At 68.1% G+C, this 53,741-nt stretch carries 59 protein-coding genes (1 of these 59 running past the window's edge); 31 read left to right on the top strand and 28 right to left on the bottom strand.

All coding sequences use genetic code 11. The annotated features are described in order from the left end of the window. The 6 genes in view from AC07O4_RS24190 to AC07O4_RS24165 are tightly spaced (at most 37 nt apart) and all read left to right on the top strand, a layout consistent with a single transcriptional unit that may run on beyond the window. Positions 1-427 carry the end of a TonB-dependent hemoglobin/transferrin/lactoferrin family receptor gene (locus AC07O4_RS24190; RefSeq protein WP_495305873.1) on the top strand. 1,790 nt of this gene lie to the left of the window's left edge, so the window shows 427 of its 2,217 coding nt (coding positions 1,791-2,217); its start codon lies beyond the left edge, outside the window; it ends in the stop codon at positions 425-427. A 37-nt stretch (positions 428-464) separates the two neighbouring features. Continuing rightward, entirely contained in the window at positions 465-1,550 is a 1,086-nt protein-coding gene (locus AC07O4_RS24185; RefSeq protein ID WP_495305872.1) for a hemin-degrading factor, read from the top strand. Then, the gene (locus AC07O4_RS24180) at positions 1,547-1,933 is read left to right on the top strand and encodes a VOC family protein (protein ID WP_495305871.1); all 387 of its coding nucleotides are present in this window, start codon (positions 1,547-1,549) and stop codon (positions 1,931-1,933) included. Before AC07O4_RS24185 ends, AC07O4_RS24180 begins: the two co-directional genes overlap by 4 nt. Before the next feature lie 33 nt (positions 1,934-1,966). Beyond that, positions 1,967-2,875: a heme/hemin ABC transporter substrate-binding protein gene (locus AC07O4_RS24175; protein ID WP_495305870.1), complete on the top strand. Its 909-nt coding sequence runs from the start codon at positions 1,967-1,969 to the stop codon at positions 2,873-2,875. Beyond that, entirely contained in the window at positions 2,872-3,909 is a 1,038-nt protein-coding gene (locus AC07O4_RS24170; RefSeq protein ID WP_495305869.1) for a FecCD family ABC transporter permease, read from the top strand. The genes AC07O4_RS24175 and AC07O4_RS24170 overlap by 4 nt, the downstream gene beginning before the upstream one ends. After that, positions 3,906-4,706, top strand: a complete 801-nt coding sequence (locus AC07O4_RS24165; RefSeq protein WP_495305868.1) for a heme ABC transporter ATP-binding protein — start codon at positions 3,906-3,908, stop codon at positions 4,704-4,706. The genes AC07O4_RS24170 and AC07O4_RS24165 overlap by 4 nt, the downstream gene beginning before the upstream one ends. 41 nt (positions 4,707-4,747) lie before the next feature. Here the strand turns inward: AC07O4_RS24165 and ppsR are convergent, their stop codons facing one another. After that, entirely contained in the window at positions 4,748-5,569 is an 822-nt protein-coding gene (ppsR, locus tag AC07O4_RS24160; RefSeq protein WP_062473023.1) for a posphoenolpyruvate synthetase regulatory kinase/phosphorylase PpsR, read from the bottom strand. 193 nt (positions 5,570-5,762) lie between these two features. On the opposite strand from ppsR, the gene ppsA reads away from it, so the two are divergent. The 7 genes from ppsA to dnaB all read left to right on the top strand — a co-directional run bounded on the left by ppsA (position 5,763) and on the right by dnaB (position 11,991). Continuing rightward, the gene (ppsA, locus tag AC07O4_RS24155; RefSeq protein WP_062473021.1) at positions 5,763-8,159 is read left to right on the top strand and encodes a phosphoenolpyruvate synthase; all 2,397 of its coding nucleotides are present in this window, start codon (positions 5,763-5,765) and stop codon (positions 8,157-8,159) included. A gap of 213 nt (positions 8,160-8,372) precedes the next feature. Then, positions 8,373-8,831, top strand: coding sequence for a hypothetical protein (locus AC07O4_RS24150; protein WP_369647648.1), 459 nt, complete (start codon positions 8,373-8,375; stop codon positions 8,829-8,831). Positions 8,832-8,947: 116 nt separating this feature from the next. Then, a complete protein-coding gene (gene rpsF / locus AC07O4_RS24145) occupies positions 8,948-9,322 on the top strand; it encodes a 30S ribosomal protein S6 (RefSeq protein ID WP_062473016.1) in 375 nt (124 codons plus the stop codon). Positions 9,323-9,326: 4 nt separating this feature from the next. Continuing rightward, positions 9,327-9,641 carry a primosomal replication protein N gene (gene priB / locus AC07O4_RS24140; RefSeq protein ID WP_062473014.1) on the top strand — a complete coding sequence of 105 codons (315 nt, stop codon included), beginning with the start codon at positions 9,327-9,329 and terminating at the stop codon, positions 9,639-9,641. A gap of 21 nt (positions 9,642-9,662) precedes the next feature. After that, positions 9,663-9,944 (top strand): 30S ribosomal protein S18, encoded by a 282-nt coding sequence (rpsR, locus tag AC07O4_RS24135; RefSeq protein WP_007830781.1) that lies wholly within the window; start codon positions 9,663-9,665, stop codon positions 9,942-9,944. A gap of 15 nt (positions 9,945-9,959) precedes the next feature. After that, the gene (gene rplI / locus AC07O4_RS24130; RefSeq protein WP_056583114.1) at positions 9,960-10,412 is read left to right on the top strand and encodes a 50S ribosomal protein L9; all 453 of its coding nucleotides are present in this window, start codon (positions 9,960-9,962) and stop codon (positions 10,410-10,412) included. Positions 10,413-10,584: 172 nt separating this feature from the next. Next, positions 10,585-11,991, top strand: coding sequence for a replicative DNA helicase (gene dnaB / locus AC07O4_RS24125; protein ID WP_062473012.1), 1,407 nt, complete (start codon positions 10,585-10,587; stop codon positions 11,989-11,991). 15 nt (positions 11,992-12,006) lie between these two features. Here the strand turns inward: dnaB and AC07O4_RS24120 are convergent, their stop codons facing one another. The 8 genes from AC07O4_RS24120 to AC07O4_RS24085 all read right to left on the bottom strand — a co-directional run bounded on the left by AC07O4_RS24120 (position 12,007) and on the right by AC07O4_RS24085 (position 17,744). Continuing rightward, on the bottom strand, positions 12,007-12,756 hold the full coding sequence (locus tag AC07O4_RS24120) for a helix-turn-helix transcriptional regulator (RefSeq protein WP_492743459.1): 750 nt from the start codon (positions 12,754-12,756) through the stop codon (positions 12,007-12,009). After that, positions 12,756-13,235, bottom strand: a complete 480-nt coding sequence (locus AC07O4_RS24115) for an MGMT family protein (RefSeq protein WP_139706141.1) — start codon at positions 13,233-13,235, stop codon at positions 12,756-12,758. The genes AC07O4_RS24120 and AC07O4_RS24115 overlap by 1 nt, the downstream gene beginning before the upstream one ends. After that, positions 13,232-13,681: a GyrI-like domain-containing protein gene (locus AC07O4_RS24110; protein WP_159272547.1), complete on the bottom strand. Its 450-nt coding sequence runs from the start codon at positions 13,679-13,681 to the stop codon at positions 13,232-13,234. Before AC07O4_RS24110 ends, AC07O4_RS24115 begins: the two co-directional genes overlap by 4 nt. A 43-nt stretch (positions 13,682-13,724) precedes the next feature. After that, positions 13,725-14,174 (bottom strand): EVE domain-containing protein, encoded by a 450-nt coding sequence (locus tag AC07O4_RS24105; protein ID WP_070059600.1) that lies wholly within the window; start codon positions 14,172-14,174, stop codon positions 13,725-13,727. A 6-nt stretch (positions 14,175-14,180) separates the two neighbouring features. Beyond that, positions 14,181-14,555, bottom strand: a complete 375-nt coding sequence (locus AC07O4_RS24100; RefSeq protein ID WP_062473002.1) for a VOC family protein — start codon at positions 14,553-14,555, stop codon at positions 14,181-14,183. A gap of 155 nt (positions 14,556-14,710) precedes the next feature. Continuing rightward, positions 14,711-16,522 (bottom strand): PhoH family protein, encoded by a 1,812-nt coding sequence (locus tag AC07O4_RS24095; RefSeq protein ID WP_492743455.1) that lies wholly within the window; start codon positions 16,520-16,522, stop codon positions 14,711-14,713. A gap of 217 nt (positions 16,523-16,739) precedes the next feature. Further along, positions 16,740-17,216: a peroxiredoxin gene (locus AC07O4_RS24090; protein WP_062472998.1), complete on the bottom strand. Its 477-nt coding sequence runs from the start codon at positions 17,214-17,216 to the stop codon at positions 16,740-16,742. A 144-nt stretch (positions 17,217-17,360) separates the two neighbouring features. Then, positions 17,361-17,744: an Mth938-like domain-containing protein gene (locus AC07O4_RS24085; RefSeq protein ID WP_062472996.1), complete on the bottom strand. Its 384-nt coding sequence runs from the start codon at positions 17,742-17,744 to the stop codon at positions 17,361-17,363. Between the two features lie 100 nt (positions 17,745-17,844). On the opposite strand from AC07O4_RS24085, the gene AC07O4_RS24080 reads away from it, so the two are divergent. Genes AC07O4_RS24080 through AC07O4_RS24050 form a run of 7 tightly spaced genes read left to right on the top strand, consistent with a single transcriptional unit; the run spans position 17,845 to position 24,964 of the window. Further along, positions 17,845-19,077 carry a pyridoxal phosphate-dependent aminotransferase gene (locus AC07O4_RS24080; protein WP_095950778.1) on the top strand — a complete coding sequence of 411 codons (1,233 nt, stop codon included), beginning with the start codon at positions 17,845-17,847 and terminating at the stop codon, positions 19,075-19,077. Next, positions 19,074-20,111 carry a DUF1176 domain-containing protein gene (locus tag AC07O4_RS24075; protein ID WP_495305867.1) on the top strand — a complete coding sequence of 346 codons (1,038 nt, stop codon included), beginning with the start codon at positions 19,074-19,076 and terminating at the stop codon, positions 20,109-20,111. Before AC07O4_RS24080 ends, AC07O4_RS24075 begins: the two co-directional genes overlap by 4 nt. A gap of 14 nt (positions 20,112-20,125) precedes the next feature. After that, positions 20,126-21,448 (top strand): homoserine dehydrogenase, encoded by a 1,323-nt coding sequence (locus tag AC07O4_RS24070; protein WP_159277543.1) that lies wholly within the window; start codon positions 20,126-20,128, stop codon positions 21,446-21,448. Further along, a complete protein-coding gene (gene thrC, locus AC07O4_RS24065; protein ID WP_495305866.1) occupies positions 21,445-22,860 on the top strand; it encodes a threonine synthase in 1,416 nt (471 codons plus the stop codon). Before AC07O4_RS24070 ends, thrC begins: the two co-directional genes overlap by 4 nt. A 16-nt stretch (positions 22,861-22,876) precedes the next feature. Further along, entirely contained in the window at positions 22,877-23,422 is a 546-nt protein-coding gene (gene mobB, locus AC07O4_RS24060; protein WP_495262841.1) for a molybdopterin-guanine dinucleotide biosynthesis protein B, read from the top strand. Beyond that, entirely contained in the window at positions 23,415-24,704 is a 1,290-nt protein-coding gene (locus tag AC07O4_RS24055) for a molybdopterin molybdotransferase MoeA (RefSeq protein WP_495305865.1), read from the top strand. Before mobB ends, AC07O4_RS24055 begins: the two co-directional genes overlap by 8 nt. Positions 24,705-24,712: 8 nt before the next feature. Beyond that, positions 24,713-24,964, top strand: a complete 252-nt coding sequence (locus AC07O4_RS24050; protein WP_495305864.1) for a MoaD/ThiS family protein — start codon at positions 24,713-24,715, stop codon at positions 24,962-24,964. Here the strand turns inward: AC07O4_RS24050 and dapA are convergent. Together dapA and AC07O4_RS24040 are read right to left on the bottom strand one after the other, a co-directional pair. After that, entirely contained in the window at positions 24,951-25,847 is an 897-nt protein-coding gene (gene dapA / locus AC07O4_RS24045) for a 4-hydroxy-tetrahydrodipicolinate synthase (protein ID WP_495305863.1), read from the bottom strand. The two genes, AC07O4_RS24050 and dapA, sit on opposite strands and share 14 nt — an antisense overlap. A 238-nt stretch (positions 25,848-26,085) precedes the next feature. Next, positions 26,086-27,111, bottom strand: a complete 1,026-nt coding sequence (locus AC07O4_RS24040) for a hypothetical protein (protein ID WP_495305862.1) — start codon at positions 27,109-27,111, stop codon at positions 26,086-26,088. A gap of 36 nt (positions 27,112-27,147) precedes the next feature. Here AC07O4_RS24040 and AC07O4_RS24035 point away from each other — a divergent pair, with 36 nt between their 5' ends. Further along, a complete protein-coding gene (locus AC07O4_RS24035) occupies positions 27,148-27,633 on the top strand; it encodes a molybdenum cofactor biosynthesis protein MoaE (protein ID WP_447743081.1) in 486 nt (161 codons plus the stop codon). Positions 27,634-27,649: 16 nt separating this feature from the next. Here AC07O4_RS24035 and AC07O4_RS24030 read toward each other — a convergent pair whose 3' ends face one another. Continuing rightward, positions 27,650-28,486 (bottom strand): acid phosphatase, encoded by an 837-nt coding sequence (locus AC07O4_RS24030; RefSeq protein ID WP_495305861.1) that lies wholly within the window; start codon positions 28,484-28,486, stop codon positions 27,650-27,652. A 116-nt stretch (positions 28,487-28,602) separates the two neighbouring features. Beyond that, entirely contained in the window at positions 28,603-29,583 is a 981-nt protein-coding gene (locus AC07O4_RS24025; RefSeq protein WP_172438470.1) for a Bug family tripartite tricarboxylate transporter substrate binding protein, read from the bottom strand. A gap of 156 nt (positions 29,584-29,739) precedes the next feature. Here AC07O4_RS24025 and clpB point away from each other — a divergent pair, with 156 nt between their 5' ends. Continuing rightward, entirely contained in the window at positions 29,740-32,361 is a 2,622-nt protein-coding gene (gene clpB, locus AC07O4_RS24020; RefSeq protein ID WP_159272522.1) for an ATP-dependent chaperone ClpB, read from the top strand. A 9-nt stretch (positions 32,362-32,370) separates the two neighbouring features. Next, positions 32,371-32,700, top strand: coding sequence for a hypothetical protein (locus tag AC07O4_RS24015; RefSeq protein WP_223301262.1), 330 nt, complete (start codon positions 32,371-32,373; stop codon positions 32,698-32,700). 16 nt (positions 32,701-32,716) lie between these two features. Here the strand turns inward: AC07O4_RS24015 and AC07O4_RS24010 are convergent, their stop codons facing one another. The 6 genes from AC07O4_RS24010 to AC07O4_RS23985 are packed head-to-tail and all read right to left on the bottom strand — an operon-like array spanning position 32,717 to position 39,343. Next, positions 32,717-34,540 (bottom strand): AMP-dependent synthetase/ligase, encoded by a 1,824-nt coding sequence (locus AC07O4_RS24010; protein WP_492695261.1) that lies wholly within the window; start codon positions 34,538-34,540, stop codon positions 32,717-32,719. Then, positions 34,537-35,370 carry an ABC transporter ATP-binding protein gene (locus AC07O4_RS24005; RefSeq protein WP_095744716.1) on the bottom strand — a complete coding sequence of 278 codons (834 nt, stop codon included), beginning with the start codon at positions 35,368-35,370 and terminating at the stop codon, positions 34,537-34,539. Before AC07O4_RS24005 ends, AC07O4_RS24010 begins: the two co-directional genes overlap by 4 nt. Positions 35,371-35,382: 12 nt before the next feature. Continuing rightward, positions 35,383-36,570, bottom strand: a complete 1,188-nt coding sequence (locus AC07O4_RS24000) for an ABC transporter substrate-binding protein (protein WP_307586122.1) — start codon at positions 36,568-36,570, stop codon at positions 35,383-35,385. 15 nt (positions 36,571-36,585) lie between these two features. Then, positions 36,586-37,623: a branched-chain amino acid ABC transporter permease gene (locus AC07O4_RS23995; protein ID WP_495305860.1), complete on the bottom strand. Its 1,038-nt coding sequence runs from the start codon at positions 37,621-37,623 to the stop codon at positions 36,586-36,588. A 2-nt stretch (positions 37,624-37,625) separates the two neighbouring features. Further along, positions 37,626-38,504: a branched-chain amino acid ABC transporter permease gene (locus AC07O4_RS23990; RefSeq protein WP_062472963.1), complete on the bottom strand. Its 879-nt coding sequence runs from the start codon at positions 38,502-38,504 to the stop codon at positions 37,626-37,628. Then, positions 38,504-39,343, bottom strand: a complete 840-nt coding sequence (locus AC07O4_RS23985; protein WP_354347120.1) for an ABC transporter ATP-binding protein — start codon at positions 39,341-39,343, stop codon at positions 38,504-38,506. The genes AC07O4_RS23990 and AC07O4_RS23985 overlap by 1 nt, the downstream gene beginning before the upstream one ends. A 168-nt stretch (positions 39,344-39,511) precedes the next feature. Here AC07O4_RS23985 and AC07O4_RS23980 point away from each other — a divergent pair, with 168 nt between their 5' ends. The 4 genes from AC07O4_RS23980 to arfB are packed head-to-tail and all read left to right on the top strand — an operon-like array spanning position 39,512 to position 42,608. Next, positions 39,512-40,168 carry a TetR/AcrR family transcriptional regulator gene (locus AC07O4_RS23980; RefSeq protein WP_235926668.1) on the top strand — a complete coding sequence of 219 codons (657 nt, stop codon included), beginning with the start codon at positions 39,512-39,514 and terminating at the stop codon, positions 40,166-40,168. Then, positions 40,165-40,956 (top strand): enoyl-CoA hydratase/isomerase family protein, encoded by a 792-nt coding sequence (locus AC07O4_RS23975; RefSeq protein WP_495305859.1) that lies wholly within the window; start codon positions 40,165-40,167, stop codon positions 40,954-40,956. The genes AC07O4_RS23980 and AC07O4_RS23975 overlap by 4 nt, the downstream gene beginning before the upstream one ends. Positions 40,957-40,999: 43 nt before the next feature. Continuing rightward, positions 41,000-42,184: an acetyl-CoA C-acyltransferase family protein gene (locus AC07O4_RS23970; protein WP_495305858.1), complete on the top strand. Its 1,185-nt coding sequence runs from the start codon at positions 41,000-41,002 to the stop codon at positions 42,182-42,184. A 16-nt stretch (positions 42,185-42,200) separates the two neighbouring features. Further along, positions 42,201-42,608: an alternative ribosome rescue aminoacyl-tRNA hydrolase ArfB gene (gene arfB, locus AC07O4_RS23965; RefSeq protein ID WP_062472954.1), complete on the top strand. Its 408-nt coding sequence runs from the start codon at positions 42,201-42,203 to the stop codon at positions 42,606-42,608. On the opposite strand, the gene AC07O4_RS23960 is transcribed toward arfB, so the two are convergent. Next, entirely contained in the window at positions 42,577-43,104 is a 528-nt protein-coding gene (locus AC07O4_RS23960; protein WP_495305857.1) for a DUF2306 domain-containing protein, read from the bottom strand. The genes arfB and AC07O4_RS23960 overlap by 32 nt on opposite strands. Before the next feature lie 136 nt (positions 43,105-43,240). Here AC07O4_RS23960 and AC07O4_RS23955 point away from each other — a divergent pair, with 136 nt between their 5' ends. Beyond that, positions 43,241-43,822 (top strand): DUF3299 domain-containing protein, encoded by a 582-nt coding sequence (locus AC07O4_RS23955; RefSeq protein WP_139706795.1) that lies wholly within the window; start codon positions 43,241-43,243, stop codon positions 43,820-43,822. Here the strand turns inward: AC07O4_RS23955 and AC07O4_RS23950 are convergent. Beyond that, positions 43,806-44,312 (bottom strand): GNAT family N-acetyltransferase, encoded by a 507-nt coding sequence (locus AC07O4_RS23950; protein ID WP_495305856.1) that lies wholly within the window; start codon positions 44,310-44,312, stop codon positions 43,806-43,808. The two genes, AC07O4_RS23955 and AC07O4_RS23950, sit on opposite strands and share 17 nt — an antisense overlap. Positions 44,313-44,445: 133 nt before the next feature. Between AC07O4_RS23950 and AC07O4_RS23945 the strand changes: the two genes are divergently transcribed. Continuing rightward, a complete protein-coding gene (locus AC07O4_RS23945; protein WP_307586142.1) occupies positions 44,446-44,859 on the top strand; it encodes a GFA family protein in 414 nt (137 codons plus the stop codon). Between the two features lie 2 nt (positions 44,860-44,861). Here AC07O4_RS23945 and AC07O4_RS23940 read toward each other — a convergent pair whose 3' ends face one another. From AC07O4_RS23940 to AC07O4_RS23910, 7 genes are all read right to left on the bottom strand, one after another. Next, positions 44,862-45,746: a LysR family transcriptional regulator gene (locus tag AC07O4_RS23940; RefSeq protein ID WP_070059579.1), complete on the bottom strand. Its 885-nt coding sequence runs from the start codon at positions 45,744-45,746 to the stop codon at positions 44,862-44,864. Between the two features lie 31 nt (positions 45,747-45,777). Further along, positions 45,778-47,508, bottom strand: coding sequence for a SulP family inorganic anion transporter (locus AC07O4_RS23935; RefSeq protein ID WP_495305855.1), 1,731 nt, complete (start codon positions 47,506-47,508; stop codon positions 45,778-45,780). Positions 47,509-47,569: 61 nt separating this feature from the next. Beyond that, positions 47,570-48,025, bottom strand: a complete 456-nt coding sequence (locus AC07O4_RS23930; RefSeq protein WP_369647630.1) for a DUF2501 domain-containing protein — start codon at positions 48,023-48,025, stop codon at positions 47,570-47,572. 122 nt (positions 48,026-48,147) lie between these two features. Next, positions 48,148-49,365: a beta-ketoacyl-[acyl-carrier-protein] synthase family protein gene (locus AC07O4_RS23925; RefSeq protein WP_495305854.1), complete on the bottom strand. Its 1,218-nt coding sequence runs from the start codon at positions 49,363-49,365 to the stop codon at positions 48,148-48,150. Beyond that, on the bottom strand, positions 49,362-49,604 hold the full coding sequence (locus tag AC07O4_RS23920; protein ID WP_062472943.1) for an acyl carrier protein: 243 nt from the start codon (positions 49,602-49,604) through the stop codon (positions 49,362-49,364). The genes AC07O4_RS23925 and AC07O4_RS23920 overlap by 4 nt, the downstream gene beginning before the upstream one ends. A 165-nt stretch (positions 49,605-49,769) precedes the next feature. Then, a complete protein-coding gene (locus AC07O4_RS23915) occupies positions 49,770-50,456 on the bottom strand; it encodes a phosphatase PAP2 family protein (protein WP_062473052.1) in 687 nt (228 codons plus the stop codon). A 65-nt stretch (positions 50,457-50,521) separates the two neighbouring features. Then, entirely contained in the window at positions 50,522-51,415 is an 894-nt protein-coding gene (locus AC07O4_RS23910; RefSeq protein ID WP_495305853.1) for an AraC family transcriptional regulator, read from the bottom strand. Between the two features lie 89 nt (positions 51,416-51,504). Between AC07O4_RS23910 and AC07O4_RS23905 the strand changes: the two genes are divergently transcribed. Next, positions 51,505-52,755 carry an MFS transporter gene (locus AC07O4_RS23905; RefSeq protein ID WP_495305852.1) on the top strand — a complete coding sequence of 417 codons (1,251 nt, stop codon included), beginning with the start codon at positions 51,505-51,507 and terminating at the stop codon, positions 52,753-52,755. Positions 52,756-52,795: 40 nt separating this feature from the next. After that, a complete protein-coding gene (locus AC07O4_RS23900; RefSeq protein ID WP_492732408.1) occupies positions 52,796-53,545 on the top strand; it encodes a sulfite exporter TauE/SafE family protein in 750 nt (249 codons plus the stop codon). Positions 53,546-53,741 lie beyond the last annotated feature (196 nt).

Genomic DNA, 53,741 nt, shown 5'->3' with positions numbered 1-53,741 from the left:
CGAGAACGGCAACGGCTTCTCCGTGCCCTTCGCCTACGGCCGCACGCAGGGCCGCGACCGCACCAACAACCGGCCGCTCAACTCGATCGATCCGCAGAAGTTCAGCGCCGGACTCAAGTACCAGGCGCCGGCCTGGAGCGTGCGCCTCGATGCGGTTCATCATGGCGCCAAGGAGTGGGAAGACGTCGATCGCAGCGAAGTGACCACGGGCCTGCAGTTCCGCACGCCGGCGGCCACCACGCTGGACATCAGCGCGCAGTGGCGCATCCGCAAGGACCTGCGCCTGAACGCGTCGGTGACCAACCTCACCAACAAGCGCTACTGGATGTGGAGCGATGTGCGCGGCGTGACGACCACCTCGGCCATCCGCGACGCCTACACCCAGCCGGGCCGCAGCTTCAACGTCTCGCTCGTGGCGGACTTCTGAGCCGCACCGCCACTTCTCTCCAAATAAAGGACACCCGATGAATGCCGAAGACATCCGCACCCGTTTCGCCGAACTGCGCGCCAAGGGCATGCGCCACAAGGACGCGGCCGCGGCCATGGGCCTGAGCGAAGGCGCCGCCATTGCGGCACACACGGGCGCGCACGACAAGGCGCTGCGCGCCACGCGGCTGAAGGGCTCGTGGGTCGAGCTGCTGCAAGCCTTGGAGCTGTGCGGCCCCGTGCTGGCGCTCACGCGCAACGAGACCACGGTGCACGAGAAGACCGGCGTCTACGAGAAGGTGTCCGGCAGCGACGCGATGGGGCTCGCGCTGGGCGAGGTCATCGACCTGCGCCTGTTCTTCAGCCGCTGGCATGCGGGCTTCGCGGTCAGCGAGGCGGCGGCCAATGCCGGCGTGCCGCCGTCGCTGAGCCTGCAGTTCTTCAACCCGCAGGGCGTGGCGGTGCACAAGATCTTCGTGCGCGACGCGACCGATCGCGATGCGTTCCAGTCGGTCATCGACACCTACACCGCCGTGCCCGACGCACCGGTGCAGTTCGTGCCCGCCGAGAAGAAGGTGGTGCCGCGCGACGACGCTGCCATCGATGCGGTCGCACTGGCTGACGCCTGGCGCGGCATGCAGGACACGCACGAGTTCTTCAGCCTGCTGAACAAGTTCGACGTGGAACGCCAGCAGAGCTTTCGCCTCACCGAAGGCGAGTTCACGCAGCGAGCCGAAACCAGCGCCGTGCGCGAGCTGCTGCTCGAGGCTTCGTTCGACGGCACGCCGATCATGGTGTTCGTCGGCAGCCCCGGCTGCATCCAGATCCACTCGGGGCCGGTCGTGCGCATCGAGCCGATGGAGATGCACGGCATGCAGTGGCTCAACGTGCTCGACCCCGGCTTCAACCTGCACCTGCGCGAAGACCGCATCGCGAGCGTGTGGATCGTCCAGAAGCCGACCAGCGACGGCATCGTGACCTCGGTCGAGGCCTTCGATGGCGATGGCGAGCTGATGGCGATGTTCTTCGGTGCGCGCAAGCCGGGCGTGCCCGAGCGCGCGGAGTGGCGCCAGATCGTGGCCAAGCTCTCGCGCCTGGCCACCTCGGAAGCGCCAGCGCGATGAGTGCTGACACCTTTCCGGGCGTGGTCGAGATCAAGGCCTTCGTGCCGGCGAAGGACTTCGCGCTGTCCGTGGCCTTCTACCAGGACCTGGGCTTCACGCTGGCCTCGAACGAGGACGGCATTGCGTACTTCTTCAGCGGCGGGAGCAGCTTCCTGCTGCAGGACTTCTACGTCCAGGCCCACGCAGAGAATTTCATGATGCATTTGCTGGTCGACGACGCGCTGGCCTGGTGGGCGCGCGTGCAGGCGCAGCGGCTGACCGAACGCTATGCCGTGCAGACCACGCCACCCGCCGAGCGTCCGTGGGGCATGGTCGATTTCACGCTGACCGACCCGAGCGGCGTGCTCTGGCGCATCGCCCACAACATTCCCCGGCGCGGCTGACGCGCGTCTTTCTCTTTCGCTGTCCGTGACCCCATGACTGAACCACGAGATCTCTCTTTTCTTTCTTCTTCCGTGCCGCGTCGCCGTGATGCGCTGCGCCTGCTTTCTGCTGCAGCGCTCGGCGCGGGCGCGTGGCCCGCGTTCGCACAGGACAGCAAGCGCCTGCCGCGGCTGGTGACGGTCAGTGGCGCGATCACCGAGGTGGTCTATGCACTCGGCGCCGAAGGCCAGCTGGTCGGCACCGACACGACCAGCCTGTTTCCCGCCGCTGCGCGCGCCACGCCCAAGGTGGGCTACATGCGTCAGCTGTCGGCCGAAGGGCTGCTCTCACTGAAGCCCGACGCGATCATCGCGACCAACGAGTCGGGTCCGACCGTCGTGCTCGACCAGATTCGCACGGCCGGCGTCAAGGTCGAGATCATCGAGGCCGATCACACCTGGGCCGAAGTGCAGCGCAAGGTGCAGGCCGTGGGTCGCGCTGCCGCCAAGGAAGCACAGGCGCGTGAGTTGCAAGGCCGGCTCGATGCCGAATGGGCGCAGGTCCTGCAGCGCATCGGCGGCGCGAAGGGCCGCAAGCCGAAGGTGCTGTTCGTGCTGTCGCACAGCGCGAGCCCGCAGGTGTCCGGCGAGAAGACCGCGGCGCATGCGGTGATCGGCTTTGCGGGTGGCGTGAACGCGCTGGGTGGCTTCCACGGCTACCGGCCGATGACGGCCGAGGCCATGGCCAGTGCGGCGCCCGACATCATCCTCACGAGCACGCAGAGCATCGAGGCGCACGGCGGCGTCGAGCGCTTCTGGCAGCGGCCCGAGCTGGCGCTCACGCCGGCGTACAAGAAGCGCGCGCTGATCACGCAGGACGCCTTGCTGCTGCTGGGCTTTGGCCCACGCCTGCCGGCCGCCATCGGCGAGCTGCACGACAAGTTCCGGGCCGCGCTCGCATGAGCCAGCGCTTGGGGGCGCGTGCCGTGCTGGGCGGCAGCGCGGTGCTGCTCGCCGCAGCCTTCGCTATGGGCGCCGTGTCGGGCGCCTACGCCATCAGTCTTTCGCAGCTGTGGAACGTGCTGACCTCGCTGGGGCAGGGCGCAAGCAGCCAGTCGCCCGAGCACCTCGTGTTCCTCAACATCCGCTTGCCGCGCCTGGTCCTCGGCGTGGCGGCGGGCGCGGGGCTCGGCATGGCGGGCACGCTGATGCAGGGGCTGTTCCGCAATCCGCTGGCCGACCCGGGGCTGATCGGCATCAGCAGCGGCGCAGCGCTGGCGGCCGGCATCACCATCGTGCTGGGCGCCTCGTTCTGGCCGATGCTGCCGCGCACGCTCGGCAGCTGGACGCTGGTGCTCATGGCCTTCGGCGGTGGCTTCGTCGTGACCTTGCTGATCTACGGCCTGTCGCGCAGCGAAGGCGGCACGCGCATGGCGCTGATGCTGCTGGCGGGCATCGCGATCAACGCGCTGGCCGGCGCCGGCCTCGGCCTCTTGAGCGTGATGGCGACCGACGAGCAGCTGCGCAGCCTGCAGTTCTGGCTGCTGGGCAGCCTGGGCGGCGCGCGCTGGAGCGCGGTCATCCTGGTGGGCGTGGCGGTGTTGCTCTCGTGCTGGGCTGCGGCGTCGCTCGCTTCGCCCCTGAACGCCATCGCGCTCGGCGAGGCGCAGGCGGCGCTGCTCGGCGTGGACGTGGAACGCACCAAGCGACGTGCCGTGGTCATCACCGCGGTGGCGGTGGGCGCGGTGACGGCCACGACTGGGATCATCGGTTTCATCGGCCTGATCGCGCCGCATTGGGTGCGCATGGTGGCCGGGCCCGACCACCGCGTCGTGCTGCCGGCCTCGGCGCTGCTGGGCGCGGCGCTGGTGCTCGCGGCCGACACGGTGGCGCGCACCGTGATGGCGCCGGCCGAGCTGCCGCTGGGCGTGCTCACGGCCTTCATCGGCGTGCCGATGTTCCTCTTGATGCTGCGGCATTTCAGGGGGCGCATATGACGACGGCGAGGGGACACGGGGCGCTGGCGTGCGCCAGCGTCGAGGTGCGCATCGGCGCCAAGACGTTGCTGGCGAATGCATCGGTCGAACTGGCGCCGGGCCGCGTGACCGCGATCCTCGGCCCGAACGGCGCGGGCAAGTCGACGCTGCTGTCGGTGCTGGCCGGCCAGCGCGAGCCGACGCAGGGCAGGGCGACGCTCGACGGCCGACCACTGTCAGACCACGGAATGCCCGTGCTGGCATTGCGCCGGGCCCTGATGCCGCAGGAAAGCGCGGTCGCCTTCGACTTCACGGCGCAGGATATCGTCGCGCTCGGCCGCTACCCACACCGTCGCGCGCCGACCCGCGACGAGGACGCGATCATGGCCGAGGCGATGGCCCTGACCGACGTCACGGCGCTGGCGCCGCGCATCCTCAACACGCTGTCGGGCGGCGAGAAGGCGCGGGTTCACCTGGCGCGGGCGCTGGCCCAGCTCTGGCATCCGCGTCCCGATGGCGCGAGCCGCTGGCTGCTGCTCGATGAGCCGACCGCCGCTCTCGACCTCGCGCACCAGCATTCGGCGATGCGCCTGCTGCGCGCCTGGGCGGCGCGGGGCGTGGGCGTGGTGGCCGTGCTGCACGACCTGAACCTGGCGCGGCGCTATGCCGACGAGGTGGTGGTGCTGGGTGCGCCTGACGGCCTGCGCCAGGGGGCGACTGCCGACCTGCTGCAGCCCGCGCTGATCGAGGCCGTGTGGCGCATGCCCTGCCAGCCGGTGACCGGCGCGGACGGCGTCACGCAGTATCTGTTCGGATAGTCCGTCGGGCGGGTGGTGATTGCTACTGAAAAGATAGCAAATCAGTAGACCAACCGCTCCGGCCGCAGCTCCTGCAAGATCGTGGTGGCGATTTCCTCGATCGACTTGGTGGTCGTCGAAAGCCAACGGATGCCGGCGCGCCGCATCATGGCCTCGGCCTCGCTGATTTCGTGGCGGCAGTTCTCCAGGCTGGCGTAGCGCGAATTGGGCCGGCGCTCGTTGCGGATCTCGCTCAGCCGCTCGGGCTGGATCGTCAGGCCGAAGATCTTCTTGCGGTGCGGGCTCAGCGCCGGCGGGAGCTGGCGGCGGTCGAAATCTTCGGGAATCAGCGGGTAATTGGCCGCCTTCAGGCCGTGCTGCATCGCCAGGTAGAGCGAAGTGGGCGTCTTGCCGCTGCGGCTCACGCCGACCAGGATCACGTCGGCGCCTTCCAGGTCTCGGTGGCTCTGGCCGTCGTCGTGCTGCAGGCTGAAGTCGATGGCCGCGATGCGGTCGTTGTAGGCCTTGCTCTTGCTGACGTCGCTGAAGCGGCCGATGCGGTGGTTCGACTTCATGGCCAGCTCGATTTCCAGCGGCCGCACGAAGGTGCCGAACATGTCCAGCAGCATGCCCTTGCAGCCGGTTTCGATCACGCCCAGCACGTCCATGTTGGCCAGTGTGGTGAAGACGATGGGCCGAACGCCCTCGACCTCGGCCGTGTGGTTGATCTGCCGCACCGCCTGGTGCGCCTTGTCGACCGTGTCGGTGAACGGCAGCCGCACGTGGCGCGGCTTCATCTCGAACTGGGCCAGAACGGCATTGCCGAAGGTTTCGGCGGTGATGCCGGTGCCGTCGGAGACGAAGAAAACGGTGCGTGTATGCATGGTGTTGCTTTTGCGGCGGAGTCCTGCGGCGCGCGCGACCTGCCACGCCTACAATCCGGGCCATTATCGGGAATCCGCTTTCCCAACCCCCTCGAATTCTTTCCATGCACACCGCGACCGCACCCAAAGCAACGACAACGATCGTGCTGCGCCGTCTGCATGCAGCGCCGGTTTCAACTTCTGGAGCTTCCCCATGTCTGCACTTTTCGAGGCGACCGCACTGGTCGTGCCATTTGAAAACCTGAGGATGACCGACGTCGAGTCGGTTGGCGGCAAGAACGCCAGCCTCGGCGAAATGATCTCGCAGCTGCCACAGGGCGTGCGCGTGCCGACCGGTTTTGCGACCACGGCCCACGCGTTCCGCCAGTTCCTGGCGCACGACGGCCTGGCCGACAAGATCAGCAAGCGCCTGGCCGCGCTGGACACCGAAGACGTGCGCGCCCTGGCCGCGGCCGGCGCCGAAATCCGTGCCATGGTCGAGGCCCAGCCGTTCCCGGCCGATCTGCAAAAAGCCATCGGCGAAGCCTTTGCCACGCTGAGCGCCGGCAACCCTGCCGCCTCGTTCGCCGTGCGCTCCTCGGCCACCGCCGAAGACCTGCCCGACGCCTCGTTCGCCGGCCAGCAGGAAACCTTCCTGAACGTGGTCGGCATCGACGACGTGCTGCACAAGATGAAGGAGGTGTTCGCCTCCCTGTACAACGACCGCGCCATCAGCTACCGCGTGCACAAGGGCTTCGAGCACGACGTGGTCGCGCTGTCGGCCGGCGTGCAGCGCATGGTGCGCTCCGACCTCGGCGCCGCCGGCGTGATGTTCACCATCGACACCGAGTCGGGCTTCGACCAGGTCGTGTTCATCACTTCGAGCTATGGCCTGGGCGAGACGGTGGTGCAGGGCTCGGTGAATCCCGACGAGTTCTACGTGCACAAGCCGACCCTCAAGGCCGGCAAGAAGGCCGTCATCCGCCGCAACCTCGGCTCCAAGCTGATCCAGATGGAGTTCGCCACGCCCGAAGAAAAGAAGGCGAGCGGCAAGCTGGTCAAGACCACCGACGTCAAGGCCGAGCAGCGCAACCGCTACTCGCTCAGCGACGCCGACGTGGAGCAGCTGGCCCGCTACGCGCTGGTGATCGAAGAGCACTACGGCCGCCCGATGGACATCGAGTGGGGCAAGGACGGCACCGACGGCCACCTCTACATCCTGCAGGCGCGTCCCGAAACGGTGAAGAGCCAGCAGCAGGGCAAGGCCGAGCAGCGCTACAAGCTGCTGGGCAAGGGCGCCGTGCTGGCCGAAGGCCGTGCCATCGGCCAGAAGATCGGCACCGGTGCCGTGCGCATCGTGCACAACATCAGCGAGATGGACCAGGTGCAGGCCGGCGACGTGCTCGTCACCGACATGACCGACCCCAACTGGGAACCGGTGATGAAGCGCGCCGCCGCCATCGTCACCAACCGCGGCGGTCGCACCTGCCACGCGGCCATCATCGCGCGCGAACTCGGCATTCCGGCCGTGGTCGGCTGCGGCGACGCCACCGACCTGCTCAAGGACGGCACGCTCGTCACCGTGAGCTGCGCCGAGGGCGACACCGGCTTCATCTACGACGGCCTGCTCGAGACCGAAGTGACCGAGGTGCAGCGCGGCGTGATGCCCGAAATCGATCTGAAGATCATGATGAACGTGGGCAACCCACAGCTTGCCTTCGATTTCGCGCAGCTGCCGAACCACGGCGTGGGCCTGGCCCGCCTCGAGTTCATCATCAACAACAACATCGGCGTGCACCCGAAGGCGATCCTCGACTACCCGAACGTCGACAACGACCTGAAGAAGGCCGTCGAGTCGGTGGCCCGTGGCCATGCCTCGCCGCGCGCGTTCTACGTTGACAAGGTCACCGAAGGCGTCGCGACCATCGCCGCCGCGTTCTGGCCCAAGCCCGTCATCGTGCGCCTCTCGGACTTCAAGTCGAACGAGTACCGCAAGCTGATCGGCGGCAGCCGCTACGAGCCCGAAGAAGAAAACCCGATGCTGGGCTTCCGCGGCGCGGCGCGTTACCTGAGCGCCGACTTCGGCGAGGCCTTTGCCATGGAATGCGAGGCGCTCAAGCGCGTGCGCAACGACATGGGCCTGACCAACGTGCAGATCATGGTGCCCTTCGTGCGCACGCTGGGCCAGGCCGAGCGCGTGACCACGCTGCTGGGCGAGCATGGCCTCAAGCGCGGCGAGAACGCGCTCAAGCTGATCATGATGTGCGAGGTGCCGAGCAATGCGGTGCTGCCGGAAGAGTTCCTGAAGTTCTTTGACGGCTTCTCGATCGGTTCGAACGACCTGACCCAGCTCACGCTGGGCCTGGACCGCGACTCCGGCCTGGAGTTGCTGGCGGCCGACTTCGACGAGCGCGACCCGGCCATCAAGGCGCTGCTGAGCCGCGTCATCAAGGCCTGCAAGGCCGAAGGCAAGTACGTCGGCATCTGCGGCCAGGGCCCCAGCGACCACCCGGACTTCGCGCTGTGGCTGGCGGAGCAGGGCATCGAATCGATCTCGCTGAACCCGGACAGCGTGATCGACACCTGGCAGCAACTCGCCCAGAGAGGCTGAGCCAGCGCGCGGCGGGCATGCACCGCCGCGTGACGCAGCACGGCGAATGGCGGAAATCCCCATGGGGGATTCCCCCGTGCCCGCCCGTGCAAATGAAACAAAGTGCGTTTCCGGTGTCAGACTCGTGACATTCGCAGGCGGCGCAATCCGGCTGCCTGCCTGAGGTGATGTGGGCCCGTCAGGGCCTGTGTCAGCACTTCGCCGGAGACCCCCATGATTCTTGTCAAGACGGAAGCCGGACAGCAGGTCCTCAAGGACCGCTCGGTGCCGTTGACGCCGCGCCAGCGCTCGGCCTTCATCCAGTTCGACGGCAAGCGCTCAATCGACGACGTGCTGGCCTCGGGCCTGGGCATCGGGCGCGAGGAGGTCGATCAGATGGTCGCGCTGGGCCTGCTGGCGCCTCTGGCCGGCCAGCCGCCAGCCGTGGCGCCCGCGGTTTCGGCGGCCCCGGCGCCTGCTGCACCTTCCGGCCGCAGCCGGCAGCAGCGCTACAAGGACGCGTATCCGATTGCCACCCAGCTGACCGGCGGCCTGGGCCTGATGGGCTTCCGGCTCAACCTCCAGGTCGAAGGCACGACCAGCTACGAAGACCTCCTGGCACTTGCGCCCAAGATCCGCGCCGCCGTTGGCGCGGAGAAGGCGGCTGCCCTCGACAAGGCCCTCAACGACTGAGGTGTCTTGCCGGATTGCGCAACACAGGGCTATAATCGCCGGCTTTGCCTTGCCATACCGCGCCCGACGCTGCGGGTGGCTTTTCCTCTTCCACGGAAGAATCCACAAGGAGTGCCATGCGTCACTACGAAATCATCTTGCTCATCCACCCGGATCAGAGCGAACAAGTTCCGGCCATGCTGGAGCGTTACAAGGGCCTGATCACGGCCGGCGGCGGCAAGGTCCACCGCGTTGAAGACTGGGGCCGCCGTCAGCTGGCTTACCAGATCAACAAGCTCAACAAGGCCCACTACCTGTGCGTCAACATCGAAGCTGAACAAGCCGTGATGGGCGAACTGGAACACGCGTTCAAGTTCAACGATGCCGTGCTGCGTCACCTGACCGTTCAGAAGAAGAAGGCCGACACCGGTCCTTCGTCGATGATGAAGACGGTCGAGCGCGAAGAGGCCCGCAAGGCCCAGCAGGCCGAATACGCCGCCAACAACAACTGATGGCGTGACGGCTGCCGCTGCGGCGACCGGGGTCAACCAGCTTCTGCTGACCGCCTCTGTCGCCGAACTCGGAACCCTGCGATACACGCCAGCCGGCCTGCCCGCCCTCGATCTGAAGCTCGACCATGAGTCGACGCTCCAGGAGGCGGGAAAGCCCCGGCAGGTGAAGACGGCCCTTAAGGCCGTTGCGTTCGGCGCCATCGCCGAGCGGCTCGCAGCGCAGTCGATGGGAAGTCTCTGGCGATTCCAGGGGTTTCTCGCGACACCGGGCAACGGCAAGCATCCGGTCCTGCACATCCAGGATTTTCAGCAAGATTAATTTTCGACAAGAGGTCCCCCAATGGCCACGTTCAAGAAATTCAACAAAGACAAGCGCCCGAAGCGCAACACCCAGTCGCTGCTGTTCAAGCGCAAGCGCTTCTGCCGTTTCACCGTCGCTGGCGTCGAAGAAATCGACTACAAGGACATCGACACGCTGCGTGACTTCATCAGCGAAAACGGCAAGATCATCCCCGCACGCCTGACCGGCACGCGCGCGATCTACCAGCGTCAGCTGAACACCGCCATCAAGCGCGCGCGCTTCCTGGCCATGGTGCCGTACAGCGACCAGCACCGCGTCTAAGAAGGAGCACACACCATGCAAATCATTCTTCTGGACAAGGTTCTGAACGTCGGCGGCCTGGGCGACATCGTCAAGGTCAAGGACGGCTACGCACGCAACTTCCTGATCCCCTCGGGCCGCGCTCGTCGCGCCACCGCTGCCAACAAGGCCGAATTCGAAGCCAAGCGCGTCGAACTCGAAAAGGCTGCGGCCGCCAAGCTGGCCGAGTCGCAAGCCCAGGGCGAGAAGCTCGCTGGCTCGACCGTCAAGCTGACCCAAAAGGCTGGCGTGGACGGCCGTCTGTTCGGTTCGGTCACCAACGGCGACATCGCCGAAGAGCTGAACAAGCAGGGCTACAAGGTTGCCAAGTCGCAAGTGCGTCTGCCGAACGGCCCGATCAAGGTCGTTGGCGACAACACCGTGAGCGTCTCGCTGCACACCGACGTGGTCGTCGAGATCACCGTCACGGTCTACGGCGAAACCGCCTGATCGTTCACAGCGCCCGGTGCGCTGACGCAAGAAAGCCGCCTTCGGGCGGCTTTTTCTTTTCTGCGCGCGAGTTGTCCACCTCGCCGCACCGGAAGTTCACTGTTTATTAACAACCTTGTCCACACACGCCGTGCCCTGCGCGGCTTAGCATGCAGGGTTGCAAGGGAAGTCCATGTCCGCCGTTTTCTCCTATGCCGACAATGATTCGTCGGCCGACCGCCAGATCGCGCAACTGCGCATTCCGCCTCACTCCATCGAGGCCGAATCCAGCGTGCTGGGGGGCTTGCTGCTGGACAACGGCGCCTGGGACCGCATGGGCGACCTGCTGGTCGACGGCGACTTCTACCGCCATGAGCACAAGCTGATCTACGCGGCCATCGGCGGGCTGATCAATGCCAGCAAGCCGGCCGACGTGATCACGGTCTTCGAGCAGCTGCAGAACCTCGGCAAGGCCGACGACATCGGCGGGCTGGTCTACCTGAACTCGCTCGCGCAGTACGTGCCGAGCGCGAGCAACATCCGGCGCTACGCCGAGATCGTGCGCGAGCGCTCCATCCTGCGCAAGCTCGTGACCGCCGCCGACGAGATCGCGACCAACGCCTTCAATCCGCAGGGCAAGCCGGTCGACAAGATCCTGGACGAAGCCGAACAGAAGATCTTCAACATCGGCGAAGAAGGCACGCGGATGAAGCAGGGCTTCCAGAGCATGGATTCCCTGGTGGTCGAACTGCTCGACCGCGTGACCGAGATGGCCGAGAACCCGAACGACATCACGGGCGTGCGCACCGGCTTCAACGACTTCGACAAGATGACCTCGGGCTTGCAGCCGGGCGACATGATCGTGCTGGCCGCGCGTCCATCGATGGGCAAGACCTCGCTGGCGATCAACATCGCCGAGCACGTGGCGCTCGAAGAGGGGCTGCCGGTGGCGGTGTTCTCGATGGAAATGGGCGCTGCCCAGCTGGCGGTGCGTATCGTGGGCTCCATCGGCCGCATCGACCAGGGCCACCTGCGCACCGGCAAGCTCAGCGACGAGGAGTGGCCGCGCCTGACCGAGGCCATCGAGAAGCTGCGCACGGTGTCGCTGCACATCGACGAGACGCCGGGCCTTTCGTCCAGCGAACTGCGCGCCAATGCGCGCCGGCTGGCGCGCCAGTACGGGCGCCTGGGGCTGATCGTGGTCGACTACCTGCAGCTCATGTCCACCAGCAGCTCGGGCGACGAGAACCGCGCCACGGCCGTGGGCGAAATCTCGCGCGGCCTAAAGATGCTGGCCAAGGAACTGAAGTGCCCGGTGATCGCGCTGTCGCAGCTCAGCCGCGGCGTGGAAGCGCGTACCGACAAGCGCCCCATGATGAGCGACTTGCGCGAATCCGGCGCCATCGAGCAGGACGCGGACATCATCATGTTCATCTACCGCGACGACTACTACAACAAGGAGTCGAAGGAGCCGGGCGTGGCCGAGGTGATCATCAGCAAGCACCGGAACGGCCCGACCGGCACGGTGAAGCTGGCCTTCCTGAAGCCGATCACCAAGTTCGAGAACCTCGTCGGCTACAGCAACAACGACGAGTACTGACCGCAGGGCAACTCGTCAGCCGGCATCGCCGCCGGGCTCGGACGTCGAGGCCGGCGGCTTCTGCTCCCACACCTTGTGGCGCTGTGCCTCGGCCTTCACCTGCCGCAGCAGGTCGGCCAGCGTCTTGCCTGGCTCGTCCTGGAAGCGCGTGGTGAGCACCTCCACCGCCTCCATGCGGTCGACCCGGAAGCCGCGGAAATCGTTGCGCAACTCGCACCACGTCGAGAGCGTCCAGACCTTGCCCCAATAGAAGCAGCCCAGCGGCCGCACCGTGCGCTCGCTGGCGTCGCCCGAGACGTCGCGGTAGTGCAGCCGCAGCTTCTGGTGCGCCTGCACGGCCTCGCGCAGCGTCTGCAGCCGGGTGCGCAGGGCGTCGTCGAGGCCGAGCGCGGGTGCATACAGCGCCAGCGCTTCGGCCGACACGCGCGCCGCCGGTGGCAGCACCGACAGGATCTTTCCCAGGCCCGTCTCGATGTTGCGCGCCATCGCGGGATCGACCCAGCTCTGGGTCATGCGTGCGGCGGCCACGAGTGCCGATGCCTCGTCCTGCGTGAACATCAGCGGCGGCAGCTCGAAGCCCGCGCCGAGCCGATAGCCGACGCCGGCCTCGCCCTCGATCGGCACGCCCTGGTGCTGCAGGTCGGCCACGTCGCGGTACACCGTGCGCTCGGACACCTCCAGGCGCTGCGCCAGGAAGGCGGCCGTGGTGAGCCGGCGGCCGCGGATGAGCTGCACGAGTTGGAAGAGGCGGTCGGCGCGGCGCATCAACGCGTTCCGACGAGCTTCCTGGCGAAGTCCTCGACAAAGTAGCGCTTGCCGCGCTGGACCACCGTGTGGCCTTCGGCCTCGAGGCGCGACATCTGGGCCTCGATGCCACCCGGGTACTTCGGGTTGAGCTCGCCGCCGATCTTGAGCGTGCGCCAGTACGGCGTGCCTGGCGCGCGGCCGGCGCCGGTCGTCATGGCTTCCTCGGTGGCGTGGGCCACCATGTGGGCGAAGATGGCCGTGGTCACGGTGCAGCCGATGGTGGCCTGGTGGCGCGCCGCGATGTCTTCGCCGATACCGAGCACGGTCGCGAGCCGGCCTTCGGGCACGCCGCGCATGGCCTCCTCGACTTCAGCGGGCGAGGGCGTGGCGATGGTGCCCTCGCCATGCCGCGCGCGCATGGCCGGGGGAATGGCCTTCACGTTCGGCAGGTTCGGGTAGCCGGCCAGCCTGTCGCGCCAGCCCTTGCGTGTGCTCATGAGACTCCGATGTGGATCGCCACTGCGTCCGGCCCCTCGTAGGCTTCGAAATCGCTGCGGTAGCGGCGAACGATTTCCGGGTGCGCCTCGAAATACTGCCAGATGCGCTGCCAGGTGGCGATCACCATCTGCGGCATCTCGCCGCGGCCGGTGAACACGAGGTAGTCGCCGGCTTCGATGGCGACGCTGTTGGCGCCATCCGAGACGGCCACGCCGGCCGTCATGTCGAAGGCGCCGTGCGCGTCCGATTCGTAGGCGGAGTAGACGCTGAAGATGCGCGTGTCGCTGGTGCGGTGCGGCGTCGACTCGTAGGTCTGTTCGCCGAAGAAGCGGTTCCACAGCGCGCCGATGCGTGCGGTGGCGGGGTCGATCTCTTCGCGGTTGGTGGTGCGTACCGTGAGGCCGGCGACGCGGAAGGCGTCGTGGGGTTGGCGGATGGGGTCCATGCGTTGTTTCTCCGGAAGTGGCGGATGAGGAGGGCGAAAGCGCTCAAAACAGGAGCGCCTTCGGTTCGGCCTTCATCGTCTGCGCGATCAGTTTCATGTCGATGTCGGTGATGTCGAACAGGCCGAAGCGGAACTTGTAGCCCCATTGCTTCGGGGTTTCGATGAAGGCAAGGCGTTCGATCAGCGGGGCGATGGGCGCCTCGTGCGCGGCGACATAGGCCACGTCGCGGCGCCACGGGACGAAGCCGTTGCCCATGTCGAACTCGTAGGGGTCGCCAGGCTGGACGATGCCCAGCGCCACGAAGCTTTGCAGCTTGTCCGTGCCGCCGAACACCGTGGCCGGTGCGTAGTAAGCCACGCGGTCGCCCGCCGCCACGCGCTTGAGTGGCGCGAGCTTGCCGTGGCCCACCTGCATGAACCCGAGCGGCCGGTGGTCCCGGCCGCGCCGGGCGTGCTCGGCGCTGGCGACCGCAATCCAGTTGCGTTGTGCCATGGTGTCTCAGGCCGGGGCGTGCAGGCCGACTTCGTTGCCTTCGGTGTCGCGCAGGTGGGCGATGAAGCCCATGCCCGGCGGCAGCGCGGACTTGGGCGCCACGATCTGCCCGCCGGCCGCTTCGACGCGCGAGAGCACAGCATCGATGCTGGGCATGCAGTCGAGGTAGACGCGGATGCCGCTGCCGGCCTGCGCACTGGTGTTGGCGCCGGGCTTCAGCGCGCCGCCGGTGGCGGGGTCGTCGTAGGGAAACACGGCCAGGGGGTTGCCGCCGAAGTCTTCGCGGCGCAGCTTGCGCGCGAGCACGGTTTCGTAGAAGGCCTGGGCGCGGTCCAGGTTGGCGACCGGAATCTCGAACCAGGTGATGGCATGGGTGGTCATGAAGTGCTCTCTTTCGTTCGTTGCGTTGGAAGGAGCCTGGATGGTGCGAGCCGCCTCCTGACAACGTCTTGTCAGTAGCCTGTCATGGCGGGCGAAAAAAAGCCCGCGATGCTCCGGGAGCATGCGCGGGCCGGTGTCGGTCAGAGCCGACGAATTTAGAGCACGTCGCTTGCGAAGTCGGCCAGTCGCGAGCGTTCGCCACGCGCCAGCGTGATGTGCCCGCCATGCGGCCAGCCCTTGAACTTGTCGACCGCGAAGGTCAGGCCCGACGAGCCTTCGGTGAGGTAGGGCGTGTCGATCTGCGCGAGGTTGCCCATGCAGATGATCTTCGTACCGGGGCCGGCGCGGGTGATCAGCGTCTTCATCTGCTTGGGCGTGAGGTTCTGCGCCTCGTCGATGATCACGTACTTGTTCAGGAAGGTCCGGCCGCGCATGAAGTTCATGCTCTTGACCTTGATGCGGCTGCGGATCAGCTCGTTGGTGGCCGCGCGGCCCCACTCGCCGGCACCGCCGCCGTCGCCCTTGGCCAGGAACTCGAGGTTGTCGTCGAGTGCGCCCATCCAGGGGCCCATCTTTTCTTCCTCGGTGCCGGGCAGGAAGCCGATGTCTTCACCCACGCTCACGGTGGCGCGGGTCATGATGATCTCGGTGTAGCGGCGGTCGTCGAGCACCTGCGTGAGGCCGGAGGCCAGCGCCATCAGCGTCTTGCCGGTGCCGGCCGTGCCGGTCAGCGTGACGAAGTCGATCTCGGGGTCCATCAGCAGGTTCATCGCGAAGTTCTGCTCGCGGTTGCGCGTGTTCACGCCCCAGACCGCGTTCTTGCCCGAGCTGTAGTCCTTGAGCGTCTTGAGCACCGCGGTCTTGTCGCGGATCTCGGTGACGCGCGCGTACATGCTCGGCTCGCCGGGCGCCTCGAAGAAGACGAACTGGTTGATGTAGAGGTTGGGCACCAGCGGACCGCTGATCCGGTAGAAGGTGTTGCTGCCGCTTTGCCAGCTTTCGACCGTCTTGCTCTGGCGGGTCCAGAAATCGGGCGGGAGCGCGAGCGAGCCGGCGTAGAGCAGGTCGCCGTCTTCCAGCGTCTTGTCGTTCTGGTAGTCGTCGGCAGCCAGGCCCAGCGCGCGCGCCTTGACGCGCATGTTGATGTCCTTGGACACCAGCACCACCTCCTGCTTCGGCTTGCCCGGGCGGTCCTTGGCGTACTCGTCGCGCAGCGCGTGCACGACGCCGAGGATCTGGTTGTCGGCCTTGCCCTGGGGCAGGCTGATCGGCAGCGAGTAATCGAGCGGGGCGGTCTGGAAGAAGAGGCGCCCGCCGGCTTCACGGTGGCCGGTGGTGTCGAGTTTCAGGCCCTTGTCGATGTCGGCGTCCTGCGCGGCGGCCAGCGCGTCGAGCGTGCGGCTGGTCTGGCGGCCGTTGCGCGCGACTTCGGTCGTGCCCTTCTTGTGGCCGTCGAGCTCTTCCAGCACGATCATCGGCAGGAAGATGTCGTGTTCCTCGAAGCGGAACAGGCACATCGGGTCGTGCAGCAGCACGTTCGTGTCGAGCACGAACAGCTTGGCGGGGCCGGTGGACTTGCGCTTGGGGCGTGCCGGCGCCTGCTGGGGCGCCGCGACGGGCGTGGCGGCTGCCGGGGCGGGCGTGGGCACGCGCGTCTCGACCTGCACCATCGCGGGTTGTTGCTGCTGCGGTGCGCTCACCGGTGCCGACGTGGGCGCCGGGGCGGGTGCAGCCTTGGTTTTCGAGCGGCGTGCCGGACGCGCTGGGCGTGCAGTGGGCGCATCGCCGCCGCCTTCCGTGCCGAGGTTGTCGAACAGCTCCAGCGGCTGCGGTCCGCTCTTGGCGGGGGCGTCGTCGCGCGAATCGCCGGAACGGCGCGAGTTTCTGTGCGAGGGACGGGCGGGTGCGTCGATCGCGTCCGGCGAGAGCAATGCGGCGCGTTTCGTGGGGGCGGGAGGCAATGGCATGGGTCAGGTCGCTCGCAAGGAAGAAAGAGGAGGGCCGGAAAACGAAAAAGCCGCCTGTAGACCCAGGCGGCTTCGTTCGGAGGATGCGGTCGTGGAGCTCAACGGCATGAGGCCATTATGCACACCGCAAAAGACGCACCAGAGGCTCTTTGCACGCCGCGTGGGGCAATTCCCACGACTTGATGCAAAAGCGCACGTCCGGTGCCTTGCGGCGCGATCAGGCGGCCTTCTTGAGTGCCTTGACGGCCTTGAGGACGTCTTCGACATGGCCTGGAACCTTGAGCCCGCGCCATTCGGCCTTCAGGATGCCGTCGGCGCCGATCAGGAAGGTGCTGCGCTCGATGCCCTTGACCTTCTTGCCGTACATGATCTTGTTCTTGACCACGCCGAACATGTGGCACATTTTTTCTTCGGTGTCGGCAATCAGTTCGAAGGGGAGTTCGAGCTTGGCCTTGAATTCGTCGTGCGACTTCATGTTGTCGCGCGACACGCCGAAGACCGTGGCACCGGCTTTTTCGAAGTCTTTGTAGTGGTCGCGGAACTGCATCGCTTCGGTCGTGCAACCCGGAGTGTTATCTTTCGGGTAAAAATACATGACCATGACGTGGCCGAGGTGCGAGGTGTTCGAAACCTTGATGCCGCCCGTGGCGTTGGCGTCGAATTCAGGAATGGGTTTGTTGACAACGATCGCCATGAAACTTGTTTTCTCCGTTAGATTCCGTTCTCCGAGCCCTCTCAGCCTTTTTCGGGCTTGCTCGATGAACGGAGGATTGGTCGTTGCTAACTTGGGGTAGCTGGCCGGTTCGCAACCCGGTATTTTACCTCGAAAACCCCTCTCTCAGCCACCCGCCGGGCTCTCGACGAGCAGGGCGGCGATGACGTGCCGGCCTTCACCGGCCAAGATGTTGTAGGTGCGGCAGGCTGCCGGGGTGTCCATGGTCTCCACGCCGGTGCGTTGCGCCATCAGGGGCTGCAGCCATGCGGGCTGGGGAAATCGGATGCGGTTGCCGCTGCCGAAAATGACCAATTCGGCGCCCAATGACGCCAATTGCGCGAATTGTTCGGGGCCCAGTTGGTCGAAACGCGTGCAATCCCAGGCAAAGCGTTCGCCACGCGAACCCACGACCACGCTGCCCTCCACCTTTTCGTTGTTGATCGCGACCCAGCCGGGGCCGTGTGCGGTGAGGGTCTGGACGTCGGATTTGTCGGGCTGGAGCTTCATCGGGGCACTGGGAACTGTGGTCAAATTATAGGTTTTCCCTAGTGACACGAGGCCCGCAGGGGCCTTTGACCTTCGAGTAAACCCGCCCGGGAGGGCCCCTTTGAAGCAGCTCAAGAAATCGGCCAAGCTGGCCAACGTCCTCTATGACATCCGCGGCCCCATCATGGACGCCGCCAAGCAGATGGAGGAAGAAGGCCAGAAGATCATCAAGCTCAACATCGGCAACCTGGCCGTGTTCGGCTTCGATGCGCCTGAGGAGATCCAGCAGGACATGATCCGCAACCTGCCGACCTCGGCGGGCTACTCGGACAGCAAGGGCGTTTTCGCGGCGCGCAAGGCCGTGATGCACGAGACCCAGAAGCAGGGCATCGCGGGTGTCACGCTCGACGACATCTACCTGGGCAACGGCGCCAGCGAGCTGATCGCCATGTCCACCAACGCGCTGCTCAACGACGGCGACGAGTTGCTGCTGCCGGCCCCCGACTACCCGCTGTGGACCGCCTCCACGAGCCTGTCGGGCGGCACGCCGGTGCACTACCTGTGCGACGAGGACAACGGCTGGATGCCGAACCTGGCCGACATCCGCGCCAAGATCACGCCCCGCACCAAGGGCATCGTGGTCATCAACCCGAACAACCCGACCGGGGCGCTGTATTCCGACGAGCTGCTCAAGAGCCTCGTCGAGATCGCCCGCGAGCACGGCCTCGTGATCTTCGCCGACGAGGTCTACGACAAGGTGCTGTACGACGGCGTCAAGCACACGGCCATCGCCAGCCTGTCGACCGACGTGCTCACGCTGACCTTCAATTCGCTGTCCAAGAGCTACCGCTCGTGCGGCTACCGCGCCGGCTGGCTCGTGGTGTCGGGCGACAAGCGCAGCGCACGCGACTACATCGAGGGCCTGAACATGCTCTCGAACATGCGCCTGTGCGCCAACGTGCCGGGCCAATGGGCGATCCAGACGGCGCTCGGCGGCTACCAGAGCATCAACGACCTCGTGTGCGAAGGCGGGCGCCTGCGCCGCCAGCGCGACCTGGCCTACGAGCTGATCACCGCCATTCCCGGCGTGAGCTGCGTCAAGCCCAGCGCCGCGCTCTACATGTTTCCCAAGCTCGACCCCGAGGTCTATCCGATCGCGGACGACCGCCAGTTCTTCCTCGAGCTGCTGAAGGAAACCCGTGTGATGCTGGTGCAGGGCACCGGCTTCAACTGGGCCACGCCGGACCACTTCCGCATCGTGTTCCTGCCCCACGAAGACGACTTGCGCGAGGCCATCAACCGCATCGCCAAGTTCCTGGAGCAGTACCGGTTGCGTCGCAAGACGGGACCATGAAATCCGCCTGCGTCGCTGCCGCGCTGTTGCTGGGCGCACTGTCTGTCGGCGCGACCGGGAAGAAAGAGCCGGTCTCGTTCTCGCACAACGACTGGGAACTGGTCTGCGACAACACGCTGACCTGCCGCGCCGCCGGCTACCAGGCGGACGGCGGGGAGCACCAGCAGGTGTCGATGCTGATCACCCGCGCGGCCGGGCCGAACACGGCCCTGGACATCCAGCTGCAGATCGGCGATGACGGCAGTGCCAAGGGGCCGCTGCGCTTCAAGGTCGGCAAGGCCGCCTTGTCCGGCCTCGACGCGGGAACCGCCAGCTTCGACCAGGGCCAGATCCGCGCCGTGCTGCCTGAGCTGCTCAAGAGCGACGACGCCACCGTCACGGCCAACGGCGGCAAGAAGTGGACGCTGTCGCTCGCCGGCCTCAACGCCGTGCTGCTGAAAATGGACGAAGCGCAGGGCCGCGTCGGCACCCCGGGTGCGCTGGTGCGCAAGGGCGCCAAGCCCGAGTCTTCCGTGCAGCCGCCGGTGCCCATGCCCGTCGTCCATGTGGTCAAGCCGCCGAAGGCGCGGCCTGGCGACGACACGCTGGCCGCGCGCATCTTTCCGTCGCTCGACCTGAAAGAAGCGCGCGAGCGGTGCAACAACCAGGACCAGGTCAACGCCAAGTCGGTGGAGGTTCACCGCCTGAACGACCGCAAGGTGCTCCTGGCACTGGGCTGCGGCGTGGGCGCGTACAACTACACCACGCTGCTCTGGACCGCCAACGACAAGCCGCCCTATGCGCCCGTGTCGCTCGAAGCGAGCGGCGAGTTCGACGAGAAAGACGCCAGCGTCACCTCTTCCATGAAGGGCCGCGGCATCGGCGACTGCTGGTCGAGCGAAACCTGGCACTTCAACGGCACGACCTTCGTGCGCACCGGCGCGGCCGGCGACGGCATGTGCCGCGGCTTCGCGGGCGGCGCCTGGAGCCTGCCGCGCTACGTCAGCCGCCTCGTGGACGCCGCAGCACCGCCTCTCACCCCATCCAAACCATGAACGCGACCCCTCCCATGAAATCCATCCAAGTAGGCCTGCTCGGCGCAGGCACGGTCGGCAGCGGCACCTTCAAGGTGCTCCAGCGCAACCAGGAAGAAATCAAGCGCCGCGCCGGCCGCGGCATCGAGATCACCATGGTGGCCGATCTCGACACCGCCCGCGCCCGCGAAGTGGCCGGCGAAGGCGTGAAGGTGGTCGCCGATGCGCGCGAAGTCATCGCCAACCCCGACATCGACATCGTCATCGAACTCATCGGCGGCTACGGCATCGCCAAGCAGCTGGTGCTCGAAGCCATCGCGGCCGGCAAGCACGTGGTCACGGCCAACAAGGCGCTGCTCGCCGTGCACGGCACCGAGATCTTCGCGGCCGCGCATGCCAAGGGCGTGATGGTGGCCTTCGAGGCCGCGGTGGCCGGCGGCATCCCGATCATCAAGGCGCTGCGCGAAGGTCTCACGGCCAACAGCATCCAGTGGCTGGCCGGCATCATCAACGGCACCACCAACTTCATCCTGTCCGAGATGCGCGACAAGGGCCTGGACTTCGCCACCGTGCTGAAGGAAGCCCAGCGCCTGGGCTACGCCGAAGCCGACCCCACCTTCGACATCGAAGGCGTCGACGCCGCGCACAAGGTCACGCTGATGAGCGCCATCGCCTTCGGCATTCCCGTGCAGTTCGACAAGGCCCACGTCGAAGGCATCACCAAGCTCGCTGCACAAGACATCAAGTACGCCGAGCAGCTCGGCTACCGCATCAAGCTGCTGGGCGTGACCAAGCGCACTGCCCAGGGCATCGAGCTGCGCGTGCACCCGTCGCTCGTGCCGTCCAAGCGCCTGCTGGCGAACGTCGAAGGCGCCATGAACGCCGTGGTCGTGCACGGCGACGCCGTGGGCACCACGCTGTACTACGGCAAGGGCGCCGGCAGCGAGCCGACCGCCAGCGCCGTGATCGCCGACCTCGTCGACATCACCCGCCTGCACACCGCCGACGCCGCACACCGCGTGCCGCACCTGGCCTTCCACCCCGACGCCATGAGCGACCTGAAGGTGCTGCCGATGTCGGAAGTCGTCACCAGCTACTACCTGCGCCTGCGCGTGGCCGACCAGGCCGGCGTGCTCGCCAAGGTGACGGGCCTGCTGGCCACCGCCGGCATCAGCATCGACGCCGTGCTGCAGCGCGAAGCCGACGAAGTGGGCGGCGAGGGTTCGACGCAGACTGACCTCATCATCCTCACGCACGACGCGCGCGAAGGCACCGTCGACGACGTCATGGCCGAGCTGCAGGCGCTGCCTACCGTGCTCGAGCCCATCGTGCGCATCCGCAAGGAAGAGTTGAAGTGAACTACCTGAGCACCCGCGGCCACGCCGACCGCAAGCGCTTCTGCGAAATCCTCCTCGAAGGCCTGGCGCCCGATGGCGGCCTGTACCTGCCCGAGACGTACCCGCAGGTCGACACCGCCACGCTCGCCAAGTGGCGCACGCTGCCCTACGCCGAGCTGGCCTTCGAAATCCTCTCGCTGTACATCGACGACATTCCTGCGGCCGACCTGAAGGCGATCTGCGCGAAGACCTACACGGCCGAGGTGTTCGGCACCGACGAGATCGTGCCGCTGCGCGAGCTCGAAGATGGCGTGTACCTCGAAGCCCTGTCCAACGGCCCCACGCTGGCCTTCAAGGACATGGCGATGCAGCTGTTGGGCAACCTGTTCGAGTACGAACTGGCCCGCCGCGGCGCCGAGCTCAACATCCTGGGCGCCACCAGCGGCGACACCGGCAGCGCGGCCGAGTACGCCATGCGCGGCAAGAAGGGCGTGCGTGTCTTCATGACCTCGCCGGACGGCCGCATGAGCCCGTTCCAGCAGGCGCAGATGTTCAGCCTGCAGGACGCCAACATCCACAACATCGCCATCACCGGCGTGTTCGACGACTGCCAGGACATCGTCAAGGCCGTGTCGAACGACCTGGGCTTCAAGCGCAAGTACCGCATCGGCACGGTCAACTCGATCAACTGGGCGCGTCTGCTGGCACAGGTCGTCTATTACTTCGCGGGCTACTTCCAGGCCACCGCAAGCAACGACAAGCCCGTGAGCTTCACCGTGCCCTCGGGCAACTTCGGCAACGTCTGCGCGGGCCATGTGGCACGCATGATGGGCTTGCCGATCCAGACGCTGGTGGTCGCCACCAACGAGAACGACGTGCTCGACGAGTTCTTCCGCACCGGCGTGTACCGCGTGCGCGCGGCGGTCGACACGCACGAAACCTCCAGCCCGTCGATGGACATCAGCAAGGCCAGCAACTTCGAGCGCTTCGTGTTCGACCTGGTCGGCCGCGATCCCGCCCGTCTGCGCCAGCTGTTCGTGGACGACCTGGGCCTGACGGGCAGCTTCGACCTGAGCGCCGATCCGGCGTTCAAGCAGGCTGCCGAGCGCTTCGGCTTTCGCAGCGGCCGCAGCACGCACGCCGACCGGCTCGCGATGATCCGCGACACCGAGAAGCGCTTCGCCACGCTGATCGACCCGCACACCGCCGACGGCCTCAAGGCCGCGCGCGAGCAGCTCACGCCCGGCGTGCCGATGGTGGTGCTCGAGACCGCGCTGCCGATCAAGTTCGCGGCCACGGTGGTCGAGGCGCTGGGCGAGGAGCCCGCGCGCCCGAAGAAGTTCGAAGGCATCGAAGCCTTGCCCAAGCGCGTGGTCCAGCTGCCGGCCGATGCCGAGGCCGTCAAGGCCTACATCGCCCAGCACTGCGACTGACCGGGGCGTCCGCGGCATGAAGGTCGTCGGCTTCGCCGGGTATTCCGGCGCTGGCAAGACCACGCTGGTGGAGCGCCTGATTCCCGTGCTCAAGCAGCGCGGACTGCGCGTGTCGGTGGTCAAGCATGCGCACCACCGCTTCGACATCGACCACGTCGGCAAGGACACCTGGCGCCACCGGCAGGCCGGGGCCTTCGAGGTGGTCGTCGCGTCCGACCAGCGGCTCGCGCTGATGCGCGAGTTCGAGGTGCCGGTCGAGCTCACGGTGCACCAGCTGCTCGCCGAGCTGCATCCGGCGGTCGACTGGGCGCTGATCGAGGGCTTCCGTCACAGCGACGTGCTCAAGATCGAGGTCTGGCGTCCGAGCGGCGACGGCGAGGCGCCGCGCCCCGCGCTCTACATCGACGACCCCTTTGTCACCGCCATCGCCACCGATGCGCCGGCCGGCCTGCCCGAGGCCACGGCGCGCCCGGTGCTCGACCTCAACGACGCCGAGGCCATTGCCACGTGGTTGATCGACAGCGGCGAGCGCTTCGACTACAACCCCGGACACCATGGCTGATTCCTCTCCCGTTCCCTTCGCCGCCTCGTCCTCGCGCCCGCCGCTGATGCCGCTCGATGAAGCGATCGCGGTGCTGCTCGCCAAGGCCCGGCCGCTGCTGCCGGCCGAAAGCGTCGGCACCTTCGACGCCGACGGGCGCGTGCTGGCGCAGGACCTCGTCTCGGGCCTCACCGTGCCGCCGCGCGACAACAGCGCGATGGACGGCTACGCCGTGCGCGCGGCCGATTGCGCCACGCCCGGCACCGAGTTGCGGGTGACGCAGCGCATTCCCGCCGGCACCGTCGGCACGCCGCTCGCGGCCGGCATGGCGGCGCGCATCTTCACAGGGGCGCAGATTCCCGAAGGCGCCGACGCGGTCGTCATGCAGGAAGACACGGCCGCCACGCCCCAAGAGGGCGGTCTGGGGTCGGTGCGCATCGCCATCGCGCCCGTGGCCGGCCAGTGGGTGCGCCGCGCAGGCGAAGACGTGGCTTCGGGCGACGTGGTGCTCCAGCGCGGCGAACGCCTCACGCCCGCCGCGCTCGGCCTGGCCGCCAGCGTCGGCTTCGACCGCCTGCAGGTCGCGCGCAAGCCGCGCGTGGCCATGCTCTCGACCGGCGACGAGCTGGTGATGCCCGGCGAGGTCGCGCCCGACGCGATGAAGCCCGGCGCGATCTACAACTCGAACCGCTTCTTCATGCGCGCGCTGCTGCACCGCCTGGGCTGCGAGGTGAACGACCTGGGCATCGTGCCCGACAACCGCGAAGCCACCATCGCCGCGCTGCGCGAGGCGGCCGAGGCGAACGACCTGATCATCACCACCGGCGGTGTCTCGGTCGGCGAAGAAGACCACATCCGCGCCGCGCTGCAATCGCTGGGCGAGCTGCAGCTGTGGTCGCTGTCGATGAAGCCCGGCAAGCCCTTCGCCTACGGCTCGATCGCGCGCAGAAACGGGCAGGGCGCTTGCCATGTCACGGGGCTGCCCGGCAATCCGGTGTCGAGCTTCCTGACCTTCCTGATGCTCGTGCGGCCCTTCCTGCTCGCGCTGCAGGGTGCCACGCGCGTGGCGCCCGCGGCCGTGCCGCTGCGCGCCGATTTCGACTGGCCGCGTGCGGACAAGCGCCGCGAGTTCCTGCGCGTGCGGCGCAACGCGGCGGGCGGGCTCGACCTGTTCGCCAACCAGAGCTCGGGCGTGCTCACCTCGATGGTCTGGGGCGACGGCCTGGTCGACAACCCGGCGGGCCGGACCATCCAGTCCGGCGACACCGTGAACTTCATTCCTCTCGCATCGCTGCTCGGCTGAATCTCCCCATGAAGGTCCGCATCCGTTATTTCGCCTCAGTGCGCGAGGCACTGTCCAACAGCGGCGAAACCGTCGACACGCAGGCCGGCACGCTCGCGTCCCTGCGCGACGAGCTCATCGCCCGCGGCGGGGCCTACGCCGGCGCGCTCGCACGCGGCAAGGCCGTGCGCATGGCGCTCGACCAGACCATGAGCGACGAGGCCGCCGCGCTGAACGACGACTGCGAAGTCGCGTTCTTCCCGCCCGTCACGGGCGGCTGAGCCGCGCGTCCAGCGCCACGAGGCGCTCGCGCAGGCCGTCCGACGCGCGCGTCATCGGCGAGCGCAGCTCGTCACGCAGTTCGCCCGCATGCGCCAGCAGCGCCTTCAGCGGGCCCGGGTTGGGTTCGGCAAACAGCATCTCCAGCAGCGGCTGCAGCGGCTGCCATTCGGCGCGCGCCTCGGCCAGCCGGTTCTCGGCCAGCAGGCGCACCAGCCGCACGAGGCGCTTCGTCTGCACATGGCCGCTGGCCGCGATGGCGCCCACGCCGCCTTCGGCCATGGTGGCGAAGATCTGGTGGTCTTCACCCGTGAGCACCTGCAGCCGGCCGTCGGCGATCACCGCGCGCGTCTTGGCCATGTCGCCGCCGCAGTCCTTGATGCCGCGGATGCGCGGGTGCTCGGCCAGCGCCAGCATCGTCTCGCGCGCGATGGTCACGCCGGTGCGGTAGGGGATGTCATAGACCAGCACGGGCACCGTGCTGGCATCGGCGATGGCGTGGAACCACTCGAGCACGCCGGCCTGCGACGGGCGGATGTAGTGCGGCGCGGCCACCAGCAGGCCCGCCAACGGGCGTTCCGAGAGCTTGCGGGCCCACGCCGTGGCCTTGCCCAGGTGGTAGCCCGACACGCCCATCACGACCGGCAGGCCGCCGGCGGCGGTCAGCACGGTGTCGAGCACGGCCAGCTGCTCGGCCTCGTCGAGCGCGGCGGCCTCGCCGGTGGAGCCGCAGGGCACGAAGCCGGTCACGCCGTCGTCGGCGAGCCGGCGCACGAGCGCGGCCAGCGCGGTGTGGTCGACCGCGCCGTCGCGGAACGGGGTGACGAGGGCGACCCACAGGCCCGAGAAATCGGGGGTGTCGGCGGTTGGTTGTTGATGTGGCACGCAGGCTTCCTTTCAGGAATCGACCGATGGAAAGAACCACCGTCCGATGCGCGCGCAACCCAAGAGGGGCCAAAGCCTTGGCAGGTTCCGTCGCTCATCCGACGACGGAACCTCGGCTCCGGTCAGACGAGCTTTGGTTTTTTGGCTTTGTTGCCCTGGCGCGCGCGTGCCTGGCCTTCGAACGAAGGCGAGAGGCGGGTGGGCGTGCGGCGCGAAGGCATGGGCTGCATTGTCGCGCCTAGGCCGGCGGTGCGGTGGCGCTGCGTTGCAGGCTCACGACACGGCCGCCCTCGGCGGCGCGGGCATTGCCCAGGAACTCGACGGTGACCTGGTTGCCCAGCTGCGCGTCGGTCTTGAGGTCGAGTGCGCCGAACAGCTGGCCGTCGACCCGGAACCAGCGCACCTCCGCCGTGTGCTTGCCCTGCGGCACCTGGGCCGTGAGGATTTCGGTGACCGGCCCGCTCACCGTGTGCAGGTGCGTGAACCGGCGTGCGCGCAGCAGCTGCGGCAGCACGCCGACCACGAACACCAGCGTGCAGATGGCGGCCGCGTACCCCGCCATGAACAGGCCGAAGCCCGGGCGAAAACCGTCGGCCCACGCCGTCCCGATCGCCAGGACCGCGCCCCCCGCCAGCACGACGCCCATGAAGCGGCGGTCCGAGCGTCCGGCGCGCCGACGGTCGCGCGAGGTGGCCGGCCGCTCGGTGCGCGTGGCCTGGCGTGCCATCGGATAACGCGTGCGCAGCAGCAGATGCACGGCGTTGTCGCGCGCCACGCATTCGATCTCGACGGGCGCCTGCGCCAGGTGCCGCACCGCCGTCAGCGGCCGGCCCACGGCGTGGCTGCGAGGCGCGTCCAGGCCCAGCACCGGCACGACGTCGATGTGGAACTGGCCGTCGACCGTGTAGCGCAGCGCGCCGCCGGGCAGGGCGGCCACGTGGTCCACGGTGCCGGCCACGGTGAACTTGCTGTTTTTCGCCAGGGCCTCGCGGGTGGCCTGGGCCCGGCGCCGGTCGATCCGCGCCCGATGGGTGAACAGCCACACGCCCAGCAGCAAGGTGCCCAGCGCCGCCGCGTTCATCGCCAGGGCTAGGCCCGCCGGGGCGCCGGGAAGCCGCCCGATCACCACGAAGACGAGGGCGCAACCCGCCAGCAGCACGGCCAGCACCGTCAGGCCGGCGGCCGGGGTGCGCGCGGCAAGGTCGACGCGCCGCAGCATCTCGACATCGTCGGGTGTCAGGGGCTGCGACGTGGGGGCCGGCATCGGCGCAGTGTAGGGCGGCAGTGCCACAATTTGGGCATGTCCTCGCTCCCTCGCGTTTCCATCCAGACGGCCGACTTCGACGCCGGTGCCGAGATCGCCGCCCTGCGCGCGGCCGACGCGCGCGTCGGCGCCGTCTGCAGCTTCATCGGCACGGTCAGAGACCGCAACGACGGCAGCACCATCGCGTCGATGGAGCTGGAGCACTATCCCGGCATGACCGAGAAGGCCATCGAGGCCATGATCGACGAGGCTCACAAGCGCTTCGACATCCTCGGCGCGCGCGTGATCCACCGCGTGGGGCTGCTGCAGCCGCTGGACCAGATCATGATGGTGGCGGTGGTGTCCGCCCACCGCGGCCAGAGCTTCCAGGCCTGCGAGTTCCTGATGGACTACCTGAAGACCCAGGCCCCGTTCTGGAAGAAGGAGCAGACGCCCGAGGGCGCGCGCTGGGTCGATGCCCGCGTCACCGACGACGAGGCGCTGGCGCGCTGGGGCATCGCGGCCTCGAATAGCGCCACCTGAGCGGCGCGTTCGAGACTCAGGGCGCGATCAGTGCCGAGGTCGCCAGCGCCTTGGCTTCCGCACCGCAATCTTGAGCGGGCACCGCACCTGCCGCGCGTGCCTTTGCGATCTCCGACCGGGCGCCCGCCATCTGCGCCTGGAACACCGGGTTCGTGTGCAGCTTCGCCACGGTCGCCGCGCCGACCAGCCGACCGTTCTCGACGTCGCTCTGCCAGTGCACGCCGCAGATCGCGCGGCTCTGCGAGAAGGCCCGGCCGCGCTGCAGCAGCGCATCGGCGCGTTCGGGGGCGAGTTCGGTCAGCACCAGCGCCCAGGCCCAGCCCACGGCCGAGTGGCCCGAGGGGTAGGAGCCGTCCTTGGCCAGCGAGGCCTCTTCGGCGGGCGTGCAGCTGCCGGTCTTGAAGGCGACGAAGGGGCGTGTGCGGTTGTAGGTGTTCTTGGCCTTGTAGGTGGCCGTGCCGGCGTCGGCCAGCGTGCGGCGCAGCAGCATGTTCAGGTTCGGCGTGGCTTGCTCGGAGATCGGCATGCCCAGCGCGCACGAGAACACCTCGGCGGCCTTCGGAAACTTGAGGTTGGCGTCCTGCACCGCCAGTGCGCCGCGCGGCGTGCCCTGCAGGGCCGTGAGCGCGCGGAAGGTGGCGCCGTCGGCCGCCAGCGCGGCCGAGCCCTCGGCCGGGGGCGCCGGCAGCAAGGCGAGGCTGTCGGGCAGCTCGGCCGCCGGCAGGTAGCCCTTGAGGTAGCCCGAACCCGGGCGCAATTCGCCGACTTCGGCGGGGGAGATCGGCGCGGTGCTGCCGCAGGCGCCGAGCAGCAGCGCGGCCGCCAGCGAGGCGGCGAGGGTCGTGAATCGCATGAGGGATGTGTCTCCGGCTTTGTTGTTGGAAGGCGAGGGCCCATCGTAGAGGGGCTCCGCCCGGCCGGAAGATCACCCAGGTGACGGCCGTGCCGGGCCGTACCAGGTCGCGCAGCTCAGGGCTTGAAGCCGCTCGCCTGGATGATCTTTTCCCAGGTCTGCGTGTAGGTGCGCACGCGGCCCGCGAACTGGCCCTGGGGCTCGTAGCCGACCGTCAGGCCCATGGTGGTGAGCTTCTGCTTCACGTCGGGCATGGCCAGCACCTTCTGCAGCGCGTCGCCATACTTGTCGATGACGGCTTGCGGCGTGCCCACCGGCGCGAAGATGCCGTAGTAGGGCAGGTCTTCCAGGTTCGCAAAGCCCAGCTCGGTGAAGGTCGGCACGTTCGGCAGCAGGGCCTGGCGCTTGGCGCCGATGGAGGCCACGATGCGCACCTTGCCCGCGCGGTGGTTCTCGATGAAGTCGGGCACCGAGGCGATGCCCGCCGTGATCTGGTTGCCCAGCATGTCGGCCGTCATGGGCGCGCTGCCGCGGTAGGGCGCGGGCTGCACGTCGATCTTGTACTTGTCCGAGATCATCTTCACGAGGAACTCGGGGATCGACGCCGGCGCCGGCACACCGATCGTTTCCTTGCCGCCCTTTTGCGTGCGGATCCACTTCACGTACTCGTCGATGCTCTTGGCCGGCGTGCCGCCCGACACCGCCAGCACGTTGGCAAAGGTGGCAAAGCCGGCCACGGGCACGAAGTCGGTCGCGGGGTTGAAGCCCGGGTTCTTCACCACCTGCGGCAGGATCGAGATCGAGTGGTCATGCGACAGGAACAGCGTGTGGCCGTCGGCCGGCGCGGCCTTCAGCGCCTGCGCCGCGATCTGGCCGCCTGCACCTGCGCGGTTCTCGACCACCACGGGCACGCCCAGCACGTCCTTGAGCTTTTCGCCCAGGGTGCGCGCAATGGCGTCGGTGCCCGCGCCGGCGGGAAAGCCCACCAAGAGGCGCACCGGCGTGCCGCTCTGGGCCTGTGCCAGGCCGGCCATGCCCATGGCCGCAGCCAAGAGACCCACGCTGAACGCGCGGCGCATCGGTTGGACGCGCTGCATTGAAAAAACCATGATCGACTCCATTCGAAGAAAGAGAGAAATGCCTACGGCAGGAAGGTGCGGGGCCCGGTGCAATACCCGTGCCCAGGGTGCAAATCCGATTCGCAACCTTGAATCGTGCCCGAACAGCCCTATTTTGGATGCAGGAATACCACCATGCGACAAGACAAACTCACCACCAAATTTCAGGAAGCACTGAGCGACGCCCAGTCGCTCGCCCTTGGCAGCGACAACGCCTACATCGAACCGGCCCACCTGCTGGTCGCGATGCTGCGCCAGGACGACGGCCCGCGCGCCCTGCTGGAGCGTGCCGGCGTCAACGTGCCCGGGCTGCTGCAGGCCGCCGAAGGCGCCATCAAGAAACTGCCCCAGGTGCAGGGCCACGACATCGTGCAGGTCGGCCCCGAGCTGGGCAAGCTGCTGCAGGCGACCGAGAAGGAAGCCATCAAGCGCAATGACCAGTTCATCGCGGGCGAACTCTTTCTGCTCGCCGTGGCCGACAGCAAGGCCGACATCGGCAAGATCGCCAAGGACAACGGCCTGAGCCGCAAGTCGCTCGAGGCCGCCATCGAGGCCGTGCGCGGTGGGCAGGGCGTGAACAGCGCCGACGCCGAAGGCCAGCGCGAAGCCCTCAAGAAATACTGCCTGGACCTCACCGAGCGCGCCCGCCTGGGCAAGCTCGACCCGGTCATCGGCCGCGACGAGGAAATCCGCCGCGCCATCCAGGTGCTGCAACGCCGCACCAAGAACAACCCCGTGCTCATCGGCGAACCCGGCGTGGGCAAGACCGCCATCGTCGAAGGCCTGGCCCAGCGCATCGTCGCGGGCGAAGTGCCCGAGTCGCTGAAGGGCAAACGCGTGCTGTCGCTCGACATGGCCGCGCTGCTGGCCGGTGCCAAGTTCCGCGGCGAGTTCGAAGAGCGCCTGAAGACCGTGCTCAACGAACTCGCGAAGGACGAAGGCCAGACCATCGTCTTCATCGACGAGCTGCACACCATGGTCGGTGCCGGCAAGGCCGAAGGCGCGATGGACGCGGGCAACATGCTCAAGCCCGCGCTCGCGCGCGGCGAGCTGCACTGCGTGGGTGCCACCACCCTGGACGAGTACCGCAAGTACATCGAGAAGGACGCCGCGCTGGAGCGCCGCTTCCAGAAGATCATCGTGGGCGAGCCCAGCGTCGAGGCCACCATCGCCATCCTGCGCGGTCTGCAGGAGAAGTACGAAGTGCACCACGGCGTGCAGATCACCGACCCGGCCATCGTGGCCGCGGCCGAATTGAGTGACCGTTACATCACCGACCGCTTCCTGCCCGACAAGGCCATCGACCTCATCGACGAAGCCGCGGCCAAGATCAAGATCGAGATGGACTCCAAGCCCGAGGTCATGGACCGCCTCGACCGGCGTCTGATCCAGCTGCAGATCGAGCGCGAAGCCGTGCGCCGCGAAAAGGACGAAGCCTCGCAGAAGCGCTTCGGCCTCATCGAGGACGAGATCACCAAGCTGCAAAAGGAAATCGCCGACTACGACGAGATCTGGCAGGCCGAGAAGGCCCAGGCCCAGGGCAGCGCGCACGTGCGCGAAGACATCGACAAGATCAAGTTCCAGATCGAAGAGTGGAAGCGCAAGGGCGACTTCAACAAGGTCGCCGAGCTGCAATACGGCCAGCTGCCGGCGCTCGAGAAGCGCCTGAAGGAAGCCGAGGAAAGCGAAGCGAGCAAGGGCAAGTCCAGTGCGCCCACGCTGCTGCGCACGCAGGTCGGTTCGGAAGAAATCGCCGAGGTCGTGGCGCGCGCCACCGGCATCCCGGTCGCCAAGCTCATGCAGGGCGAGCGCGACAAGCTGCTCGTCATGGAAGACAAGCTGCACGAACGCGTGGTCGGCCAGGACGAGGCCATCGGTGCGGTCGCCAATGCGATCCGCCGCTCGCGTTCGGGCCTCTCCGATCCGAACCGCCCCACGGGTTCGTTCCTGTTCCTCGGCCCCACGGGCGTGGGCAAGACCGAACTGTGCAAGGCGCTCGCGGGCTTCCTGTTCGACAGCGAAGACCACCTGATCCGCATCGACATGAGCGAGTTCATGGAGAAGCATTCGGTCGCCCGCCTCATCGGCGCGCCGCCGGGCTACGTGGGCTATGAAGAGGGCGGCTACCTCACGGAAGCCGTGCGCCGCAAGCCCTACAGCGTGGTGCTGCTCGACGAGGTCGAGAAGGCCCACCCCGACGTGTTCAACGTGCTGCTGCAGGTGCTCGACGACGGTCGCCTCACGGACGGCCAGGGCCGCACCGTGGACTTCAAGAACACCGTGATCGTGATGACCAGCAACATCGGCTCGCCGATCATCCAGGCGATGGTGGGCCAGCCGAGCGAGGAGATCAAGGAGGCGGTGTGGGACGAGCTGAAGAACTACTTCCGCCCCGAGTTCCTGAACCGCATCGACGAGACCGTCGTGTTCCACGCGCTCGACGCGAAGAACATCGAATCGATCGCCGCGATCCAGCTCAAGGTGCTGCAGGCGCGCCTGGCGAAGATGGACCTGGGCCTGCAGGTGTCGCCTGCGGCGCTGGCCGAGATCGCCAAGGTCGGCTTCGACCCGGTGTTCGGTGCGCGTCCGCTCAAGCGCGCGATCCAGCAGCGCATCGAGAACCCGCTCTCGAAGCTGTTGCTGGACGGCAGCTTCGGGCCGAAGGACACGATCGAGGTCGAAACCGACCCGATCCAGTCGCCGGGCCAGTTCTCGTTCCGCAAGGGCGGGGAACCAACGGCGGCTGCATCGGCCTAAAGTCGGATGATGAACTTCATTCTTCGCGTCATTCTTCTGCTCCTGGGGCTGGTCTTCGCGGCCAGCCTGGCCGTGGCGGCCCTGCTGCTGGCGGCGGTATGGGGTGTGCGCTACGCCTGGGGGCGCCTCACGGGCAAGCCCGTGACGCCCTGGGTCATGCGTTTCAACCCGCGCTCGGGCTTCGACCGATTTCGCCATGCGGCACAACAGCCGGCCGAGCCCACGGCGGCCGACGTGGTCAGCGCCCGTGCGCGCGGCGAGTCGGTGCGCAGCCCGGTCGTGCTGGGCCCGGCCGACGATGTGACCGACGTGCGGGCCCGCCCCGTGCGCGGCGACTGAGCTTCTTGCTTCCCGATCAGGCGCTGTACAGCGCCTCGATCTCGTTGGCGTAGGCCTTGTAGATGCTGGAGCGCCGCACCTTCATGGTTGCGGTGACTTCACCGTCGTCATGGTCCAACTCTTTGGTGAGCAGATGAAAACGTCTGATCTGCGACACCTGCGCCAGCTTCCCGTTGCCGCGCGCCACTTCGGCCTCGATCAGCGCGCGCACCTTGGGTTCTTCCACCAGCGAGCGGAAATGCGTGAACGGCAGGCGCTGGGCTTCGGCCCATTTGCCGACCGTTTCGTAGTCGATCTGCAGCAGCGCGCCGACGAACTTGCGGCCGTCCGCCACCACGATGCATTCCTTGATGAAGGGGCTGCCCTTCATGGTGTTCTCGATCTCCGAGGGCGTGAGGTTCTTGCCGCCGGCGGTGATCATGATGTCCTTCAGCCGGTCGACGATGCGCAGCTGCCCGCCGGCTTCCTCGCGCACCACGTCGCCCGTGTGCAGCCAGCCATCGCGGATCGATGAGGCCGTGGCCTCGGGGTTCTTGTAGTAGCCCTCGAACACCATGTCGCCGCGCACCAGCAGCTCGCCGGCTTCGCCCACGCGGTGCTCGGTGCCCAGCGTCGGTGGCCCGACGGTGCCGATGGTCACGGCGTCCGCGCGGTGGCCCGAGACCATGCCGGTCGATTCGGTGAGGCCGTACACCTCGACCAGCGGCACGCCCAGCGTGCGAAAGAAGCGCACCACGTCCGCGGGAATCGGCGCGGCGCCCGTGAGCGCGATGCGCACGCGGCGCAGGCCGATGAAGTTCTGCAGCGCGCGCAGTACGGTCCAGTAGGCGAGGGCGAAGCGGCCGCGCTCGGCCAGCGTCCAGGCGCTGCGCGGCTTCTCGGCCAGCGGCGCGCAGGCCTCGATGGCCTTGTGGAACAGGGCGCGCTGCAGCCGCCCGGTTTCCTGCATCTTGATGCTGATGCCCGCGTGCAGCTTTTCCCAGATGCGCGGCACGCCGAGGAACATGGTGGGCGCCACCTCGCGCAGGTCTTCCTGCACGGTGCGGATCGATTCGCCGAAGTTGACCTGCGAGCCCAGGTACAGCGGCACGAAGGCCGTGAGCATCTGCTCGGCGACGTGGCACAGCGGCAGGTACGACAGGTGCGTGGTGCTGCCGTCGAGCCCGAGCCGATCGACGATGCCGGGCACGACCCCGCGGATGTTGCGGTACGAAATCATCGCGCCCTTGGGCTTGCCCGTGGAGCCCGAGGTGTAGATCATCAAACCGATGTCGGCCAGCGTCTGGCGCTGCAGCGCGGCGTCGATGAGCGCGGTGCCGTCGCGTGCCAGCACCTCGGTGCCGGCCTGCTCGACTTCCGCAAAGGTCGCGATGCGTTCGCGCACTTCGGGTGGGTAGCTCGCGAGGCCCTTGGTCTCGATCACGACGATCTTGCGCAGGCGCGGCAACTGGTCGAGGGCGTCGAGCACCTTGTCGGTCTGCTCCTGGTCCTCGCAGACGATCACCTCGATGTCCGCATGGCCGACCACGTAGGCGACCTCGTTGCTCGGGCTGGTGGGGTACACGCCCACGGTCACGGCGCCGATGAGCCCCGCGCCCATCTGCGCGAGCAGCCACTCGACGCGGTTCTCCGAGATCACGCCCAGGTGCCCGCCGGGCGCGAGGCCCATCGCGTGCAGGCCCAGGCCGAAGCGGCTGGCGCGCTGCAGGTAGCCGGCCCAGTCCAGCGGGTGCCAGATGCCGAAGTCCTTCTGCCGGATCGCGATGCGCTGCGGCTGCAGGCGTGCCTGCTCGCGCAGCATCTGCGGCAGCGTGAGCGAAGGGAGCGGGTTCGTCGTCATGACAGCCAGCGCTTGCGGCGCTTGTAGTGCTTCAGCTCGCGGAAGCTGCGCGATTCGCCGCTGCCGCCCACGCCCAGGTAAAACTCGCGCACATCGGGGTCGGCCGCGAGGCGCTCGGCGCTGCCGTCGATCACGACCTTGCCGCTTTCCATGATGTAGCCCGTGTGGGCGATGGCCAGTGCCACGCTGGCGTTCTGTTCCACCAGCAGCATCGAGGTGCCGCGCTCGGCGTTGATGCGCGCGATGATCGTGAAGATGTCTTCGACGAGCTTGGGCGACAGGCCCAGCGAGGGCTCGTCGAGCAATATCAATTGAGGCTGCGCCACCAGCGCACGCCCGATGGCGAGCATCTGCTGCTCGCCGCCCGAAAGATAGCCCGCAAGGCCCTTGCGGCGCTCGTGCAGGCGAGGGAAGTAGGCATAGACGTCGTCGAAGTTGCGCGACGCCGGCGCGACGCCCGTGCGCCCGGTCAGCGCGTAGGTCGCGGCGACCAGGTTCTCTTCGACCGTGAGGTCCTCGAACACGCGCCGGCCTTCCATCACATGGCTCAGGCCGCGCCGCACCAGCTGCTGCGGCGCGAGCCGCTCGGTCGGTGCGCCATCGAACACGATGCGTCCGGCCTCGACCTCGCCGTCTTCCAGCGCGAGCAGGCCCGACACCGCCTTCAGCGTGGTCGACTTGCCCGCGCCGTTGCTGCCCAGCAGCGCCACGATCTGTCCGCGCGGCACGGCCAGCGACAGGCCGCGCAGCACCTGCACGACCTTGTTGTAGACCACCTCGATGTTGTTGACCTCCAGAACGAGGTCAGGCGGTGCCGCGCGCGCGTCCATCGTGTCGATCGATCAGTTCAGTGCGATCCAGTCCGACGCCGGCACCATCTTCTGGGCCTTCATGTCGGCCTTGTAGACGCGGCCCACGGGAATCGAATTGCCCTTGATGGTGATCGGCGTGCCGATGATCCCGCCGGTGTCGAAGTCCTTGATGGTGTTGAGCGCGGCCTTCAGGTTCTTGCCGTCCAGCGGCTTGCCGGCGTCGAGCGTGCGCTTGGCGGCCTCGGTGAACAGCATCGCCGTGAGGAAGCCCTGCGTGTAGGCCGTGCTCTGGTACTCGGGCCGCAGCGCGCGGATCTTGTCGAGCATCGGCGCCTTGGCCGAGGTGTCGTAGTAGTAGCGGTAGGGCATGACGCCCATGAAGCCGTCGCCGCCTTCGCCCATCTTCATGACGGTGGAGCTGTCCATGGTCCAGAAGGTGCCCATCCACTTGCTGGTCATGCCCATCTGCTTGCCCTGCTGCACGAACTCGGGAATGGGCGCCAGGATGTAGCCGTGGAAGATCGTGTAGTCGGGCGCGGCGCGGCGCAGCTTGATGACCTCGGTCGACACGTCGACGCTGCCCGCGGGCGTCATGAGCTTCACCGGCACGCTCAGGCCCAGCTTCTTGGCAGCGGCTTCGCTGGCCTCGATGGGGTCGCGGCCGAACTCGGAGTCGGAGTACACGAAGGCCACCTTCGCGCCCGGCTTTTCCTTGGCGATGTGGCGCAGCAGGATGCCGATCTGCTCGGTGTAGTCGGGGCCGACCAGGAACTGATTCGGGTACTTGGCCGGGTCGTTGAGCTCGGTGGCGAACGAGGCGCCCGCCATCAAAATCTGGCCGCCGCGGTCCAGCTCGGGGTTGATGGTCTTGGAGAAACCGGTGGAGTCGCCGTAGTAGAGGTTGACCTTGTTCTGGCTCGTGATCTTCTTGAAGGCCGCCACCGACACGTCGACCTTGTAGCCCGTGTCTTCCGGCACGTAGCGCAGCTTGCGGCCCTTGATGCCGCCCGCGTCGTTGACCATCTTCACGTAGTCGGCAATGCCGGCGTTGATGCCCACGCCCGCGAAGGCGAACACGCCGGTCATCGGGATCGAGCCGCCGATGACGATGTCTTCGTTGCCTTGCGCGTTCGCCGCGAACGGCACGGCGGCGGCCAGGCCCGCGGCGATCAGCAGGGCGCGGCGCTGGGGGGAAAGCTTCTTCGTTGTCTTGGGCATGTGTGTCTCCTGGTTCTAGTTACGAAACGGCCATAGATGGAAAAAGCGGCGCAGGCGCCGCCACACTTCTGCGAGCCCGTGCGGCTCGAACACCAGAAATCCGACGATCAGCAGGCCGAAGACGACGGTGCGCACCGGCGAGAGGAACACGGTCATCTCGACGCCGCCCGGCAGCAGGTCGACCACCAGCTTGAGCAGCTCGGGCACCATGGTCATGAACACGGCGCCGAAGATGCCGCCCGGGATGGTGCCCATGCCGCCGACGATGATGGCGGCCAGGAAGAAGATCGACATCAGGAGCGGAAAGCTCTCGGGCGTGACCACGCGGAAGAAGTAGGCCCACAGGCCACCCGCCACGCCCGCGTAGAACGACGACAGCCCGAAGGACAGCAGCTTGTAGCGCAGCAGCGGAATGCCCAGCACCTCGGCCGAGATGTCGCGGTCGCGGATGGCGATGAAGGCGCGCCCCACGCGCGTGCGAAACAGGTTGGCCGCACCGAGCACCATGAGCACCATCACCGGCACGATCACCCAGTACAGGCGAAACGAGGTGTCCAGCGGCAGGCCGAAGAGCTGCGCGGGCGGCAGCGAGATGCCGGTGGTGCCGCCCGTGAGCTTGAGGTTGGCGAACAGAAAGTGCGTGATGAACGACGCGGCGATGGTCGCGATGGCCAGGTACAGGCCCTTCACGCGCAGCGACGGGATGCCGACGACGAGCCCGCCGAGCATGGCGACCACGCCGCCCGCGAGGATGTTCAGCAGGAAGGGCGTGCCCAGCCGCGTCTGCATGATCGCGACGGTGTACGCACCCAGCCCCATGAACGCGGCCTGGCCCAGGCTCACGAGGCCCGTGTAGCCCGTGAGGATGTTCAGGCCCGTGGCGCTTGCGACGTTGATGGCGACGAGGCACGCGAGGTACAGCCAGTAGTCGCTGGCCATGAAGGGAAACAGCACCAGCAGTGCCGTGCCGATCGCGAGCCACACCTTCTGCGTGCGCGAATCGAACAGCGCCGCGTCGGCGATGTAGCTTTGCTTGAGGGTGCCGATGCGCATGGCTAGAGCCTCTCGATCTCGTGCGTGCCGAAGAGCCCGTACGGCCGCACCATCAGCACGAACACCAGCACGATGAAGGTGGCGAGCAGCTTGTATTCGCCGCCCAGGTAGGAGCCGGCCAGCGCCTCGATCAGCCCGATGAGCACGCCGCCGACGAGTGCGCCCAGCACGCTGTCGAGCCCGCCGACGATCACCACCACCAGCACCGACAGCCCGAACACGCCCATCGACGACGAGATGCCGCCGATGGCGCCCACGATGATGCCGGCCACCGCCGCGATCATGGCCGAGGCCACCCAGGCCAGCGAGAACACGCGCGGCACGTGGATGCCCATCGAGTACGCAGCGGCCTGGTCCGAGGCCGTGGCCCGCAGCGCCACGCCGCCACGCCAGAAGCGGAACAGCAGCAGCACGAGCCCGATCAGCACCACGGCGATCAGCGCGCCGTAGGCGATCTTGGGCGCCAGGAAGGCCTCGCCGATCATCACGGGCGTGTTGGGCAGGAACTCGGGCAGGCGGCGCTGGTCGGCGGTCCAGATGATTTCGACCAGCCCGACGAGGATCGACGCGAGACCGACCGTCACCATGAACACCGAGATCGGCGGCTCGCCTAGCAGCGGGCGGATCATGGTGCGCTCGATCACCGCGCCCAGCAGGCCGGTGCCGATCACCGAGCCCAGCACCGCCATCCAGATCGGCAGCGAGAAGCTCGCGGCGAAGGTGAAGAACAGGTAGGCGCCGACCATCAGCATCTCGCCGATGGCGATGTTGACCACGCGCGTCGCCTTGTAGACCAGCACGAAGGCCAGCGCCGCCAGCGCATACAGGCCGCCGCCGGCGATGCCGGTGAGTGCGATCTCGAAGAGGTAAGCCCAATCCATCAGGCGGCTCCCACGGCAGCTTCGCCGCGCAGCCGGCGACGCAGCTCGCCCACGTCGCCTGCGCCGAGGTAGGCGCGGATCACTTCCGGGTCGGCCTGCACCTGCGCGGGCGTGCCTTGCGCGATGACCTGGCCGAAGTTGAGCACCACCACGTGGTCCGACAGGTCCATCACCATGCCCATGTCGTGCTCCACCATCAGCACCGTGATGCCCCACTCGCGCCGCACGTCGAGGATGAAGCGCGCCATGTCTTCGGTTTCTTCGCGGTTCATGCCGGCCACGGGTTCGTCGAGCATCAGCACCTTGGGCTGCATGGCCAGCGCACGCGCCATTTCCACGCGCTTCTGCAGGCCGTAGGGCAGGGCGGCCACCGAGGCGTGGCGGATGTGGTCGATCTCGAGGAAATCGATGATGCGTTCTTCGACGTCGCGGCGCAGCTCGGCCTCTTCGCGGCGTGCCCGGCCCAGGTAGAAGAGGGCGTCGAACACATTGGTCTTCAGGTGCGCGTGGCGCCCGAGCTTGATGTTGTCGAGCACGGTCATGCCGCGGAACAGCGCGATGTTCTGGAAGCTGCGCGCCAAGCCGAGCGCGGCGCGCTTGGGGGCGGGCAGGCGGGTGATGTCGGCGCCCTCGAACAGCACGCGGCCCTGCGAGGGCTTGTAGAAGCCCGAGATGGTGTTGAACAGCGAGGTCTTGCCCGCGCCGTTGGGCCCGATCACCGCGGTGATGGAGCCGGGCGCGACGCTGAAGCCGACGTTGGTCAAGGCCTTCACCCCGCCGAATGCCAGCGTCAACGCCTCGGCCTGCAGCACCGGGGCCGTGGCGGAAGGTGCGGACATGGAGGTATCCCGTCGAGTCTCGTCAGGCATGGCTAAGGGGCGCGCCGCAAGGTCAGGGTTTGTGTCCAGCAGCGAAATGCTACTGGCCCGTAAAATTCCTACTGGCCGGTAATGTCCGTGTTCGCCGCAGTTCGCGGCATCGGGACTTTCCCCGCCCGCACAAACCCCATGCCCCGTTCCACCGCCGTTCCTGCTTCAGCCTCCCCGTGGGCGCCTGCCGACCGCCGTGCGCAGCAGCGCGAGGTCAAGCGCATGGCCGTGTTGCGCACGGCTGCCCAGCTCTTCAACGAGCGCGGCTTCCACGCGACCTCGCTCGACGACATTGCCGAGCGACTCAACGTGAGCAAGCCCACGCTGTACTACTACATCGAGAACAAGGACCAGATCCTGCTCGAGTGCGTGAAGATGGCGCTGGACCTCATGCAGACCGGCATCGGCGAGGTGCGCGCCGCGGGCGGCAGCGCGATCGACCAGCTCAAGGCCTGCATGCGCATCTACTCGGGCGTGGTCACGCAGGACTTCGGCATGTGCGTGATCCGCATCGGCGAAGACCCGCTGCCCGATCCGCTCAAGAAGGAACTGCGCCGCCTCAAGGCCGGCATCGACGGGCATTTCCGCCGCCTCATCGAGGAGGGCGTGGCCGAAGGCGCGCTCGCGCCCTGCGACCCGAAGATGGCGGCCTTCATGCTGGCCGGCGCGCTGAGCTGGATCGGCCGCTGGTACCGCCCCGACGGCGACCTCACGCCCGACCAGATCGCCGACCAGGGCATCGAGCTGCTGCTCAACGGCGTGCTGCAGCGCGCCCCAACGAAAGCGAACCCATGACTTCAGAGACTTCTTCTTCGCCCCTCCTGGTGGGCCGCGAAGGCGCGGTGGCCACGCTGCGCTTCAACCGGCCGGCCGCGCTCAATGCCATCGACGTGCCGATGGCCACCGCCTTCCTCGCCGCCGCCCGCACCCTGGCTGCCGACAGGAGCGTGCGCGCCGTGCTGCTGAGCGGCGCGGGCAAGGGCTTCATGGCCGGCGGCGACCTCGGCGTGCTCAGCGCCGACCCGAAGCAGGGCGCGGCCGACCTCATCGGCCCGCTGCATGAAGCGCTGACCGTGCTCGACGCCATGGACGCGCCGCTGGTCGCGCAGGTGCACGGCGTGGCGGCCGGCGCCGGCCTGAGCCTGATGCTGCAGGCCGACTTCGTGCTCGCGGCCGAGGGCACGCGCTTCAACCTGGCGTACGTGAACGTCGGCACCAGCTGCGACGTCGGTGCCTCGTGGGCGCTGCCGCGCCTGGTCGGCATGCGCCGCGCGCTGGAGATCGCGATGCTCGGCGACACCTACGACACCGCCGCCGCCGAGCGTATGGGCCTCATCAACCGCGTGGTGCCCGCGGCCGAGCTCGAAGCCGAGGCGATGGCGCTCGCGCAGCGGCTGGCCAAGGGCCCGACCGTGGCGCTGGGCCACCTGCGCCGGCTGATGCGTGGCTCGCTCGACCGCGACCTGGCGAGCCAGCTCGACGCCGAGTCGGCCGCGTTCCAGTCGTGCGCCGCCACCGCCGATTTCCGCATCGGCCTCGATGCCTTTTTCGGCAAGAAGCCCGCGGCCTTCACCGGCCGCTGAAGCATTCGCTGTTTTCGTTTTTTCAATCTAGGAGATCCATCCCATGACTTCACGCGACATCTTCGTGGTCGGCACCGCCCGCACCGCCATCGGCACCTTCGGCGGCGCGCTCAAGGACGTGCCCAACACGCAACTGGCCACCACCGCCGTCAAGGCCGCCATCGAGCGCAGCGGCGTGGCCGCCGACGCCATCGGCCATGTGGTCATGGGCAACGTGATCCCCACCGACGTGAAGGACGCCTACCTGAGCCGCGTGGCCGCCATCGACGCGGGCTGCCCGATCGAGACGCCGGCCTTCAACGTCAACCGCCTGTGCGGCTCGGGCCTGCAGGCCATCGTGTCGGCGGCGCAGGCCATTGCGTTGGGCGACTGCGACATCGCCATCGGCGGCGGCTCCGAATCGATGAGCCGCGGCCCGTACTTCGACACCTCGGCCCGCTACGGCGCACGCATGGGCGACGCGGTGCTGGTCGACTACATGCTGGGCATCCTGCACGACCCGTGGGAGAAGATCCACATGGGCATCACGGCCGAGAACGTGGCCGCGCGCTACGGCATCACGCGCGAGCAGATGGACGAACTGGCCGTGACCAGCCAGCAGCGCGCCGCCGCCGCCATTGCCGCGGGCCGCTTCAAGGATCAGATCGTTCCGGTCGAGGTGAAGACGCGCAAGGGCGTCGTGCTGTTCGACACCGACGAGCACGTGCGCGCCGACACCACCGTCGACACGCTGTCGAAGATGAAGCCCGCCTTCAAGAAGGACGGCCTCGTGACCGCCGGCAACGCCTCGGGCATCAACGACGGCGCCGCCGCCGTGGTGCTGGCCGAAGGTGGCCGCGTGAAGGCGCTGGGCCTGAAGCCGCTGGCGCGCCTCGTGGGCTATGCGCACGCGGGCGTCGAGCCGGCGTACATGGGCATCGGCCCGGTGCCGGCCACGCGCAAGGTGCTGGAGCGCACGGGCCTGAAGGTCGGCGACTTCGATGTGATCGAGTCGAACGAAGCTTTTGCGGCGCAGGCCTGCGCGGTCATCAAGGAGCTGGGCTTCGATCCCGCCAAGGTGAACCCCAACGGCTCCGGCATTTCGCTGGGCCACCCGGTGGGCGCGACCGGCGCGATCATCACGACGAAGGCGATCGCCGAGCTGCACCGCACCGGCGGCCGCTATGCGCTCGTCACGATGTGCATCGGTGGCGGCCAAGGTATTGCCGCCGTCTTCGAGCGCGTTTGAGGGCACACTCGCGGGCATGCTCCGCCCCCCACTCCTGATCGACCCCGACGAAGTCGAGATCAGCGCCATCCGTGCGCAGGGTGCGGGCGGGCAGAACGTCAACAAGGTGTCGAGCGCGGTGCACCTGCGCTACGACATTCACGCCAGCTCGCTGCCCGCCGACGTGAAGGAGCGGCTGCTCGCCCTGCGCGACAGCCGCATCACGCAGGAAGGCGTGTTCGTGCTCAAGGCGCAGCAGCACCGCACGCAGGAGATGAACCGCGCCGACGCGCTCGCGCGGCTGCAGGCGGTGATCGACAGCGTGGCCACGCCGCCGCGCGTGCGGCGCGCCACCAAGCCCACCTACGGTTCGAAGCAGCGCCGGCTCGAAGGCAAGAGCCAGCGTTCGCAGATCAAGAGCCTGCGCGGGCGGGTGCAGGACTGACGGGCTTGTCGCCGCGCAGCCGCTTGATCTGCAGCGTCACGCCGACCACGTACAGCGCGCCGAGCACCGCGGTGATCGCCTTCAGTTCGGGCGCCTCGGCGTTCGGCAGCAGCGGCGCGCCCAGCGGAAAGCGCGTCAGCGTCTCGGTGAAGGCCGGAATCCAGTGGAAGAGAAAGCTCGCCGAATAGGCGACGGCTTCGATGTAGCGCGACTTTGGCCCGAGCCGCCCGTACCCCGCCAGCGCGCCGACGGCCAGCGCCACCAAAGTGATGATGCCCAGCGCATGCGGCTTGCCGAAGCCGCCGTGCTGGAAGATGCCGAAGCCCGTGAGGCAGGTCAGCACCGTGGCCCAGACGAAGACCTGGCCCAGGCCGGTGCGCAGGGTGATTTCCTTGTAGCGCAGCAGGGCCCAGATGCCTGCGAACACGGCGATCAGGCTGATCGCGGTGTGAACCGTGCCGAGTGACGTCAATCCAAGCCATCCTGTGGGTGCCATGCGGATCTCCTCGTGGTCGTGGTGCGGCATTCTGGCGCGGCGCCCGCCTTTTTGCCATGTGTGCCCATTCGTTTCAGGGCAGGTCTTCCGGCCCGCCCCGAGCGCTGTGTCACCTTCGGCAAGCACAATCGGGGCCATGAGTGTTTTTGTTCGTCGCACGGGAATGGTGCTGCTGATGGCTGTCGCGGGCAGCCTGCTGTCCGCCTGCAGCCCGGACGCGGCCCAGGGGCAGGGCGCGGCCAGCGCGCCGGCCGCGCAGGAGATGGCCTGGGACGCGCTGGTGCCCAAGGAGTGGGACCCGACCCAGCGCTACCGCAACATCAGCCTCGAAGCGCTGCGCGACAACGACCCGCGCGCGATCCAGATGCTCGACGAGATGCGGGCCGTCTGGGACAACGCGCCGGTCAACGTCGCGCTCGACGGCAAGCCCGCCAGGCTCTCGGGTTTCGTCGTGCCGCTCGATGCCACGCAAGACGGCATCCGCGAGTTTTTGCTGGTGCCGTATTTCGGCGCCTGCATCCACACCCCGCCACCGCCCGCCAACCAGATCGTCCATGTGATCGCGCCCGCGCCCGTGAAGGGGCTGCACGCCATGGACACGGTGCGCGTGAGCGGCACGCTGAAGGCGGCGCGCTACGCATCGGCCGACATGGGCGTGAGCGGCTACGAGATCGCGTCGGCGGCGGTCGAGCGGGTGGCGGTCACGCAGGGGCCGTGAAGGCCGCCAGTTCGCCCAGGGCCGGCTGCAGCAGCCGGTAGCTCAGCCGCTCGGCCACCTGGAACGCGCCGAGCCCTTCATAGAACGCGATGCCCCGCGCATTCGTCGCCTTCACGGGCCAGTCGATGCGGTGGCACCCCTGGGTGACGGCGCGCGCCGCGACCCACGCCATGAGGGCGCGGCCCGCCCCGGCGCTGCGGTGGCCCGACTTCACATAGAGCTCCTTGAGCTGGCAGTGCCTGCGTTGTTCCGGTGCGAAGTCGACCAGCGAGAAGACCCAGGTGATCGCGGCCAGACCGACCACGGTGCGTGCGTCTGTCGATGCCACTACCAGCTGGTGCGGCGACCCGGGGGCGAGGAGATTGCCCAGCAGGTGCTCGCGCACCAGGTCGTGCGGCACGCGCGCGCCTTCGTTGTAGAAGGCGTGCAGTTCGGCCAGCAGCTCGATGAGCGAATCGTGTTGGGCTTCGGACACCAGATCGACGTGCATGGCATTTCCTTGGGGATGCGTCTTCGTGACTGCCGGATTCTGGCGCGTCCCGGATTCACGACGATCTTGTTACTCCCCGCTCCAGCCCTCGCGCGGCTAGATTGCCCTTCACCACTTCGAAAGGACAAGAACCATGAACCCGGCCTACACCGGCGGTTGCGCATGCGGCGCCATCCGCTACGAGATTTCAGGGGAACCCGTGTTCCAGAACGACTGCCAGTGCCTGGACTGCCAGCACAAGAGCGGCACGGGCCACGGCTCATACCTCAGCTTCGCGGGCGCAGAGGTGAAGCAGACCGGCGAGGCCACGCTGTGGAGCCTCAAGGGCGACAGCGGCAACATGAAGACGCGCGCGTTCTGCCCGACCTGCGGCTCGCCCGTGTATATGACCTTCGCGGCGATGCCCGGCGTCTTCACCGTGCATGCCGCCAGCCTGGACGACCCGGGGCGCTACCGGCCGCAGGCGGTCACGTACGCGGTGCGCGGGCACGCCTGGGACTTCCTCGACCCGGCGCTGCCGAAGTTCGAGCGGATGCCGCCGGGCTGAACTCAGCCCATGCGCTGCGACAGGAAATCGAGGAACGAGGTGATGCGCGCCGACAGCTGCGTGTTGCGGTAGTACACCGCATTGACCGGCTGGCGCACGTCGACCGTGTCCTTGGGCAGCACCTGCACCAGCGCGCCGCTGGCGCGGTCGGCGGCGGTCATGAAGTCCGACAGGCAGACGATGCCCACGCCGGCCAGCGCGAGCTGGCGCAGCGTCTCGCCGCTCGACGCGACCACGGTGGGCGCGATGGTCCATTCGTCGCCATGCACGCCGCGCAGCGGCCAGCGGTTGAGCGACTCGGGCTGGGTGAAGCCCAGCAGCGCGTGGCCGGCCAGCTCGTCGACCTTGCGCGGCTTGCCGTGGGCCTCGAGGTAGGCGGGGCTCGCGAGCACGCGCAGCCGGTGCGTGCCGAGCGGGCGCGCGTGCAGCGTGGAATCGCGCAGCGGGCCGATGCGGATCGCCACGTCGGTGCGTCGCTCCAGCAGGTCGATGGGCAGGTCGTCGGTGTCGAGTTCGAGGCTGATCTGCGGATAGAGCCGGCGGAACTCCGGCACCAGCGGCACGATGGCGTGCAGCATGAAGGGCGAGGCCGCGTTCACGCGCAGGCGCCCGGCGGGCTGCTGGCGGCGCGCGGCCATGTGCTCCTCGGCGTCGTCGATCGCGTCGAGGATGGCGCGCGTGCGCTGCAGGAAGGCGGCGCCTTCCTCGGTGAGTTCGAGCCGCCGCGTGGTGCGGCGCATCAGCGTGGTGCCGAGCTTCTGTTCGAGCCGGCTCAGCGCACGGCTGATGCCCGACACGGTCTGGCCCAGCTGGTCGGCCGCGGCGGTGATCGAGCCGGTGTCCACCACGGCGCGGAAGGCGACCAGTTCTTCGATGGTGGTTTTCATGGCGCCCGTGTGGGGGAAGAGGCGCGCGCGGTCAGGCCGCGGCTTCGGCCTCTTCGGGCATGTCGATGCGCGGCATGAACGCGGCCAGCGCCTCGGCGTCGGTGCGGTAGCTGAAGAGCATCGGCCCCGGCGCCAGCAGGCCGGCGCGTTCCAGCACCTGCATGGCGGGCAGCTTCATGCCGCTCAGGTGCAGGCGCACGCCCTTGGATTCCATCATCCGGCGGATCGAGCCGAACACCTCGGCACCGGTGATGTCGATGCGGTTGATCGGCTGCGCGAACAGGCACACGTCGGTCAGGTCGGGGCGCTCGGCCAGCGCGACTGTGAGCGCGCGTTCCAGCGTGGAGGCGGAGGCGAAGTCGAGTTCGGCGTCCATGCGCACCGCATACAGCTGCGGCGCGAGCGGCGGCAGCTTCCAGAGGTGGCGGTCGCGCAGGCTGCCGTCGGGGTGCAGGCCCACTTCGATGATGCGCGGGTGCAGGTGGCGGTACATGTAGTGCGCCAGGCTGGCGAGCAGGCCGCCCAGCACGCCCCAGTAGATGCTCGGCGCGGTGGCGATGGTGAGCACGAAGGTGCCGAAGGCGATGCCGGCTTCCAGCCGCGAAACGCGCCACAGCGCCGTGAAGCTCGACGGCTTCACCAGCCCGAGGATGGCCGTGACCACCACGGCCGCCAGCACCGCCTGGGGCACGTGGTACAGCAGCGGCATGAGCCACAGCAGCGCGCCGGCCACCACCGCCACGCTGAACAGCGTCGCCCAGCCGGTCTGCGCGCCCGCATAGAGCGTGATGGCCGAGCGCGAGAACGACGAGCTGGTGGGGAACGACCCCGTGAAGCCCGAGGCCAGCTTGGCCAGGCCCTGGCCGATCAGGTCCTGGTTTTCGTTCCACAGCGTGCCGGCGCGGCCGTTGTCGACCTTGGCGCTCGACGCGGTTTCGAGAAAGCTCACCAGCGTGATCATCAGCGCGGGCAGCACCAGCGCGCTGAAGGTGTGCGCCGACAGCAGGCCGGGCCAGTAGAACGAGGGCAGACCCGAGGGCAGGGCGCCCACCACGGCGCCGCCGCGCAGCGCGTAGTTGATGCTCCAGCTGATGGCGGCCGCGCCGGCCACCAGCGCCATCGTGGTCGGGAAGCGCGGCACCCAGCGCTTGCCCAGCCACAGCACCGCGATGCTGCCCAGGCCGAAGGCGATGGCCGTCAGGTCGGGCAGCGGCCCGCCCTGCAGCACCTGCGGGATGGTGCGGCCCGTGAAGCCCAGCAGCGCAGGCAGCTGCGAGATCGCGATCAGCACCGCCGCGCCCTGCGTGAAGCCGATCAGCACCGGCGAGTTGACCAGCCGCAGCAGCCAGCCGAAGCGCCCCGCGCCGAGCACGATCTGGATCGCGCCCGACATCAGCGTGAGCCACACCGCCATCGCCACCCACTCGTCGCTGCCCGCCACCGCCAGCGGCGCGAGCGACGCTCCCACCAGCAGGCTGGTGAGCGCGGTCGGCCCTACCGACAGCCGCTGCGACGAGCTGAACATCACGGCGATGAGCGCCGGGAACAGCGCCGCGTACACGCCCGTGACCAGCGGCATGCCGGCCAGCGCCGCATAGGCCACGCCCTGCGGCAGCACCATCAGCGCGACGGTGATGCCGGCCATGGCCTCGTTGCGCAGCAGCGCGGCGGACGGGCGGGGCCAGCCGAGGCAGGGAACCCAGCGTGCGAGGCGCTGGCGAAGGGACGGTGCGGGGGAAGAGGAGGGGGAAGCCGGATTCATGAAGCGGGGCGCGCGCACGGCGGGCACGCCGCGCGCGGAGAGCGGGAGAGAGAGAAAGAGCCTAGATCAGTGAGGTCGCGTTCTTCAGGACGTAGTCGCAGGCCTTTTCCTTGACCTTCGACGACAGCCCCTTGAGGTTGAGCGACTTGCCGTCGCCGCCCTTGAGCAGGCCCTTGGCGCCGCTCGCGAAGTCGTTTTCCTGTTTCTTCTGGCCGGTGATCTTGGCCAGCAGCTTGTCCTTGACGGACGCGGCATCGCCGCCGAGGTAGTTGTTCTTGACGCAGTACTCGAGCACGCCGGCCGCGCTGCCGACGGTGCTGGAGCCGATGGCGGGCATCTTGAAGCCGCCGAGGCTGAGGTTGCTGAGCGCCGAGCCGCCTGCGCCGCTGTTGCTGCTGCCCTGCGAGTTGACCGCCGCGCCGGCCTGTTCCTTCAGCTGGTCGAGCAGGTTGTTGGCCTGCACCGAGGCGCCTGCGGCGAGCAGGGCGAGGGCGACGAATGTGGAGCGAACGTGCATGGTGGCCTCCTGGGACGGACATGGGGGAAGAAGCGCCCACCAGCATACCGGAGAGCCCGGAATGTCTCTATCGCGCGGGGCACAGCGCCACGGGGTGCGCACGGCCCGCAAAAGCACGCAGTTCAGCCCCGGCGGAACAGCAGCACGGAGTTCGTGCCGCCGAAGGCGAAAGAGTTGCTGATGGCGGCCTCGAGCCCGGGGGCGGCGCTGTCGCCGGGGGCGACGAGGTTCATCCGGCAGTCGGGGTCGATGTCGCGGCAGTTCGCGTTGGGCGGCAGCTCGCGCCGGTGCAGCGCCAGCACGGTGATGAGCGCCTCGATGGCCCCGGCCGCGCCCAGCATGTGGCCGTGCAGCGCCTTGGTCGAGCTGACGCGCAGGGCGTCGAAGTCGGCGCCCCAGACCTCGGCCAGCGCGTTGCGCTCGACCACGTCGCCGATGCGCGTGGCCGTGCCGTGGGCGTTGCAGTAGCCCACGTCGCGCGGCTGCAGGCCGGCCTGGCGCAGCGCGGCGCGCAGGGCGCGGGCCTGGCCCGGTGCGTCGGGCTTGGTGAGATGGGTGGCGTCGCTGCTCAGGCCCCAGCCGGCCAGCGTGGCGTAGCGGCGGGCGCCGCGCGCGCGGGCGCGCTCGGCCGATTCGAGAATGAGGAAGGCCGAGCCTTCGCCCAGTGCGAAGCCGCTGCGGTCGGTGGCAAAGGGGCGCACCGCGCCGGCCGCTTCGCCGGGCTGGAAGCCGGCCAGCGTCTGCATGGCCTGCCAGGCCAGCACCACGCCCGGGACGATCAGCGCTTCGCTGCCGCCCGCGATGGCGATGTCGACCTCGCCGCGCTGCACCGCCTTGGCGGCCTCGGCGATGGCCACCGACGACGAGGCGCAGGCGACCGAGTACGTGAGCACCGGGCCCAGCACGCCGTTGCGCATCGCCACGTGGGCGGCCGGCGCGTTGGGCATGAAGGCGGGAATGGTGAGCGGCGAGACACGCCCGTTGCCGCGGTAGGCGGCCTCGAGCGCGGCGGCGCCGCCCATGCCGCAGCCGGCGTAGACGCCGACGCGCTCGGCATCGACGCCGGTATCGCTCATCGCCAGGCCCGCGTCGCGCAGGGCGAGGTCGGCGGCGGCCACGGCCAGCTGGCTCACGCGGTCGACGCCCGCGAGCTGCAGCTTGGTGAACCAGCGCGTCTCGTCGAAGGCGACCGTGGCGGCTGCGGCGGGTTTGGGGAGTTCGGGAAAGACCGGGGCGATGGCCGAGCGGCCCTGCAACAGCGCGTCGAACAGCGCGTCGGGCGCGTCGCCATGCGGCGCCATGACGCCCAGTCCGGTGACGGCGACTTCGTGCGTGCTCACGCTGTCTTGGCGGCACGGACCTTGTCGACCAGCTGCGCGAGCTCGGCCAGGGTGTCGATGCTCGCGTCGTCGTCGGGCATGGTGATGCCGAAATGGTCTTCGATGGCGAACAGGAATTCGGCCAGGGCCAGCGAATCGAGTCCGCCGGTTTCACGCATCGAGGCGTGGGGGTCGAGCTTGGACGGTTCGATGCCGTACTTCTCGTGGATCAGGTCCTGCAATTCCTTCAGCGAACTCATCTGCGATGCCTGTCGTCTTGTGCCGCCGTTGATCGATGGGCTGCCTGTCCCTTGCGGGTGGCGGGCCACGGGGTCGATCCCTTCCTCGTTCGGCCTGTGTTGATGATCAATGGTGATTGATGATATCCGCTTCGACCTTAGGGAAATCCTCGGGGCGGCCCCGGATCAACGGGGGCCGGGGCGCCAGCGCAACGAGGGCAGCGCGAAGGCCAGCCCGAGCAGCGCGCCGGCCACCGCGTCGAGCACCACATGCTGCTTGACCGCCAGCGTGGAATAGGCAATGGCGGCAAACCAGGCCCAGTTGATCGCCTGCAACAGCCACGGCGTGCGCGCCGCGCGCAGCACGTCGGCCAGGCGCACGGCGGTGAAGATGGCGACCGCCACGTGCATCGACGGGCAGGCGTTGCCCGCCGCGTCCACGCCCTGCAGCATCGCGAAGCCTGGGTAGCCCGAGACGTCGATGTCCAGCGGCGGGATCTGCGTCGGCCAGAAGTAGAAGAGGCCCAGGCCGCTCAGGCACAGCGCGCCGATCCACAGCCCGTAGACCACCAGCTCGCGAAAGGTGAGCTGCAGCCCCGGCGCAAAGCCCACGTACACCCACAGCGACAGGTAGGCGCCAAGGGTGTAGGGCTGGAACGGAATCAGGTGGTCCAGCGCCGTCAGCGGCATCACCGTGACCGGGAAGGCCGGGTTGCGCAGCAGGTGGAAGTAGCCGATGAAGAACAGCCAGGTGAAGGCCGTGGTGCCGACCGCCTTCAGCAGGAAATGGCGGCGGATGCGCAGCCAGATGTCGGCGGTCCACGTTGCAGGCCTGGCCTCGGCCGCGATGTGCAGGGGGATCGGTGAGTGCATGGTGTCGGTGTCGGTCGCCGATCTTGCCAGAGCACCATGGCGTGCCCCGTCCATGCCCTGCGGCATCAAAGGGTGGCCGGTCGCTTGCGGTGCTGGAACGAGGTGGGCGAGCGTCCCGTGGCCGCCTTGAACATGGCGCAGAAGGCGCTGTCGGTGGCGTAGCCGCTGGCCGACGCCACCTGGCTCACGGCCATGCCGCGTGCCAGCAGCGGCAGCGCGTGCGCCATCACGGCCTGCTGGCGCCATTGCTGCCAGCTCATGCCGAGCTGGTCGCGAAACAGCCGCGCCACCGTGCGCTCGCTGGCGCCGATGGCGGCGGCGCGCTCGGCCAGCGTGGCGCGGTCGGCCGGGTTGCGCAGCAGCGTCTCGCACAGCTGGCGCAGGCGCTTGTCGGAGGGCAGCGGCACGTCGATGCGGATCTGCGTGGCGCGCTCGACCTCGTCGACCAGCAGCGGCGCGATCATGCGTTCGCGCTGCGGCGCGTGCGGGTCGGCCGGGGGCAGGCCGTCGGGCGTGGTGTCGAGCGCAAGCATCAGGGCGCGCAGCAGCGGGCTGATCTCGAGCACCTCGCACTTCTCCCAGGTGGGCGCGATCCAGGCGTGCAGGTAGACGGTGCGCAGCTCGGCGTCTTCGATCAGCGTGATGCTGTGCGGCATGTTGGCCGGCACCCACAGCGCGCGCGACGGCGGCACGATGTAGCTGCCGTCCTGCGTACTCAAACGGATCACGCCGCGCGTGGAGAACGTGAGCTGCGGCCACGGGTGCTCGTGCAGCTCGACCAGCGTGTCGGCGCTCAGGAAATGTTCCTTGGCGCGCAGCGGTCGCACCGCGTCGGGGGCGTACAGGTGCGGCGTGAGCGGGCCCACGCTGTTGGTCGGCGCGGTGGGCGTTCCGCGCGCCTTGGCGGGGGAGGCGGGCTCGGGAGCGGGCGGAGCGTGGGGGGGAGCGGCGCTTGGCATGGTTTCGACAAATGTTGTCGCTGTATCGCCATTCTGCCGCGTCGGTGCCGCATAGCATCGGTGCCCGCACCGGTTTTTTGTAGCAATCCATGTCATCCACTTCCTCGACAGCCGTTCCCGCCACCACTTTGCGCACCGACGCCCAACTGATCGGGCTGGTCGGCCTGGCGCATGCGGTGAGCCATTTCAGCCAGCTCATCCTGGCGCCGCTGTTCCCGTGGCTGAAGGACGCGTTCCAGGTGAGCTATGTCGAACTCGGCGCGGTGCTCACGGTGTTCTTCGTGGTCTCGTGCATCGTGCAGACGGCCTCGGGCTTCATCGTCGACAAGCTGGGCCCGCGCCCGGTGCTGTTCGTCGGGCTGGGCGCGCTGGGGCTCGCGGCCTTCGGCTATGCCATGGCGCAGAGCTACTGGATGCTGCTGGCGTGCGCCGTGGTCGGCGGCATCGGCAACGGCGTGTTCCACCCGGTCGACTACACGCTGTTCAACCGCAAGGTCGCGCCCACGCGCCTGGGCCATGCCTACAGCGTGCACGGCATCACCGGCAGCCTGGGCTGGGCGTTGGCGCCGGCCTTCGTGGTGCCGATCGCCATTGCCTTCTCGTGGCGCGTGGCGCTGGCCTCCGCCGGCGTGGTGGCGATCGTGGTGTTGCTGATCCTGTGGATCTACCGCAGCGTGCTGGCGCTCGATGCTGCGGCCGTGCACAAGGCCACGGGGCACGGCGAGCCCGCGCCGGTGGGCGGCGAGTTCGACTTCCTGCGCATCCCGGCCGTGTGGATGTGCTTCGGCTTCTTCTTTTTCTACGCCGCCGTGATCAGCGTGGTGCAGACCTTCGCGCCCGTGGCGGCCGGCCATCTGCACGCCGTGCCTGTGGCGCTGGTGGCGGTGTGCCTCACGGTCTACATGGTGGCGAGCGCGGCCGGCATGGTGGTGGGCGGCTTCCTGGCCTCCGATCCGTCGCGCTGCGAGCGCATCGTGGGCGCGGGCTTCGGCGTGGCGGCGGCGCTGGCGCTGGTGCTGGCCTTTGCACAGTTTCCGCCGGTGATGGTGCCGGTGCTGTTCGGCGCGATGGGTTTCGTCTCGGGCATCGCCGGGCCGTCGCGCGACCTGCTGGTGAAGAAGTCGACACCGCCCAATGCCACGGGGCGTGTCTACGGCGTGGTGTATGCGGGCCTGGACATCGGCCAGGCCGTGGCGCCGCTGGTGTTCGGCCGCCTGATGGACCACGGCCAGTACACGAGCGTGATCGTCGGGCTGGCGCTGGTGCAGGGTGTGCTGATCGCCAGCGCGTTCAATGTGCGGCGCGTGCGGCGCACGGCGCTGGTGCCTGCGTCGGCGTAAGCGACTTGGGCGCGGGGGGCGGCCCCCTATCATCGGCCGCATGCAAGCCTTGTATGTCTATGTGATCGTCGGCGCTGTGCTGGCGGGGTTCGTGCAGGGCCTGTCGGGCTTTGCCTTCGGCATGGTCGCGATGTCTGTGTGGGCCTGGACGTTGGAGCCGCAGCTGGCTGCGGTGCTCGCCCTGTTCGGGGCGCTGACGGGGCAGGTGATCGCGGCGCTCACGGTGCGGCGGACTTTCGACAAGCGCATCCTCTGGCCCTTCGTGCTCGGCGGCCTGGTCGGCGTGCCGTTCGGTGTCTGGCTGCTGCCGCACCTGGACATCGTGCTGTTCAAGGTGTGCCTGGGCACGCTGCTGGTGCTGTGGTGCCCGGCGATGCTGATGTCGCAGCACTTGCCGAAGATCACTTTTGGCGGTCGCGCGGCGGACGGTGTTGCGGGTGCCATCGGCGGCGTGATGGCGGGCATCGGCGGCTTCTCGGGTGTCGTGCCTACGTTGTGGTGCACGCTGCGGGGCTTCCAGCGTGACACGCAGCGCGCTGTGATCCAGAACTTCAACCTCTCGATGCTGGCTGTGGCCTTTGCGGTGCATGTGGCTAGCGGGAGCATTGGGCGTTCAGTTGTGCCGTTGCTGGTGCTCGTTGCTGCGGCTGTTGCAGTGCCGGTGTTGTTAGGGGCTCGGTTGTATATCGGGATCAGTGAAGCGGCGTTTCGCAAGATCGTGTTGAGCTTGTTGACGTTGTCTGGGGTTGCTATGTTGGCTTCGGCTTTGCCTGCTTTGCTGGCTCGTTGAATTCCTGTTGTGGGTTTGCTTTCCGAGGCCGGGACTCGCCCCGGCGGGCGACTTACTTTCTTTTGCTTCGCCAAAAGAAAGTAAGCAAAGAAAAGGCGACCCCACTGTCTGCGACCCTGCGCTTCGCTACGGGCAACCTGCGGTGCTCGCGTTTCGCGGGGTCTCGCAGAACTCGCTTCGCTCAAACAGCTGCGAG

This window comes from Variovorax sp. GW821-FHT09D04, from assembly GCF_059416405.1.
The sequence above is the reverse complement of the archived record's forward strand: the minus strand, read 5'-3'. Positions and strand labels throughout refer to the sequence as shown.

Bases quoted from the DNA above. Each gene is read 5' to 3' on its own strand.
- AC07O4_RS24010 (WP_492695261.1), bottom strand. From the start codon at position 34,540: ATGACGACGAACCCGCTCCCTTCGCTCACGCTGCCGCAGATGCTGCGC.
- AC07O4_RS23945 (WP_307586142.1), top strand. From the start codon at position 44,446: ATGAACCCGGCCTACACCGGCGGTTGCGCATGCGGCGCCATCCGCTAC.
- AC07O4_RS24175 (WP_495305870.1), top strand. From the start codon at position 1,967: ATGACTGAACCACGAGATCTCTCTTTTCTTTCTTCTTCCGTGCCGCGT.
- AC07O4_RS24180 (WP_495305871.1), top strand. From the start codon at position 1,547: ATGAGTGCTGACACCTTTCCGGGCGTGGTCGAGATCAAGGCCTTCGTG.
- AC07O4_RS23995 (WP_495305860.1), bottom strand. From the start codon at position 37,623: ATGCGCATCGGCACCCTCAAGCAAAGCTACATCGCCGACGCGGCGCTG.
- mobB (WP_495262841.1), top strand. From the start codon at position 22,877: ATGAAGGTCGTCGGCTTCGCCGGGTATTCCGGCGCTGGCAAGACCACG.
- AC07O4_RS24085 (WP_062472996.1), bottom strand. From the start codon at position 17,744: ATGAAGCTCCAGCCCGACAAATCCGACGTCCAGACCCTCACCGCACAC.
- AC07O4_RS24055 (WP_495305865.1), top strand. From the start codon at position 23,415: ATGGCTGATTCCTCTCCCGTTCCCTTCGCCGCCTCGTCCTCGCGCCCG.
- AC07O4_RS23950 (WP_495305856.1), bottom strand. From the start codon at position 44,312: ATGCACGTCGATCTGGTGTCCGAAGCCCAACACGATTCGCTCATCGAG.
- AC07O4_RS23910 (WP_495305853.1), bottom strand. From the start codon at position 51,415: ATGCCAAGCGCCGCTCCCCCCCACGCTCCGCCCGCTCCCGAGCCCGCC.
- AC07O4_RS23935 (WP_495305855.1), bottom strand. From the start codon at position 47,508: ATGAATCCGGCTTCCCCCTCCTCTTCCCCCGCACCGTCCCTTCGCCAG.
- AC07O4_RS24005 (WP_095744716.1), bottom strand. From the start codon at position 35,370: ATGGACGCGCGCGCGGCACCGCCTGACCTCGTTCTGGAGGTCAACAAC.
- AC07O4_RS23955 (WP_139706795.1), top strand. From the start codon at position 43,241: ATGAGTGTTTTTGTTCGTCGCACGGGAATGGTGCTGCTGATGGCTGTC.
- rplI (WP_056583114.1), top strand. From the start codon at position 9,960: ATGCAAATCATTCTTCTGGACAAGGTTCTGAACGTCGGCGGCCTGGGC.
- AC07O4_RS24035 (WP_447743081.1), top strand. From the start codon at position 27,148: ATGTCCTCGCTCCCTCGCGTTTCCATCCAGACGGCCGACTTCGACGCC.
- AC07O4_RS23960 (WP_495305857.1), bottom strand. From the start codon at position 43,104: ATGGCACCCACAGGATGGCTTGGATTGACGTCACTCGGCACGGTTCAC.
- AC07O4_RS23975 (WP_495305859.1), top strand. From the start codon at position 40,165: ATGACTTCAGAGACTTCTTCTTCGCCCCTCCTGGTGGGCCGCGAAGGC.
- AC07O4_RS23990 (WP_062472963.1), bottom strand. From the start codon at position 38,504: ATGGATTGGGCTTACCTCTTCGAGATCGCACTCACCGGCATCGCCGGC.
- AC07O4_RS24070 (WP_159277543.1), top strand. From the start codon at position 20,126: ATGAAATCCATCCAAGTAGGCCTGCTCGGCGCAGGCACGGTCGGCAGC.
- AC07O4_RS23980 (WP_235926668.1), top strand. From the start codon at position 39,512: ATGCCCCGTTCCACCGCCGTTCCTGCTTCAGCCTCCCCGTGGGCGCCT.
- AC07O4_RS24105 (WP_070059600.1), bottom strand. From the start codon at position 14,174: ATGGCACAACGCAACTGGATTGCGGTCGCCAGCGCCGAGCACGCCCGG.
- AC07O4_RS24120 (WP_492743459.1), bottom strand. From the start codon at position 12,756: ATGCGCCGCGCCGACCGCCTCTTCCAACTCGTGCAGCTCATCCGCGGC.
- dnaB (WP_062473012.1), top strand. From the start codon at position 10,585: ATGTCCGCCGTTTTCTCCTATGCCGACAATGATTCGTCGGCCGACCGC.
- rpsR (WP_007830781.1), top strand. From the start codon at position 9,663: ATGGCCACGTTCAAGAAATTCAACAAAGACAAGCGCCCGAAGCGCAAC.
- AC07O4_RS24000 (WP_307586122.1), bottom strand. From the start codon at position 36,570: ATGCCCAAGACAACGAAGAAGCTTTCCCCCCAGCGCCGCGCCCTGCTG.
- AC07O4_RS24185 (WP_495305872.1), top strand. From the start codon at position 465: ATGAATGCCGAAGACATCCGCACCCGTTTCGCCGAACTGCGCGCCAAG.
- AC07O4_RS24095 (WP_492743455.1), bottom strand. From the start codon at position 16,522: ATGCCATTGCCTCCCGCCCCCACGAAACGCGCCGCATTGCTCTCGCCG.
- AC07O4_RS24050 (WP_495305864.1), top strand. From the start codon at position 24,713: ATGAAGGTCCGCATCCGTTATTTCGCCTCAGTGCGCGAGGCACTGTCC.
- AC07O4_RS24150 (WP_369647648.1), top strand. From the start codon at position 8,373: ATGATTCTTGTCAAGACGGAAGCCGGACAGCAGGTCCTCAAGGACCGC.
- AC07O4_RS23900 (WP_492732408.1), top strand. From the start codon at position 52,796: ATGCAAGCCTTGTATGTCTATGTGATCGTCGGCGCTGTGCTGGCGGGG.
- AC07O4_RS23940 (WP_070059579.1), bottom strand. From the start codon at position 45,746: ATGAAAACCACCATCGAAGAACTGGTCGCCTTCCGCGCCGTGGTGGAC.
- rpsF (WP_062473016.1), top strand. From the start codon at position 8,948: ATGCGTCACTACGAAATCATCTTGCTCATCCACCCGGATCAGAGCGAA.
- arfB (WP_062472954.1), top strand. From the start codon at position 42,201: ATGCTCCGCCCCCCACTCCTGATCGACCCCGACGAAGTCGAGATCAGC.
- AC07O4_RS24110 (WP_159272547.1), bottom strand. From the start codon at position 13,681: ATGGACCCCATCCGCCAACCCCACGACGCCTTCCGCGTCGCCGGCCTC.
- AC07O4_RS24090 (WP_062472998.1), bottom strand. From the start codon at position 17,216: ATGGCGATCGTTGTCAACAAACCCATTCCTGAATTCGACGCCAACGCC.
- AC07O4_RS24115 (WP_139706141.1), bottom strand. From the start codon at position 13,235: ATGAGCACACGCAAGGGCTGGCGCGACAGGCTGGCCGGCTACCCGAAC.
- clpB (WP_159272522.1), top strand. From the start codon at position 29,740: ATGCGACAAGACAAACTCACCACCAAATTTCAGGAAGCACTGAGCGAC.
- AC07O4_RS23905 (WP_495305852.1), top strand. From the start codon at position 51,505: ATGTCATCCACTTCCTCGACAGCCGTTCCCGCCACCACTTTGCGCACC.
- ppsR (WP_062473023.1), bottom strand. From the start codon at position 5,569: ATGCATACACGCACCGTTTTCTTCGTCTCCGACGGCACCGGCATCACC.
- AC07O4_RS24100 (WP_062473002.1), bottom strand. From the start codon at position 14,555: ATGACCACCCATGCCATCACCTGGTTCGAGATTCCGGTCGCCAACCTG.
- AC07O4_RS23915 (WP_062473052.1), bottom strand. From the start codon at position 50,456: ATGCACTCACCGATCCCCCTGCACATCGCGGCCGAGGCCAGGCCTGCA.
- AC07O4_RS24015 (WP_223301262.1), top strand. From the start codon at position 32,371: ATGAACTTCATTCTTCGCGTCATTCTTCTGCTCCTGGGGCTGGTCTTC.
- AC07O4_RS23920 (WP_062472943.1), bottom strand. From the start codon at position 49,604: ATGAGTTCGCTGAAGGAATTGCAGGACCTGATCCACGAGAAGTACGGC.
- AC07O4_RS23985 (WP_354347120.1), bottom strand. From the start codon at position 39,343: ATGTCCGCACCTTCCGCCACGGCCCCGGTGCTGCAGGCCGAGGCGTTG.
- AC07O4_RS23970 (WP_495305858.1), top strand. From the start codon at position 41,000: ATGACTTCACGCGACATCTTCGTGGTCGGCACCGCCCGCACCGCCATC.
- AC07O4_RS23930 (WP_369647630.1), bottom strand. From the start codon at position 48,025: ATGCACGTTCGCTCCACATTCGTCGCCCTCGCCCTGCTCGCCGCAGGC.
- AC07O4_RS24040 (WP_495305862.1), bottom strand. From the start codon at position 27,111: ATGCCGGCCCCCACGTCGCAGCCCCTGACACCCGACGATGTCGAGATG.
- AC07O4_RS24165 (WP_495305868.1), top strand. From the start codon at position 3,906: ATGACGACGGCGAGGGGACACGGGGCGCTGGCGTGCGCCAGCGTCGAG.
- ppsA (WP_062473021.1), top strand. From the start codon at position 5,763: ATGTCTGCACTTTTCGAGGCGACCGCACTGGTCGTGCCATTTGAAAAC.
- AC07O4_RS24075 (WP_495305867.1), top strand. From the start codon at position 19,074: ATGAAATCCGCCTGCGTCGCTGCCGCGCTGTTGCTGGGCGCACTGTCT.
- AC07O4_RS24030 (WP_495305861.1), bottom strand. From the start codon at position 28,486: ATGCGATTCACGACCCTCGCCGCCTCGCTGGCGGCCGCGCTGCTGCTC.
- AC07O4_RS24170 (WP_495305869.1), top strand. From the start codon at position 2,872: ATGAGCCAGCGCTTGGGGGCGCGTGCCGTGCTGGGCGGCAGCGCGGTG.
- AC07O4_RS24025 (WP_172438470.1), bottom strand. From the start codon at position 29,583: ATGCAGCGCGTCCAACCGATGCGCCGCGCGTTCAGCGTGGGTCTCTTG.